This window comes from Streptomyces sp. MI02-7b (assembly GCF_033793585.1).
Taxonomy (GTDB): Bacteria; Actinomycetota; Actinomycetes; order Streptomycetales; family Streptomycetaceae; genus Actinacidiphila.
Genome location: NZ_JARAWX010000016.1, coordinates 134,546 through 190,742 on the forward strand (window position 1 = coordinate 134,546; position 56,197 = coordinate 190,742).

Consider the following 56,197-nt stretch of genomic DNA (forward strand, 5'->3'; position numbering starts at 1 on the left):
GGGACTACCCCCCGCCGGTCGTCGACCTCGACGAAGGCGCCGCCCGCTTCCGCGGCGGCCGGGGGAAGAAACCCGAGGTACGGGAGACATAGCCCGCCCAACCCGGGCGGCTGCGCCTTCTGGCACCGGTCCGCGCGCGGCCCACCGCCGCCGAGCCGCGCGCCCGGCCGCCCGCCACCGATCGCGGACCGGGACCGGACACAGCGGCCCCGGCCCCGGCCCCGAAGCGGAACAGGCGCCGCCGCACGCTTCCCCGGCCGCCCGGGGAAGAGGCCCGACGGCACGCGAGGCACAGCCCGCCCAGCCGGGACGGCCGGCCACGCGCCGCTCCAGCAGGGCCGCGTCCTCAACCCGCTGACACAGGCCCGCCGTTTCGACCCCGACGGGGAGTACGTCCGGCACCGGCTCCCCGAGGAACACCGCCGCGAACTGGACTACCCCCCGCCGGTCGTCGACCTCGACGAAGGCGCCGCCCGCTTCCGCGGCGGCCGGGGGAAGAAACCCGAGGTACGGGAGACATAGCCCGCCCAGCCCGGGCGGCCGGTCATGCGCCGCTCCAGCAGGGCCTTCCCGCTGCCGCGGATCAGCAGCAGGCTCATCACCAGCGGGGAGACCACGGTGGCGGCCGCGGCCTGCCAGGCGTCGCAGGTCAGCGCGTACAGGCCCCACCAGACGCAGAAGTCGCCGAAGTAGTTGGGGTGCCGCGTCCAGCTCCACAGCCCGCGGTCCATGATCCGTCCCCGGTTCGCGGGATCGGCCTTGAAGCGCGCCAGTTGGTGGTCGCCGACCGCCTCGAAGAGCAGGCCGACGGCCCACAGCGCAACGCCCACCGCGGCGGCGGGGCCGAGCGGGCCGGGGATCCAGGAGGCCGCCTGGACCGGCAGGGAGACCAGCCAGACCAGGGCGGCCTGCAGCAGGTAGACCATACGCAGCGCGTACCGGGTGCGGTTGCCCGGCGCCTTGTCCAGCAGGGCCTCGTAGCGCGGGTCCTCGCCGTGACCCCGGCCGCGCCAGGCGATGTGGGCGGCCAGCCGCAGCCCCCACACCGCCACCATCCCGAGCACCAGGGCGCGCCGGGCCGGGTCCCCGTGCCCGGCCGACATCACGTAGGCGACGACCCCGACGGCCGCGAAGCCGGCGCCCCACGCGACGTCGACGTAGCGGTGCATGCCGCGGACCCGGCCGACGACGAACGCCACCAGCATCACCGCGAGCGCGGCACCCGCCGCCGCGAGGGTCACCATCGCCCGTACCAGCCGTCCTGGGTGTCCGGCATCCCCGTGCCGCCCTCCCCGGTGGGCCGCACGGCGAGGATCTGGTCGACGCCCATGCGCCGTTCGGCGAAGGCCAGCGCGCCGCCGGCCAGGTACAGCCGCCACACGCGGGCGGTCTCCTCCCCCGCCAGCGAGACGAATTCGGACCAGCGCGCCTCCAGCGTGGCCAGCCATGCCCGTATGGTGCGCACGTAGTGCCCGCGCAGCGACTCCACGGCGCGCACCTCCAGCCCGGCGCCCTCCAGCAGGGCGACGGTACGGCCGAGGGGGCGCATGTGCATGTCGGGGGCGATGTACGTCTCGATGAATGCGCCGCCGCCGGGCGCGACCCGGCCCCGGGACATCTGCTGCACCAGGGCCCGGCCGTGCGGGCGCAGCACACGGTGCAGGGTGCCGGCGAAGGCGGGGTACTGCGCGTCGCCGACGTGCTCGCCCATCTCGATCGCGGTCACCGCCTCGTAGCCGCCGCTGCCCTCCAGGTCCCGGTAGTCCCGGAGTTCGACCTGGACGTACTCCTCCAGGCCGCGCTCGCGGACGCGGGCCCGGACGGCGTCGCGTTGTGCGGCGGACAGGGTGACCGCGTGCACTTGGGCGCGGTGCGTCTCGGCGGCGTACAGGGACAGCGCGCCCCAGCCGCAGCCGATGTCGAGCAGCCGCATGCCTGGACGCAGTCCCAGCTTGCGGCAGACGAGTTCCAGCTTGTCGCGCTGGGCGTCGGCGAGGCCGTAATCAGGATCGTCCGCGCGGGTCCAGTAGGCGCAGGAGTACGCCATGGACGGGTCGAGGAGCAGGGCGTAGAACTCGTTGGACAGGTCGTAGTGGTGGCTGATGGCGGCGCGGTCGCGGCCCCGGCTGTGCGGGGTGCCGTTGAGCCGGGCCCGGCCGCGCGGGGCGGGCGGCCGCGGCCCGACCGCGCCGAGCCGCAGCGCGGCGCCGGTCGCCCGCAGGCGGTCGCCAGCGGTCAGCCGGGGCGGGGTGGCGCCGCCCTCGCGCGCCGCGCGCCACATCGCGCGCAGGCCTTCGGTGAGGTCGCCGCGCACGTCGAGGTCGCCGGTGATGTAGGCCTCGGCCAAGCCGAGTTCGCCGGGCTCCCAGAGCAGCCGGCGCAGTGCCCGCCGGGAGCGCAGCACCACCATCGGCGCGTCGCGCGGCCCGGCGGTGCTCCCGTCCCAGGCCCGCAGCCGCACCGGCAGGGGGCCGCCGGTGAACTGCTCCAGCAGGGGCACGAGGGTGTCCGCGGCGCTCTTCACCGGGCGGTCTCCCCTCGGGTGAGCAGCAGTTGCCGTACGTCGAGGTAGCCGGAGCGGAAGCCGGCCTCGGAGTAGCCGAGGTAGAGCGTCCACATGCGGCGGAAGGTCTGGTCGAAGCCGAGGGCGGCCACCTCGGCGGCCCGCGCGGTGAAGCGTTCGCGCCACAGCCGCAGCGTCTCGGCGTAGTGCGCGGCGAAGCCGGTGCTGTCCTCGACGCGCAGCGCCGTGTGCTCCGCGACGGTGCGCCCGATCGCCTCCGCGGAGGGGATCAGGCCGCCGGGGAAGATGTACTTCTGTATCCAGGTGTAGGTGTCGCGGGTGGCCAGCATGCGGTCGTCGGCCATGGTGATGGCCTGGAGCGCGATCCGGCCGCCGGGGGCGAGCAGCCGGTCGAGGGCGCCGAAGTAGACGGGCCAGTAGTCGGCGCCGACGGCCTCGATCATCTCGACGCTGACGATCGCGTCGTAACGGCCGGTCACCTGACGGTAGTCGCGCAGCAGCACCGTCGCCCGGGCGGACTGCCCGGCCGCCTCGATGCGCTCGGTGGCCAGCCGGCGCTGCTCCTCGGAGAGGGTGACGCTGACGACGTCGGCGCCGCGCCGGGCGGCGCGCACGGCGAGTTCGCCCCAGCCGGTGCCGATCTCCAGCAGCCGGGTGCCCTCGCCGACCCCCGCGAGGTCCAGCAGGCGGTCGATCTTGCGGCGCTGGGCGTCGGCGAGCAGGTCGTACGTGGCGGGCAGGGCGCGGAAGACCGCCGAGGAGTAAGTGAGGGTCTCGTCCAGGAAGAGGGCGAACAGCTCGTTGGACAGGTCGTAGTGCGCGTGGATGTTGTCCCGGGCGCCGTCGAGGGTGTTGCGGCGCTCGCCGGGCTGCCGCCGCGCCCACAGGGAGCGCAGCTTCTGCAGCGGCCGCGGGACGAGTTCGGTGACGTGGCCGGCCAGCACGGTCAGCACCGCGACGAGGTCGGGCGCGTCCCACTCGCCGGCCATGTAGGACTCGCCGAAGCCGATCAGTCCGCCGGCGCCCAGGCGGCGGAAGAAGGCGTCGGGGTCGGCGACCTCGACCGCGGGGCCGCCGGTGCCGATCACCGGGCCGCCGGGCCCGAGGCGGCAGCGCAGCGGCAGCCGGGACAGGGCACGGCGCACGACGGCGCCGGCGACGGCGGCGCGTACGCGTGAGCGGGGCGGTGGTGCGGCGACGTCCGGCCAGCGGCGCGGGTCCACGCCCACCTCGGAGACGGGAGCGGGTGCGGGGACGGGTACGGACGTGGTCACTCGAAGCCCTCCTGAGACCGGTGAACAGGGCGCCGCAGCACGGGCAGTCCGCGCAGCAGCAGTCGGATGCCGTGCCGGCGGATGCCGGCCGACACGGCGGCGGTGGACCAGGGATGGCGCAGCGCGGAGCGGAGCAGGAACGGGGCGGTGCCGGGCCGCCGTTCGCCGCGCACCGTGGCGGTGAACGGCCGGGTCTCCTCGCGCTCCAGGTGGACGGTGAGACGGAGCGCGGCGTCCGGCTCCGGCAGCCGCATGCGGTAGGCGCCGTCGACAGGGAAGAACGGCGAGACGTGGAAGTCCTTGGCGACGCTCGCCGCACCGGCCTCGTCGGTGCGCAGCAGATAGGCGTGCCGCTCACCGTAGGTGTTGTGGACCTCGGCGACGACGCAGGCCAGGGCGCCGTCCGGGGTGCGGCACCAGTAGAGCGTCAGCGGGTTGAAGACATGGCCGAGGACCCGGGCGTGGGTGAGCATGCGTACCGGGCCGCCCCGCAGGTCCACCCCGCGCGCGGCGAGCCAGGTCTCCAGGGCGGCCCGTACGGTGGGCTGCCGGCCGCCGAAGTGGTCCCGGGCGTCGAAGCGGGCGAAGGGGCGCAGCGGCACGGGGAGCCGGGGCGGCCGGTCGGGGTCGATCAGCCACATGTAGGTGCGGTGGGTGAAGGCGTGCCGCACCGGGCGGGTGCGGACGTGGGTGATCACGCACTCGTACAGGGCGGGCACGTCCGGCGGGGCGGCGGCGGTCACTGCCATCGCGCCCCCAGCGTGCGGGCGGCCTCGGCGCCGGAGCGGCAGCCGTCCTCGTGGAAGCCCCAGCCGTGGTAGGCCCCGGCGAAGGCGGTGACGGGGGTGTCCAGGGTGGGCAGCAGGCGCTGCGCGGCGACCGACTCCGGGGTGTAGACGGGGTGTTCGTAGACCATGCGGGCCAGCACCCGGCCGGGGTCGACGAGTTCCTCACCGCCGAGGGTGACCAGGAAGCGCTCGGGGCTGTCCAGCCGCTGCAGGCGGTTCATGTCGTAGGTGACCCGTACTCCGCCGGGCGAGGGGGCGCAGGAGGGCATCAGGTAGTTCCACGAGCCGCGGGCCCCGGTGCTGTGCGGCAGCAGCGAGGTGTCGGTGTGCAGCAGCGTGGGGTTGCGGGAGTACGGGATCGCGCCGAGCACGGCGCGCTCCGCCGCGGTGGCGTCGGCGAGCAGGCGCAGCGCCTGGTCGGGGTGGGTGGCCACGACCACCGCGTCGTAGTCCTCGCTCTCGCCGTCGTCGGTGACGATCTCGGCGCCGTCGGCGTGCCGCCGCAGGGCGCGCACGGGGGTGGCGGTGCGGATGGCCGTGAGCCGCTTGGCGATCCGCTCGACGTAGACCCGCGAGCCGCCGGTGACGGTCTTCCAGGTGGGCGAGCCGGACACCGACAGCATGCCGTGGTGGTCCAGGAACCGGAAGAGGTACGCGGCCGGGTAGGCGGCCGCCGTGCGCGGCGAGCACGACCAGACGCATGCCACCAGCGGGGTCGCGAAGTGCGCGACGAAGTAGGCCGAGAAGCCGCCCGCGCGCAGGAACTCGCCCAGTGTGGTGGTGTCGTCGCCGCCGTCCCCGGCCAGCAGCCGCCGGGCCCTGCGGTGGAAGCGCGGCACTTCGGCCAGCATGCGCAGGTACGCGGGGCGCAGCCCGTTGCGCGGCTGCGCGAACAGCCCGGCGGGCCCGCGGGCCCCGGCGTACTCCAGGCCGCAGCCCTCGCACCGCACGGACATGCTCATCTCGGACTCCTGTGTGGCGACCCCGAGTTCGGCGAAGATCCGCAGCAGAGTGGGATAGGTGCGCTCGTTGTGCACGATGAAGCCGCTGTCGACCGCCGCCACCCGTCCGTCGGCCGAGGCTATGTCGTGGGTGTGCGCGTGCCCGCCCAGCCGGTCGTCCGCCTCGAACAGCGATACGTCGCAGCTCCGTTGCAGTGCGTACGCGGCGGTCAGTCCGGCCACCCCGCTTCCCACGACAGCGATCCGGCGCCTTGTGCCGTTCATTCCGCTCCCTTCGTGCCCCGTCTCTCCCTGCGGATGATTCGTAGGCCCGCGGCCCGCGGATTGGCCGGCCGGGCAATCCGGTGGGGGGCGCGGCTCCGAATCCCGGGCAGGAACGGCGGAAACGGGCAGGAGCAGGACGGGCGGCGGCGGAGGGAGCGGCGGATAATGACGGTGAGTACGAGGAGAGGCGATCCGATGACGTACGGTGACAGCGCCGAGGGTGCCGGAGGCGCCGACGGCGGTGCGGCGCCGCACACGGCGCTGGTCCCGTACGCCCTCCCGGACCGCCCGGCGGCCGCCGTCCTGCTGCTGCACGGCGGTCGCGCCGAGGGCCTGGAGCCGCCCACGCGGTGGAACCTCCCCGGGGCCCGGATGCGGCCGTTCGTCCGCGCCATCGGCCGGGCCACGGCCGGGCATCGCATCGCGCTCGCCGGGGTCCGCTACCGGCACCGCGGCTGGAACGGCGACCGGCAGGACGCCGCGCGCGACGCCTGGCGGGCGCTGGAGGCCCTGCGGGGGCGCGCCGGGACGGTGCCCGTCGTGCTGGTCGGCCACTCCATGGGCGGCCGTGCGGCGCTGCGGGTGGCCGGGCATCCGCTGGTGGGCGGGGTCGTGGGGCTGGCCCCGTGGTGCTCGGCGGGCGAGCCGGTGGAACAGCTGGCCGGGCGCCGCCTGGTACTGCTGCACGGAGACCGGGACCGGGTCACCGATCCTGCCGCGTCGCTGGTCCTGGCCGACCGGGCGCGCGCGGCGGGCGCCCTGGCCTGCCATCTGACGGTGCCGGGCGGCGACCACGCGATGCTGCGGGACGCCGGCACCTGGCACGCGACCACCGCCCGCGTGGTGGCGGGGCTGCTGCGGCTGGCCCCGCTGCCGCCGGACGTGGCGAGCGCCCTGGCGGCCACGGGCGCCGGAAAGGAGTGACCGGCATGACCCTCACCTGTCTGGTGACCGGCGCCAGCGGCTACATCGGCGGCCGCCTGGTGCCCGAACTGCTCGACGCCGGCCACGCGGTGCGCTGCCTGGTCCGCACCCCGGGGAAGCTGCGCGACCACCCCTGGGCGGCCCGCGCCGAGGTGGTGCGGGGCGACGTGACCGACGAGGAGTCGGTGCTCGCGGCGATGGAGGGCGTGGACGTCGCGTACTACCTCGTCCACGCGCTCGGCAGCGGCCGGGGCTTCGAGGAGACCGACCGCCGGGCCGCCGAGATCTTCGGCAGCGCGGCGAAGGCGGCCGGCGTGCGGCGGATCGTGTACCTGGGCGGGCTCACCCCGGCCGGGGTGCCCGAGCGGGAGCTGTCGCCGCACCTGCGCTCGCGTGCCGAGGTGGGCCGGGTCCTGCTGTCCTCGGGGGTGCCGACGGCCGTCCTGCGGGCGGCGGTCATCATCGGCTCGGGCTCGGCCTCGTTCGAGATGCTGCGCTATCTGACCGAGCGGCTGCCGGTGATGGTCACCCCGCGCTGGGTCAACACCCGCATCCAGCCGATCGCCGTACGGGACGTGCTGCGCTACCTCGTCGGCTGCGCGGCGCTGCCGCCCGAGGTGAACCGCGCCTTCGACGTCGGGGGGCCGGATGTGCTCACCTACCGCGCGATGATGCTGAAGTACGCCGAGGTGGCGGGGCTGCCGCCGCGGCTGATCGTGCCGGTGCCGGTGCTCACCCCCCGCCTGTCCAGCCACTGGGTGGGGCTGGTGACCCCCGTGCCCGCGGGCATCGCGCGTCCGCTGACGGAGTCGCTGCGGCACGAGGTGGTCTGCCACGACCACGACATCGCCGCGTGGGTGCCCGACCCGCCGCAGGGCATGATCGGCGTCGAGCGGGCGCTGGAGCTGGCCCTGCAGCGGATCCGGGACGCCAACGTGGTCACCCGCTGGTCGTCGGCCTCGGTCCCCGGCGCGCCCAGCGACCCGCTGCCCACCGATCCGGACTGGGCAGGCGGCAGCCTGTACACCGACCGGCGGGCACGGGTGGTGGACGCCTCGCCGGAGGCCCTGTGGCGGGTGATCGAGGGCATCGGCGGCGACAACGGCTGGTACTCCTTCCCGCCGGCGTGGGCGGTGCGCGGCTGGCTCGACCGCTTCGTGGGCGGAGTCGGGCTGCGCCGGGGGCGCCGGGACGCGACACGGCTGCGGACCGGCGACTCGCTGGACTTCTGGCGGGTCGAGGCGATCGAACCCGGGAAGCTGCTGCGGCTGCGGGCGGAGATGCGGCTGCCGGGGCTGGCCTGGCTGGAGCTGTCGGCCGGGCGGGACGACCGGGGGCGCACCGTCTACCGGCAGCGGGCGCTGTTCCACCCGCGGGGCCTGGCGGGGCACGCGTACTGGTGGAGCGTGTCGCCGTTCCACGCCGTGGTGTTCGGCGGCATGGCGCGTAACATCGCCGCGGCGGCGCGGCAGGCCGAGGCCTAGTGTGCCGCGTGGTCGGGTCCCCGGCCCGGGTGGGACGGGCCGCTGGCGCACGCCCTGGTTACGCGGCGCCCGCGGCGGCTCAGGGGCGGCCCCGGGGCGGCGGCGCGTCGGGGGCGGGTTCGCCGCGCAGGAGGGTCAGTTCGTCGTTCATCGCCGTCAAAAAGCTTATGACGACGGCGAGTTCCTCTTCGGTGAACCGGGCGCGGGCCGCGTCGGTGCCCCGGGCGAGCGGCTGGAAGAACGCGCGGGCCACCGCCTTCGCCTTGGGCGCGTAGTGCAGGTGGACGACGCGCCGGTCGGCCGCGTCGCGGGTGCGGCGGATGTGGCCGGCCCGTTCCAGCCGGTCCAGGCAGGCGGTGACCGCCCCGGAGGTCAGATTGAGCCGTTCGCCCAGCAGTCCCGGGGTCATGGCGCCGCCGTGCCCGTCGCCGTCCAGGATCGCCACCAGGGCCTGCACATCGGTGTGGTGCAGCCGCCGGCTCTGCGCGAAGTCCTGCGCGATGCGGTTGAACTCGCTGTTCATCCGGCGCAGTTGCACGGCGAAGGCGTGCAGCCCGGTGGGGGACTCGGGCTGCTCGGCATCGGGGCGGTCGTCCTGTACGTGTTCGGGCACCCCTCCATCGTAAATAATCTCGACGGTTAAGATAATCGATGAGTGAGATATATCCTGTGGACAGCAGAGGGAGACACCCGCACCCACCCCCACGGGAGAAGCGATGACATCCGTGCCGCGCACCGTCCGATGGCTGCTCCCCGTGGTGCTGCTGGTCGCCTGGCTGGGGATCGGCGGCACCCTCGGCCCCTACGCGGGCAAGCTGGGCGAGGTCTCCACCAACGACCAGGCGGCCTTCCTCCCCCGCAGCGCCGAGTCCACGAAGGCGCTCGCCGAACGGCAGGCGTTCCGCCGGGGCGAGACCGTGCCGGCGATCGTCGTCTGGACCGCGGACCGCGGACCGGTCACCGACGCCCAGCAGGACGCCGCCACCGCGGCACTGGCCTCCCTCGCCGGGACCGACGGAGTGACCGGCCGGCCGTCCCCAGCGCTGCGCTCCGGGGACGGCCGCGCACTGGAGGGCGTGCTGCAGCTCCGCCCGGACCTCGGGCGGCAGGTGCAGGACACCGTCGACCGGATCTCCGCCGCGGCCGGACGCGTGCCCGGCACCACCGCCCACGTCGCGGGACCGGCCGCCTCCCAGGCGGACCTGGGCGACGCCTTCGCGGGCATCGACGGACTGCTGCTGCTCGTCGCCCTCGGGGTGGTGCTGGTGATCCTGCTGCTGGTCTACCGCGCGGTGCTGCTGCCGCTGGTCGTCATCGCCGGCTCGGTCCTCTCCCTCGGCCTCGCCTGCGGCGTGGTGTACGTGCTCGCCGAGCACGGCGCGGTCCGGGTCGACGGCCAGGTGCAGGGCATCCTGTCGATCCTCGTCATCGGCGCCGCCACGGACTACGCCCTGCTGCTGTCGGCCCGCTTCCGGGAGGAACTCGCCGCTCGCGGCGACCGGTTCGCCGCCACGCGGGCGGCGCTGCGCCGCTCGGCGGGGGCGATCGTGGCGAGCGCGGCCACCGTGGCGCTCGCGCTGCTGGCCCTGCTGGCCAGCGACCTGACGAACAACCGGGCGCTGGGCCCGGTCGGCGCCGTCGGCGTCGTCTGCGCCGTGGCGAGCAGCCTCACCTTCCTGCCCGCCGTCCTGCTGCTGCTCGGCCGGGCCGCGTACTGGCCCGCCCGGCCCCGTCCGGCGCGCGAAGGGGGCCGGGGCGTGTGGCAGCGGGTGGCCGCGCTCGTGGACCGGGCGCCGCGCCGGGTCTGGGCGGCGAGCCTGGCGGTGCTGGTCGCCTGCGCGGCCTTCTCCCCCGCCCTGACCGCCCGGGGCGTGCCGCTGGACGAGATCTTCGTCCACCAGGCCCCCTCGGTGACCGCTCAGCGCGTCCTGGGCGAGCACTTCCCCGGCGGCTCCGGCAACCCCGCCGTGGTGGTCGCCGCCGCGGACCGGCTCACCGAGGTGACCCGGACGGCCGAAAGGACCGCCGGAGTTTCCTCCGCCGCTCCCGTCACGGCCTCCGGCCGCCCCGGCCAGGGCGCGCCGCTGGTCGCCGGCGGCCGGGCGCAGCTGGAGGTGACGCTGCGGGACGCCGCCGACAGCGACGCCGCCAAGGCCACCGTGGAACGGCTGCGGCGCGCCGTGCACGCCGTGCCCGGCGCGGACGCGGTGGTCGGCGGGTACACGGCGCAGCAGCTGGACACCCAGCGCACCGCCGAGCGCGACCGCACGCTGGTGGTCCCCGTCGTCCTCGCGATCATCCTGCTGATCCTGGTGGCCCTGCTGCGCAGCCTGCTGCTGCCTGTGCTGCTGGTCGCCACGGTGGCGCTGAACTTCGCCGCCACCTTGGGTGTGTCGGCGCTGGTCTTCCCGCACGTGTTCGGCTTCTCGGCGACGGACGCCTCGGTCCCGCTGTACGGCTTCGTCTTCCTGGTCGCGCTCGGCGTGGACTACAACATCTTCCTGATGACCCGGGTCCGCGAGGAGACGCTGCGGCACGGGACCCGGCAGGGCGTCCTGCGCGGCCTGACCGCCACCGGGGGCGTGATCACCTCGGCGGGCGTGGTGCTGGCGGCGACGTTCGCGGCGCTGGGCGTGATCCCGCTGGCCTTCCTGGTGCAGATCGCCTTCATGGTGGCGTTCGGCGTGCTGCTGGACACCACGCTGGTGCGCTCGCTGCTGGTGCCCGCGCTGGTGCGGGACATCGGCGCGCGGGTGTGGTGGCCGGGGGCCGCGGCGCGGTGCGAGGACGGCGACGGCACGCCGCCGGACCCCGCGGCGGGCGCCGCGGAGCCGAGGGAACGTCAGACGACCTGATGCAGCCACCGGACGGGGGCGCCCTCGCCCGCGTACCGGAAGGGCTCCAGCTCGTCGTCCCAGGGCTTGCCGAGCAGCTTGGCGACCTCGGTCTCGAGGTCCGCCTCGCCCTTGCGGGCCCGGGCGAGCGCGGCGCGCAGCCGGTCCTCGGGAATGAGGATGTCGCCGTGGATGCCGGTGACGGCATGGAAGATGCCGAGCTCGGGGGTGCTGCTGTAGCGCTCCCCCTCGGCGGACGGGCACGGCTCCGCCGTCACCTCGAAGCGCAGCAGGTGCCAGCCGCGCAGCGCGGACGCCAGCTTGGAGGCGGTGCCGGGGTCTCCCTGCCAGGAGAACTCGGCCCGCCAGGTGCCCGGAGAGGCGGGCTGGCGGATCCAGTCGAGGTTCACGCGCACGCCGAGCACGCCCGCGACGGCCCACTCGACGTGTGGGCACAGCGCGCGCGGCGCGGAGTGCACGTACAGAACTCCACGTGTCGTCACCGGGACCTCCAGTGTGGGACGAGGTACGCCTTCCCCAGCGGCCTCATGCCCATAACCGAGCCATCCGGGACAGCAGTGGACATTCTGCACTAATCATAACGAATGAGACAAGATCTGACTTCTGGTCACCTCTTTCCCATCAGGTGTCAAGGAAAAAGCTACCGCGCGGCGTCACCCGAGGAGTGACGTACTGTCGGGATCACCGAGAAGTCACCCACTCGTCGGAGGGAGCAGCGATGCGGGAGCCGCTCCGGCGCGCTGTGCGCGGTGCCACCGCCGCTCTGACCGGTCTGCTCACGACGGCGCTGGTGGCGGCCTGTTCCGTGACCGGCACCGAGGCCCCGGCGGCCGCCGGGAGCGGTGCCGCGAGCCCCCGTCCGAGCGCCTCGGCCGCCCTGGCGTGGAACACCCGGCCGGCCTCACTGGCCGCCCTCGGGGATTCCATCACCCGGGGTTTCGACGCGTGCGGCGTGTTGACGGACTGCCCGGACCTGTCCTGGGCGACCGGCAGCGGGGCATCGGTGACCAGCGTCGCCACCCGGCTGCTCGCCCGTCCCGCCGCCGCGAGCTGGAACCTGGCGGCCAGCGGCGCCCGGATGGCCGATCTGCCGGCGCAGGCGGAGCGGGCCGTGGCGCTGCGGCCGCAGCAGGTGGTGATCCTCATGGGCGCCAACGACGCGTGCGCGCCCAGCGCCGCCCGGATGACCCCGGTGGACACCTTCCGCCGGGAGTTCGCCACCGCGCTGCGCACCCTGCACCAGGGGCTGCCCCGGACGCAGGTCTTCGTCGCGAGCGTGCCCGACCTGCTGCGGCTGTGGGACGTCGGGCGGCACAACGCCCTGGGCCGGCAGATCTGGAAGCTCGGCCTCTGCCCGTCCATGCTGGCGAACCCCGAGTCGACGGACGCCGCGGCGAACGCGCGGCGGCAGGCCGTACGGGAGCGGGTGATCGCGTACAACAGCGTGCTGGCACAGGAGTGCGCGCGCTGGAAGCGCTGCCGCTCGGACGGCGGTGCGGTCTTCGACTACCGCTTCACCTCGGCGGAGTTGAGCCCGTGGGACTGGTTCCACCCCAGCGCCCGGGGGCAGTCGCGGCTCGCGGGGATCGTCTACGGCGCGGCCTTCGGCTCCTGAGCGCCCGCCCGGGAGGCCGCGCGGGCCTGTTCGTATACGACGGCGCGGCCGGTCTCCGGCGCGCGGTCCGGCCTCACTTCGGCAACAACGCCCGCATCCGGGCAACTTTGCCATTGACACCGCCCGGAGCCCGTAACTACGGTCCCTTCAACATTTCGAACGGGTGACGAAATCTCGAACGACCGTCCTTAAGGGGCAACTTCCGTGCGCATCACCGGCATCAGCACGCATGTCGTCGGCACTCCCTGGCGCAACCTCACCTACGTGCTCGTCCACACCGACGAGGGCCTTACGGGCGTCGGTGAGACGCGCATGCTGGGTCACACCGACGCATTGCTCGGCTACCTTCACGAGGCGTCCGCAAACCACATCACCGGCTCCGATCCGTTCGCGGTGGAGGATCTCGTCCGGCGGATGAAGTACGGCGACTACGGCCGGGCCGGCGAGATCGTCATGTCGGGGATCGCGGTCGTCGAGATGGCCTGCTGGGACATCAAGGGCAAGGCCCTCGGCGTGCCGGTGTGGCAGCTGCTCGGCGGCAAGGTGAACGAGAAGGTCAAGGCGTACGCCAACGGCTGGTACACCACCGAGCGCACCCCCGAGGCCTACCACAAGGCCGCCCGCGCGGTCGTGGAGCGCGGCTACCGCGCGCTGAAGATCGACCCCTTCGGCACCGGCCACTTCGAGCTGGACCACGCGGCCACCACGTACTCCCTCTCCCTCATCGAGGCCGTCCGCGACGCGATCGGGCCCGAGGCCGAGTTGCTGGTCGAGATGCACGGGCGCTTCAGCCCGGCGACCGCGATCCGGATCGCGAAGGAGCTGGAGCCGTTCAAGCCGAGCTGGATCGAGGAGCCGGTGCCGCCGGAGAACCTCAAGGCCCTGGCGAAGGTCGCCGCGCACACCGACCTGCCGATCGCGACCGGCGAACGCATCCACGACCGCTACGAGTTCCGCGAGCTGTTCGAGCTCCAGGCCGCCGACGTCATCCAGCCCGACCTCGGTCACATCGGCGGCATCAACGAGGTCCGCAAGCTCGCGGCCACCGCCGAGACGCACTACGTGCTGGTCGCCCCGCACAACGTCGGCGGCTCGGTGCTCACCGCGGCGAGTCTGCAACTGGCGGGCTGCACCCCCAACTTCAAGATCCTCGAGCACTTCAACGACTTCGCGGACTCCGAGATCAAGAAGGTCGTCAAGGGCGCCCCCGTGGTGGGGCCCGACGGGTACTTCACCCTGTCGGACGCCCCCGGCCTCGGTGTCGAGCTCGATGTGGACGCCGCCGCCGAGTTCCCCCAGCAGCAGGCGCGCTTCGACCTGTGGGCCGAGGGCTGGGAGCGCCGGCAGCCCGGGGGCACCAAGTGACCGGCCCCTCCCCCCGCGCCGTCGTCCTCGACGGGCCCGGCCGGCACCGGATCGTGCCCGCGGAACCGGTCGCGCCCGGCCCGGGCGAGGCGCTGGTGCGCGTGCACGCGGCCGGGATCTGCGGCAGCGACCGCGAGGTCCACGCGGGCACCCGCCCGGCAGGGTACGTCCGCTACCCCGTCACCCCCGGCCACGAGTGGTCCGGCACGGTGGAGGCGGTCGGCGCGGGCGTGAGCGCGGACCTGACCGGCCGCAAGGTCGTCGGCGAGGGCTTCCGCAACTGTCAGGTCTGCGACCGCTGTCACGCCGGGGAGACCACGCTGTGCGGCGCCCCGTACGAGGAGACCGGCTTCACGCAACCCGGCGCGATGGCCGACACGCTCACCCTGCCCGCCCGGCTGCTGCACGTCCTGGACGACGCCGCCGACCTGCGCTCCGCCGCGCTCCTGGAGCCGGCGGCGTGCGTGGCGGCCGCGCTGCTGAAGGCCCCGGCCGCGCCGGGCGAGCGGGTGGCCGTCGTGGGCACCGGCACGCTCGGGATGCTGGCGGTGCAGTTCCTGGCCGCGGTGTCCCCCGCGGAACTGCTCGTGGTGGGCGCCCGGCGCGACCGGGAGGAACTGGCCGCCTCCTTCGGCGCCACGATGTTCCGCACCGCCGGCGAACTGCCGGACGCGGCCGCCGCCGACTTCGACCTCGTCGTGGAGGCGGCCGGTTCCGCCTCCGCCGCCCGGACCGGTGCGGGACTGCTGCGCCGCGGCGGCCGGCTGGCCCTGACCGGCATCCCGGAACCGGGCGCCGCACAGGGACTGGACCCGACCGACCTGGTGGTGCGCCAGCTGACCGTGCACACGGTGTTCGGCGCGCCGCCGGCCGCGTGGGCGCACACGGTGCGCGCGTTCGGCGCGGGGGTGCTCACCCCGGCCCCCCTGATCACGCACGAGCTGCCCCTGGAGGACTACGCGGAGGCGCTCGGCCTGCTGGCGAACCGGGACCCGAAGGTGGGCAAAGTGCTGCTGCGCCCATGACCCGGCCCGGCCCCCGTACGGCTCTGGGCGCCGATGTCCCCCTCCGCACCGACCCGTACCCAATGACCCGAACGTCGTCCGACATCCCGAACACACCCTCGCAGATCCGGAACGGCACCACCGGCACCGACGAAGGAGCACCGTGACCGACGCTTCCACCACGAGTCCCGACAGGACCGGCACCCCGCCCGGTCCCCGTCACCCAGGGCAGCACGCCCTCGCCCTGCTCGGTCACGGTGCCCCGGCGGACAACCCGGCCGACGCCTCCCCGCACTGCTTCCCCGACGGCGGCACCTGGCGCACCGAGATCCCGTCCGTGGAGGGCCCGGAAGCGCTGGCCACCGTGCTCGAGGAGGCCGAACGGCTGGACGTGCCGGTGCACCGGATCAGCCAGGGCAGCGGCATCTGGATGCTGACCGACGCGGAGATCACCGAGATGGTGGCCGCCTGCGGCGAACGCGACGTCGAGCTCTGCCTGTTCACCGGTCCCCGCGGCACCTGGGACATCGGCGCCGCCACCCGCACCGACTCCCGCGGCGGGGGGCTGCGCGCCCGCGGCCACGACCAGGTGGCCGGCTGCGTCGAGGACGCCCTGCGGGCGGCCGCGCTGGGCGTGCGCTGCCTGCTCGTCGCCGACGAGGGCGTGCTGTGGCTGCTGCACCGGCTCCGCGAGCAGGGCCTGCTGCCCGCCGACACCACCTTCAAGGTCTCCGCGCTGGTCGGCCCGGTCAACCCGGCCGCCTACGCGGTGTGGGAGCGGCTCGGCGCCGACTCCGTCAACATCCCCTCCGACCTGACCCTCCAGCAGATCACCGAGATCCGCCGGACCAGCCGGGCCCCGATGGACTTCTACATCGAGGCCCCCGACGACCTCGGCGGCTTCGTCCGGCTCTACGACGCGGCCGAGCTGATCCGCCGCGGCGCCCCGATCTACCTCAAGTTCGGCCTGAGCAAGGCCCCCGGCATCTACCCGTACGGACGGCAGTTGCGGGACGTCGCCCTGGCGACCGCCCGCGAACGGGTCCGCCGCGGACGCCTCGTGCTCGACCTGCTCTCCCGGCTCGGCGCGGACGGCGGGCTCTCCCCGCTGGGCGCGCGGCTGCCCGGGCCGCTCCACCGCTTTCCCCAGGACATCACGACCGACCAGGACCAGGCGACCGACCTCCGCCTGGCCCCCGAAAGGATCTGATCAGCCATGCGCATCGCCAGAGCCGCCCACCTGCGCACCACAGCCGCGCTGATAGCCACCCTCGCCCTCGGGGCCACCGCGACCGCCTGCGGGCAGAGCGACAACAGCGGCGGCGGCGACAAGGACGGCGGGAAGGGCAGCACCATCGGTATCGCCATGCCCACCAAGTCCTCCGAGCGCTGGATCGCCGACGGCGACAACATGGTCAAGCAGTTCCAGGCCAAGGGCTACAAGACCGATCTGCAGTACGGCGACGACAAGGTGGAGAACCAGGTCGCCCAGATCCAGAACATGATCACCAAGGGCGACAAGCTCCTCGTGATCGCCGCCATCGACGGCTCGGCCCTCAGCGACGTGCTGCAGCAGGCGCACGACGCGGGCATCAAGGTCATCTCGTACGACCGCCTGATCCTCGGCTCGCAGAACGTCGACTACTACGCCACCTTCGACAACTTCAAGGTGGGCCAGCTCCAGGCCGGCTACATCGTCGAGAAGCTCGGTCTGAAGGACGGCAGCAAGAAGGGCCCCTTCAACATCGAGCTGTTCGCCGGCTCGCCCGACGACAACAACACCAAGTACTTCTTCAACGGCGCGATGGACGTGCTCCAGCCGTACATCGACAAGAAGCAGCTGGTGGTCAAGAGCGGCCAGACCGGGCTCACCCAGGTCACCACGCTGCGCTGGGACGGCGCCACCGCCCAGGCCCGGATGGACGACCTGCTGAGCAAGTCGTACACCTCCGCCAACGTGGACGCGGTCCTGTCCCCCTACGACGGCATCTCCCGCGGCGTCATCTCGGCGCTCAAGAGCGTGAGCTACGGCACCGGCAAGAAGCCGCTGCCGATCGTCACCGGCCAGGACGCCGAGGTCGCCTCGATCAAGTCGATCATCGCGGGCGAGCAGGCCCAGACCGTCTACAAGGACACCCGCGAACTGGCCAAGGTCGCCGTCCAGATGGGTGACGCGGTCCTCACCGGCGGCAAGCCCGAGGTCAACGACACCAAGACCTACGACAACGGCACCAAGGTCGTCCCGACCTTCCTGCTGCCGCCGGTCAGCGTCGACAAGTCCAACTACAAGGAGGTCGTCGTCGACTCCGGCTACATCAAGGAGTCCGAGCTCCAGTAGTCGCGGAGCCGGACCACGACGAACGATCGCCACCCCACTCCAACCGAGGAGAACGGAAAGCAGGAATGGCCGGACCCGTCCTCGAAATGCGCTCCATCACCAAGACCTTCCCAGGGGTCAAGGCGCTCTCCGATGTCACCCTGACAGTGGCCGAGGGCGAGGTCCACGCCATCTGCGGTGAGAACGGTGCGGGCAAGTCGACCCTGATGAAGGTGCTCAGCGGGGTCTATCCGCACGGCAGTTACGAAGGGGAGATCCTCTTCCAGGGAGAGCCCTGCGCCTTCCGCGACATCCGCGCCAGCGAGCAGCGCGGCATCGTGATCATCCACCAGGAGCTGGCCCTGGTGCCCTACCTGTCGATCGCCGAGAACATCTTCCTCGGCAACGAGCACTCCACCCGCGGCGTCATCAGCTGGAACGAGACGCTGCGGCACGCCGGCCGGCTGCTCAAGCGGGTCGGGCTCGCCGACCCGCCCAACACCCGGGTCGCCGACATCGGCGTCGGCAAGCAGCAGCTCGTCGAGATCGCCAAGGCGCTGTCCAAGGAGGTCAAGCTCCTCATCCTGGACGAGCCGACCGCCGCCCTGAACGACGAGGACAGCCGCAAACTCCTGGACCTGATCCTGGAGTTCAAGGAGCACGGCATCTCCTGCATCATCATCTCGCACAAGCTCAACGAGATCGCGAGGGTCGCCGACTCCATCACGATCCTGCGGGACGGCCGGACCATCGAGACGCTGGACATGAAGGGCACGGCCGAGGACGGCACCCCGGCCGTGACCGAGGAGCGGATCATCCGCGGCATGGTCGGCCGGGACCTCGACCACCGCTTTCCCGAGCGCGAGCCCGACATCGGCGAAGTGGCCTTCGCGGTCGAGGACTGGACCGTCCACCACCCGATCGACCAGCAGCGCAAGGTCGTCGACGGGGTCTCGCTGAACGTCCGCTCCGGTGAGATCGTCGGCATCGCCGGACTGATGGGCGCCGGCCGCACCGAACTGGCCATGAGCGTCTTCGGCCGCTCCTACGGCCGCGGCATCTCCGGGCGGGTCTACCTGCGCGGCGAGGAGATCCGCACCCGTACCGTCCCCGAGGCGGTCGCCCACGGCATCGCCTACGTCACCGAGGACCGCAAGCACTACGGGCTCAACCTGATCGACGACATCAGCCGCAACATCTCGCTGAGCGCGCTGTCCAAGGTCGCCCGGCGCGGCATCGTCAACCAGCACGAGGAGGCCCGGGTCGCCGAGTCCTTCCGCTCGACGATGAACATCAAGGCGCCCACCGTCTTCGAGACCACGGGCAAGCTGAGCGGCGGCAACCAGCAGAAGGTCGTCCTCAGCAAGTGGATCTTCGCGGGACCGGAGATCCTCATCCTCGACGAGCCCACGCGCGGCATCGACGTCGGGGCCAAGTACGAGATCTACACGGTCATCAACGACCTGGCGGCCCAGGGCAAGGCCGTCGTCTTCATCTCCTCCGAACTGCCGGAACTGCTCGGTATGTGCGACCGCATCTACACGATGTCGGCGGGCCGGCTGACCGGGGAGATCCCGCGCGAGAGTGCGACCCAGGAAGTGCTGATGCGCCACATGACCATGGACCGAGGGAACTGAGATGGGCAGCCCGGTGAAGACCGACAAGACTCCTCCGCCGCCCGCCGGAGGCGCGGCCGCGGCGGGGGGTGGACCGGCGGGGACCGCCGGCTACCTCCTGCAGGCCGCACGGCGCAACATGCGCCAGTACGGCATGATCATCGCGCTGGTGCTGATCGCCGCGCTGTTCCAGATATGGTCCGGCGGCATCCTGCTCAAGCCGCAGAACGTCACCAACCTGATCGGCCAGAACAGCTACATCCTCATCCTGGCCATCGGCATGATGGTGGTGATCATCGCCGGCCACATCGACCTGTCCGTCGGGTCACTGGCGGCCTTCGTCAGCGCCGCCGCGGCCGTGATGATCATCCACCACCATGTCTCCTGGCCGCTGGCCCTGGTGGCGTCCCTGCTCATCGGCGCCGTCGCCGGCGCCTGGCAGGGCTACTTCATCGCGTACGTCGGCATCCCGTCCTTCATCGTCACCCTGGCCGGCATGCTGCTCTTCCGCGGCGGCACCCAGATCCTGCTGGAGGGCCAGTCCGTCTCGCCCTTCCCGACCGGCTTCCAGAAGATCGGCAACGGCTTCCTGCCCGAGGTCGGCCCGCACACGAACTACCACAACCTCACCCTGCTGATCGGCCTCCTGGTCATCGCCATCGCCGTGGGGCAGGAGATCCGTGACCGCCGCCAGCAGGTCGCCTACGACCTCGACGTGCTGCCGCGCAGGTTCTTCCTGCTCAAGCTGCTCGCCATCGTCGCCTGCGTGGTCGCCTTCACCATGACGCTGGCCAGCTACCACGGCGTGCCCATCGTGCTGCTGATCCTGGCGGGTCTGCTGATCGTCTTCGGCTTCGTGATGCGCAACGCGGTCGTCGGCCGGCACGTCTACGCCCTCGGCGGCAACCAGGCCGCGGCCAAGCTCTCCGGCGTCAAGGACAAGCGGGTCGTCTTCCTGGTCTTCGTGAACATGGGCGTGCTCGCCGCCCTCGCCGGCCTCGTCTACGCCGCCCGGCTCAACGCGGGCGTCCCCCAGGCCGGCATCAACTTCGAGCTCGAGGCCATCGCGGCCGCCTTCATCGGCGGTGCCTCGGCGACCGGCGGCGTCGGCACCGTGCTGGGCGCCATCATCGGCGGCCTGGTGCTCGGCGTCCTCAACAACGGGATGTCGCTCGTCGGCATCGGTACGGACTACCAGCAGGTCATCAAGGGTCTGGTACTCCTGGCCGCGGTCGGCTTCGACGTCTGGAACAAACGCAAGGTCGGTTCGTAAAGCAGGCACCTAACGAAGGAGCCGCAAGTGAACAGACGTACATTGATCGCGGGCGCGGCGCTTGGGGCGGTCGCTCCCGTGATCAGCGGGACCAACGCCCAAGCGGCCGGCACAACCGGGTCGGCCGCCCCTGTCAAGAAGGGGCCCGCGGGTAGGACAAAGGTGACAAGGGAACACTTCGGGACCCTGGAGGACGGGACCAAGGTCGACATCTGGACCGTACGCAACGGCGGGATCACTCTGCGCGTGCTGTCGTACGGCGGGATCGTGCAGACCCTGGAACTGCCCGACCGCCACGGGCGCCGGGCCAATGTCTCCCTCGGCTTCGACAACATCGACGCCTATGTGGCCAGCAGCCCGTACTTCGGCGCACTGATCGGGCGGTACGGAAACCGGATCGCCCGGGGCCGCTTCACGCTCGACGGCACGACGTACCAGCTCCCGGTCAACGACGGGCCCAACAGCCTGCACGGCGGCGACAAGGGGTTCGACAAGCGGGTCTGGGCGGTCGAGAGCTTCACCGCGGGCGGCGACGCGGGACTCGTGCTGCGCTACACCAGCGCGGACGGCGAAATGGGCTACCCCGGGACGCTCAAGGTCAGGGTCGTCTACACACTGACCCCGGACGGCGAGTGGCGCATCGACTACAGCGCCACGACCGACAAGGCGACGGTGGTCAACCTCACCAACCACACGTACTTCAACCTGCGCGGCGAGGGCAACGGCGGCGTCTACGACCACGAGGTCGCCATCGCGGCACGCCGCTTCACCCCGGTGGACTCCACGCTGATCCCCACCGGAGAACTGGCACCCGTCGCGGGCACCCCGTTCGACTTCCGGACCAGGAAGCCGATCGGCCGCGACATCCGCACGGCCCACCAGCAGGTGCTGTACGGGCAGGGCTTCGACCACAACTTCGTGCTCGACAAGGGCCGTACGGCCCGACCCGAACACGCGGTCACGGTCACCGAACCAGTCTCCGGACGCACACTGCGCATCGCCACCACCGAGCCGGGCGTGCAGTTCTACACCGGCAACTTCCTCACCGGGGCCTTCGCGGGTTCCTCCGGGCACGTCTACCGTCAGGGCGACGGCTTCTGCCTGGAGACACAGCACTTCCCCGACTCGCCCAACCACCCGTCCTTCCCCTCGACGGTCCTGCGTCCCGGGCAGACGTACCGCACCACCACGGTGCACTCCTTCGGCGTCCACTGATCCAGGCGTCCGCGACGGCGGCCGGGGCCCGTGCCCCGGCCGCCGTCGTTCCGTGTCCGGGGCCGGTCCGGGCCGTCCTGGTCAGGACGCGTCCTGCCAGTACAGCGCGGGTCTGGGCGAGCCCGGCTTGGCGGACGCGAAGGCGGGCGGCACCTCGGCGGTCAGCGCAGGGTAGAGGTCGGGGGCCGGGGGCTGCGGCGGTTGCTGCTGCTGTTGCTGCTGCAGGGGCATCTGCATCTGGGCGGCCACCGGCTGCGGCTCGTACACCGGCTGCGGGCCCATCCGCTGCGGCTCGTAGACCGGCGGCGGAGCCATCCGCTGGGGCTCGTACACCGGCTGCGGGCCCATCGGCTGCTGCTCGTACACCGGCGGCGCCGGCGGGAGCGGGGCCGGCTGCTCGTACACCGGCTGCGGAGGCTGGGCCTGCGGGAGCTGGAGCTGCTGCGGGACCGGCACGGGGGCGGGCACAGGCTGCGGCGCGGGCTGGATCTGCGGGAGCTGCTGGACCTGCGGTGCCGGCGCCGGTTCCGGCACCGGGGCCGGCTCGGGCGCGGCCGCGTACCAGGTGCTGCCGTACAGCACCGTGCTCAGCCCGGTCAGGAGGCGCTGGACGTCTTCTTGCGGCCGCACGACCAGGCGCATGAAGCGGCTGCTGCTGCCGAGCTTGTTGCCGCACTCGCGGACCAGGACGCCGTGCTCGGCGAGCAGCCGGTCACGGACGACGGCGCCGTCGACGCCGTCGGGCAGCTTGACGAAGACGAAGTTGGCCTGCGAGGGGTAGACGGTCAGGCCGGGCAGCGCCGCCAGTTGCCAGATCATCTCCTGGCGGTCGCGGGAGACCATGTGCAGGCTCTGCGCGTACTCCTCGCGGTGGTCCTTGAGCATGAAGACGACCGCTTCGGCGAAGGAGTTGAGGTTCCACTTGGGCAGCATCCGGCGCACCTTCCCGGCGAGGGCCGGGTTGGCGACCATGTAGCCGAAGCGGATGCCGTGCAGGCCGAAGTTCTTGCCGAGGCTGCGCAGGACGATGACGTTCGGGCGCAGCACGGCCTCCGCCGCCACACTGGGCCACGCCTCGGCGTCGGCGAAGTCCAGGAAGGACTCGTCGACGACGACCAGGTCGAGGTCGGCGAGGGCGTCCATGAGGCCGACGACCGCGTGCTTGGGGAGGAACCCGCCGTCGGGGTTGTTCGGGTTGCAGATGACGGCCGTGCGCGAGCCCCGGGCCCGGACGAACGAGACGAAGGCCGCCGGGTCGAGTGCGAACCCTGCGGCCTCGGGGAGGAGGAACATGTCGACGCGCTTGCCGGTCTCCATCGGCTGATCGGTCCAGCGGCCGAAGGTCGGTATGGGGACGGCGAGGCTGTCGCGGACCAGGAGGTGGTCGATCCAGGTGATCAGCTCGGTGGAGCCGTTGCCCATGGCCACGGTCTGCGGGTTGAGGCCGAGCAGGGAGCACAGCTCGTTCGTGATGACGTCGGTGCTGCTCGGGTAGTAGGTCAGGATGTCCAGCATCGAGCGCTGCAGCTTCTCGTACATCGCCGGGCTCGGGAAGTACGGATTGCACGGGATGCAGAAGTCGACGATGTCCGCAGCGCCTTCCGGGGAGGACACGCCGCCGGCGCGGCGCAGGGCGAAGTACGAGGGACTGTGCGCGGTGTTGGCGCGGAACAATTCGGTGGCATTACCGGTGACGCCGACGGCGACGGTCACGGCAGGACCTCCCTCGATCACGCGGGCCGCGCCGCGGCGGCCCGCTTCCCCTTGCCCGTACAGCCCGGTCGCTTGTCCCTCACCTCCCTCACCGACCCGCGTACGGGACATGGAGGAGACAAGAGGTGCACGGGTTGACCGTCTTGCGGTCTTCCGCAGTCCCTTACGGCTGCGTCCCGGCTTTCGTTCAGCCCTCCGCGGCCCCCACCGGCCGCGGCCGGTGCACGGTGGTGGCGGCGGGCGCCCCGCCGCCGTCGCGCGCCCCGGCCGCCGCGATGCCGTGACACCTCCGGTCACCGCCCGCCGGACCTGACGGCGGCCGCCCGGGGGCCTCGCCTCAGCCGCCGACGGCCGCGGTGAGGATCGCGCGGATCTGGGCGGTGATGGCGAGGCGGTTGGCCACGAACTCGGGGTCGGAGACGGTGCCGGTGCCGGGGTCGGTGTTGCCGGGGCCGAACTGCAGTACGGGGGTGTGGACATGACCGCCGGGCGCGGGCAGCGCGAGCACGTCGCGGAGCAGGGTGGCACGGTAGGCGATCTCGTTGGAGAGGTAGTCGCCGCCGCCGCCGGCGCGCGCCGTGGAGCCGGGCGTCGGACCGGAGTCGCTGACGACGGGCGCGGTCGCCCCGGCCGGGATCTCCGTCACCGCGGTGTTGTCGTGCACCGGGAAGGGACCGGTCCCGGCCGCGACGATCGCCCGGTACGGCAGTCCCGTGGTGGTCCACTGCGGCGCCTCGTGCCCGTACCGGACGGGAACGGGACCGGTGACCGGGTCGCCGGCGTTGTCCGGGAGGCCGCCGCGCCAGGCGCCGTTGAAGCGTTCGAGGTCGAAGCGGCCGACGCGGCCCTGGCTGACGGTGGCGAACAGGTCGACGCGGTGCGGGCCCGGACGGAACCACGGGCGCAGGGCGCGTTCGACGGTGCCCCGTGTGAAGTCGGCCCAGCGGACCGGGAAGACGACGGCCTCCACGCGGGCCGGGCCGCCGGCGGTGCGGATCATGACGCCGTCCAAGGCGAGCGCGGCGGCGCCCGAGGGGTTGCTGCGGCGGACGTCGACGTCGAGCCGGAAGGGGTCGAAGCCGGTCAGCAGGATGCGCCTGACGCCCCCGGCCGCGGGCGGCCGGACGGTGTCCTGCCCCCGGGAGGCCCGTTCCAGCCGGTCCAGCAGGGCGGCGCGCCCGTCCTCCCCCAGCGGGAAGGACGGCTGCCACGTGCGCAGGCTCCGGGTGAGGGTGAGCCGGGCCCAGTACAGCGGCCGGTCGTCGTCGCGGCTGAGGTCGCCGCCGGCCGGGCCGCGCCCCTGCGCCCTGCCGACCGCGTCCTGCCACAGCGCGCGGCCGTGGTGGCGCACGACGCGTTGCGCCGCCGCCCTGGAGCGCGCCGCCGCCAGCGCCCGCGCGAAGCGGGGAGCCGCGGCGTCGAAGCCGCTGCGGCGCAGGATCTCCTGGGGCGCGGCCCGGTCCAGCCGGGCCTCCTCCACGGTCGGATCCGGGACGGTGGTGGCGGTCGCGGGAGCGGTCGCCGAGGGGGCGCCGACGGGCGGCGCGAGGGCCGGCACGCCGGTCCGGGTGGGGGGCCGCACTGTCCGGGAACCTCCGAGCCAATCAGGTGCACACCAGGTGGAGCGACCCCCAGCATTCCCGACCGGCACCGCGGAACGCCAGACGCCCCCCATCTCCGCCCCGGCGCCCCGCCGGGTCAGCGCAGCAGCGAGGCGATCGCGAGCCGGACGAAGGTGATGGTGTCGTACGGGGTGGCGGTCCCGGTCTCGTACAGCAGGCCGACGTGCTCGCTGTCGATCTGCACCAGATCGGAGTAGGCAGCCTTGGCGTCGGACACCCGGTACCCGCGCGACCAGGTCACCCCGTCGTCGAGGCTCGCCCGCACGGTCATCCGCACCCGGTCCCGGGGCTCGCCCGGGGCCGCCAGCAGCAGCGGGCCCGAGCCGCGGCCGTTGTACGTCTGCAGCAGGCTGCCCTCGACGGAGGGCGCGGTGATCCCGGGAACGGTCCGGAAGGGGGCCAGCAGGGTCGCCCCGCCGTCGGCGCTCCAGGCGTGGGCCCGGCTGCCGCGGTCGGTGCCCTTCTGATCACGCGCGTTGAAGTACACCCGGCCGTCGGGCAGTTGGGCGACAGCGGTCTCGTTGACATTGATCCGGCCGTCCCCGGCGGTGTCCACGTAGCCGATCCGCCAGGTCTTGCCGCCGTCGTCGCTCAGCAGGCTGTGGCCCGCGTACCAGCGCGGCTCCGCGCCGTTGTCCCCGCTGCCGGGCGACGGGGTGACGGAGTGGTTGGCGCCGACGACGAGCCGGCCCTTGTGCGGACCGGTGGTCAGCACGATGCCGTGCCCGGGGCCGGTGGCGTACCAGCGCCATCCGGGGCGCTTGACCTGGGCGGTGATCTCCCGCGGCCGTGACCAGGTGACCCCGGCGTCGTCGCTGGTCCGCACGAAGACGCGCCGCCCGTCGGCGGGGACGGCGTCGCCGGACATGATGTCGGCCTCGGTGGTCGCGCCGCCGTTGCGGGTGGTCAGCAGCACCAGCCGCCGCGACGGTTCCACCACCGGTGCGGGGTTGCCCAGGGTGTTCGGCCCGGCGTCCGCGATCCTGCGCAGCGCCGTCCAGGTGCAGCCGCCGTCCTTCGAGCGGCGTTGGACGACGTCGACGTCACCGTGGTCAGCGCCGGACTCCCGCCGGCCCTCCGCGAAGGCCACGAGCACGGGGCCCGCGGCACCGGACCCGGGCACCTGGACCACCGCGGGGATGCGGAAGGTGCTGTAGCCCTTCTGGCCCGAGACGAAGACACGGGTCGGCGCGCACCTGGCGCCGGAGCCCACCGGCTCCGCCAGGGTCGCCGGCGCGGGCTGGCACGCCGCCGCCAGGGCCGCGCACACGGCCGTCACCAGACGCCCAGCCCACCGCACCACGCGTCACTCCCCGTACCGACCGGCGCAAACACTCCGGACAGTAACAAAAGGGACGTGACTGCCCCGGTCCCGCCGGGCCGCCCGGCGCGGCGCGCCGCGGAGACCACGCGCGCGGCGCGAGCGCCTACGCCGCCTTCCGCACCAGGAAGAAGATGCTCGGCCCGAACGTCACCCGCGCCAACGGCCGCTGCAACGCCTCCTCGGCACGTACCAGCGTGCTCCGCGGCACCACCCGCTTCAACCGCGTGCTCCGCAGGTTCGAGACCGACAGCCGCTGCTGCACCCGCAGCCCCGCGGCCTCCAACTGCGTCGCCACCGTGCGCGGGTGGTGGTTGACGAAGGGGATGCTCTCGCGCTCGCGGTTGGCGGCGGAACGGATGTCGACCGGCTGCAGCGGAACCCGCCGGCGACGGGCCGCGTACCGCAGCCGGTTGGCGGCGTGGGCGAGGTTGGCGCTCTCGACGATCGCCGTGCCCCCGGGCCGCAGGACCCGCGCGATCTCGGCCAGGGCGGGCGCCGGGTCGGGCAGGTGGTGCATGACCCGGATCATCGTCACCAGGTCGACGCTGCCGGAGTGCAGGCCGAGCCCGGACACGGTCGTCAGCCGCATGCTGACGCCCGTGAGGCCCGCCAGGTACTCCTCCGCGTCGTCCAGTTGACGGCGGCTGGAGTCCAGCAGCGTGACCCGGTCGGCGAACTCCCGCAGCACCGGCACGAGACGCCCGTATCCGCCGCCGACGTCCGCGGCATGGCCGAAGTGGCGGCCGGCCAGCAGCCGGCGCAGCGCGGCGACCTCGGCGTCGTGCTCGTAGCCGCGGCCGTCCCAATAGGTGCGGTAGCTCCGCTGGTTGTCGTCGTACTGATCGGCCCGCTGTGCCATCGCGTCCCCCTCGCGCCCTGCCGTCACCTGACACAGTTCAGGTCACGCACAGGACCGGGAACGGTTCCCTCCGCAAGGTCAGGGCTTGCGAAGGTCCAGGGGACGCGGCGCGCTCCCGCGCGCCGCCCGGGACCCGGCCTCCGCGTCCGGATCGCCGGCCTGCGGCGGCAGCAGGTCCCGGACCAGCAGGGTGGCACCGGCCACCGCGCCCGGCATCAGGAAGACCGCGACGACCGGCACCAGGAAGCACAGCACCAGCGGCACACCGAAACCGAGGCTGAGCATCATCCGGCCGCGGAGCATGCGCAGCCGCTCGCGCAGCGCCACCTCGCGGCGCTGGAAGGCGACACCGCTGAGTTCCAGGGCCAGGAAGAAACCGGAGACGCAGAAGCCGATCACGGGCACCACGGTCTGCCCGACGACGGGGACGAAGCCCGCGGCGAACAGCGCGACGGTCCAGACCGTGACGCGCACCAGCACCCGCAGGCTGTCCCAGGCGGACCGCAGCAGCTCGCGCCAGAGCGGGACGTCCGGGCTGTCCGGGGCGCCGCCCTCGGTGTCGTCGACCCGCTCCGCCAGCGACTCGTAGAAGGGCTGCCCGACCAGCAGCGTCACGGCGGTGAAGGAGATCACCGCCAGTACCAGGCCGCCGCCGAAGACGACGGCCGTGAGCAGGCCGCGGAAGAGCCCCTGCCACGGCGAGCCCCAGTCGTCGGCGAAGGGGGTCGCCCAGGCGGTCGCGTCGTCGGCCCAGAACGCCAGCACGACCAGCGCGGCGACGTAGCCGACGAGGGTGATCAGCGCGGGCAGCAGCCCGAAACCGAACCAGCGGCCGTGCCGGACGACCCAGCGCTGGCCGTCCACGAAGTGACGTATCCCGGTCGCAAGATCTCCCATGCGCGACAGGGTATGCGACCTCCCGGGGACGGGGGGACCGTCCGGCCGCCGCGGATCGGGATCAGGCCACGATCTCGCGGTCCGCCGGACCCGACGGCTCGGCGTCGAAGAGGCCACATCGGTGTCGGCGTCGGAAGCTCCGCGCGCCTCTCGACGGCGCGACAGGTGCGGGCCCGGCCGCCACGGGACCGCCCGGCGCATCCCGCACATCCCGGTGAGGCGCCGGCCGCCTCCCCGGGGGCGCCCCACGCAAGCCTCAGCCCGTCGCGGACACCGGCACCGGCACCGGCACCGTGAGCCTGCGGTCGACGAGACTGCGGCCGATCTCGGCCGTGTACGTGCCGGGCGGGGTGCGCCAGGCGCCGGCCGTCTCGTCCCAGGTGCGGGCAGCACGCCGGGACAGCGGTACGCGGACCTCCGTGGTGCCGCCCGCGGGCAGTTCCACGGAGAGGAATCCGGCCAGGACGCGGCGCGGCCGGTCGGCGCCGTCGTCCTCGGGGACCGCCAGGTAGACCTGGACGACCTCACGGCCCGCGCGGGCCCCGGCGTTGCGCAGCCGCACCGTCACGACGCCCAGCGTGTCGGCGTCGTCGTGGCCGGCGGCGGCCTCGTAGCCGGCGCCGTCGTACTCCCAGTCGGTGTAGCCGAGCCCGTGCCCGAAGGCGTACGCCGGGGCGACGTCCGACCGGTCCCAGGCGCGGTAGCCGATGTGGACGCCCTCCTCGTAGGTCAGAACGCCCTCGCGCGGCTCGACCCGGGTGACCGGGGCGTCGGCGAGCTTCACCGGCCAGGTGGTGGGCAGCCGCCCGCCGGGCTCCTCCGCGCCGAACAGGACGTCGGCCAGCGCGGCGCCGGCCTCCTGCCCGGGGAACCAGCCCAGCAGCACCGCCGCGACCTCCTCACGCCACGGCAGTTCCACGGGGGCACCGGAGTTGACCACGACGACGGTGCGCGGGTTGGCCGCGGCGACCGCGTGCACGAGGTCGTCCTGGCGCCCCGGCAGCCGCAGGTCCGCGCGGTCGAAACCCTCGCTCTCGACCCGCTCGGTGGTGGCGACCACCACGATCGCGGCCTCGGCGTCGCGGGCGGCCGCGACGGCCTCCGCGATCAGCTCGTCCGGGTCGCGCCGCGGTCCGCGGTGGACGAGGGAGAACGCGACCGTCTCGATGGGCATGTCCTCGATCTTGAAGACGTCGCAGGTGAGGGAGACCGCGACCGGCACCCCCGCCTCCAGTTCGGCCGTTCCCCGGTCCAGAGGAGCGCCGAAGAACGCCTCGAACGGGTCGCTCTCCTGCCCCATCTCCTGCACGCCCTCGAAGACGACCGTGTCCGCGACGACCAGCCGGAAGCCGCCGAGCCCGCGGGTGCCGAAGTGGTGGGCGCCGCTCTCGCGCGGGGTGAAGGTGCCGGTGACCTCGACGGTGTGGAGCGCGGCGAAGGAGACGCCCTCGGGCAGGTCGGTGCCCAGCCACTGCGCCTGGCCGCTCGGCAGCGCGGTCTCCCCCAGCGGCCGCCCCCCGGCGTCCCGGAACAGCGCGCGCAGCGTGAACCCCTGCTCGGCGACGGCGAGTTCGGCACTGGGGTCGGCGCCGACGGAGTACGTCAGCCCCGTGCCCGCGGGCAGCGCCGCGCGCAGCCCGTCCAGCGGGGAGACGACATGGGCGGGGAAGACGTGGGCGGAACCGCCGCCGAGGACACGGGCGTCGCGCGCGGCGGCACCGACGAGGGCGACGCCGCGGAGGGCCGCGGGGTCGAGCGGCAGCACGGGCCGCCCGTCGCGCGGCTCGTTGCGCAGCAGGACGAACGAGCGCCGCGCGATCTCCCGGGCCAGCGCCTCGCCGTCGACGGCGGCGGGCAGCGCTCCCGCGGGCACCGCGGCGGGCACGCCCTCCAGCAGTCCTGCACGGCCGGCGAGCAGCAGCACACGGCGCACCGCGTCGTCGACGACGGACTCCTCGACCCGCCCCTCCCGTACCGCCTGGGCGAGTGCCTCGCCGTACACCGTGCGCGGGCCGGGCATGGCCACGTCGAGGCCCCCGGTGACGGCGGCGACGGTGTCGCGGGCGGCCGTCCAGTCGGAGACGACGAAGCCGTCGAAGCCCCACTCGTCGCGCAGCACCTCGTTCTGGAGCCGCCGGTGCTCGGTCATGGTGGAGCCGTTGACCCCGTTGTAGGCGGCCATGACGCCCCAGGGGCGGGCGTTCTTGACGATGGCCTCGAAGGGGGCGAGGTAGAGCTCGCGCAGGGCGCGTTCGCCGACGACGTTGTCGACGGTGAAGCGGTCGGTCTCGGCGTCGTTGGCCACGAAGTGCTTGACGGTGGTGCCGACACCGCCGTCCTGGACCCCGGCGACATAGCCGGTCCCGATCTCGCCGGTCAGGTACGGGTCCTCGGAGTACGCCTCGAAGTGCCGTCCGCCCAGCGGCGACCGGTGCAGGTTGACCGTGGGCGCGAGCAGCACGTGCACGCCCTTGCGGCGGGCCTCCTGGGCGAGCAGCCGCCCGGCGCGGCGGGCGAGACCGGGGTCCCACGCGGCGGCGAGGGCGGTGGGGCTGGGCAGCGCGACGGACGGGTCGTCGGCGGTGGAGCGCACGCCCCGTACGCCGATCGGCCCGTCCGACATGACCAGCGAGCCCAGTCCGATCTCGGGGACCGGGGGCAGCGACCACATGTCCTGCCCGGCCAGCAGTCGTGCCTTGGTGTCGAGGTCGAGCTTGCCGAGGGCCTGCTCCACGGCGGCCGCGCGCTCGGTGTCGGTCATCGGGTCAACTCCCCTGTCGGAGACGGTTGTCGTCGCCTTGCCCACGGGGCGGCCCGCTCCGGCCACGGCACCGCGCCGGCCGGTACGGGACGGCCCCGCCTCCTGCCACGTGCCCCGCCATCCTGGCCTTCCTCCCTGATGATCGGTAGGTGTCGTCACCCGCCCGTTACTCGGGCCCGCCCCGACCCGGCTAGGCTCGCCGTCGTGACAGCCGACGACCACGGGCGGGGCCTCGGGCGCGCGACCCGGGGCGCGGACCGCAGGGCCGGGATCGTCCAGGCCGCTCTCGAGGTGATCGCGGAACGCGGCTACCGGGGTGCCGCGTTGGCGGCCGTGGCCGAGCGGGTCGGTCTGACGCAGCAGGGCCTGCTGCACTACTTCCCGACCAAGGAGGCGCTGCTGATCGCGGTGCTGGACGCCCGCGACCAGTGGGACATGGCCTCCGCGGCGCTGCACGGGACCGCCTGGCCGCTGGAGATGATCGCGGGCCTGGTCGAGTACAACGCGACCCGGCCGGGCGTCGTCCAGGTCTTCACCGTCCTCGCCGGGGACAGCGTCACCGAGGACCATCCCGCGAGCGGGTACTTCAAGGAACGCTACGCGCGGGTGCGCGAGTGGGGGGCACAGTCGCTGCGCAGCGAGTACGGCGACGTCCTGCCCGGCGGCCTCACCCCCGAGCAGGCCGCGCCCCTGCTCGTCGCCGTGATGGACGGCCTGCAGACGCAGTGGCTCCACGACCCGGAAGCGGTGGACATGCCCGCCGCCTTCCGCGACTTCGTCGCCCTCCTGACCGCCCCCCGCGCGCCGGACGGGACGCCCGGCGGCGCCTGAGTGCTCTGTCCCCGTCGTTCGGCGGTGCGTGCCATCGCTCCTCGGGCCGGGGGAGGCGCAGGGCATGGGACTGTTCCGCAGGAACCGCACCGGGCGGCGGGTACCTCCGCCCGGCTTGGTCGAGGAGGCCGCGGCCGATCCGGGGGGCTGGGTGTACGAGATCGACGCGGACATGGTCGACGATCCGGAGGGGAGCGTTCCCCCCGAGGCCGTCATCGGGGCGTGGCAGGTGGATGCACACGGGAAGCTCGCCGGCGGTTACCGGGCGAATCCGAACTACCGGCCCCCGGCGACGGGGCGGTAGTCCCTCGCGGGCGAAGCGGCTCGGTCGGACACGGATGACGACCACGACCACCGGCCGGGCCGGATTCCCTCTCGCGGGCAGCTTCGGCCGGTGCGCCCGGGATCCGCACGACACGGGCCTGCCCGGCACGCGCCAGGGGCGCGCCCGCCGCGGGAGCACGCCCCTGAACACCGGCCGGAACCGGCCTACTCGGGCAGGCGGACCAGCATCTTGCCGGTGTTGTCGCCGCGCAGGACGCCGAGGAAGGCCTCCAGGTTGTTCTCGATGCCGTCCACGACGGTCTCGCGGTAGCGCAGTCTGCCCTCGCGGATCCAGGCACCGACCTCCTGGACGAACTGCGGCTGGAGGTCGTAGTGGTCGCCGACGAGGAAGCCCTCGATGCGCAGCCGGTTCTGGATCAGGCGGGCCAGGTTGCGCGGGCCGGGGGCGGGCTCGGTGGCGTTGTAGATCGCGATCATTCCGCAGACGGCCACCCGGCCGCGCAGGTTGAGGGCGCCGATGGCGGCCTCCAGGTGCTCACCGCCGACGTTGTCGAAGTAGACGTCGATGCCGTCGGGGGCGGCCGCGGCCAACTGCTCCGCCACCGGGCCGTTCTTGTAGTTGAAGGCGGCGTCGAAGCCGTACTCCTCGGTGAGCAGCTTGACCTTCTCGTCAGAACCGGCGCTGCCGATGACCCGCGAGGCGCCCTTGAGCTTGGCGATCTGGCCCACCTGGCTGCCGACGGCGCCGGCCGCGCCGGAGACGAAGACGACGTCGCCCTCCTTGAGCTCCGCGACCCGCAGCAGGCCCGCGTAGGCGGTCAGGCCCGTCATGCCGAGCACGCCGAGGTAGGCGCTCAGCGGCGCGAGCTCGGGATCGACCTTGACCGCGGACTTGGTGTCGACCAGGGCGTACTCGCGCCAGCCGAGGAAGTGCAGCACGTGGTCGCCGACCGCGAAGCCCTCGGCGTCGGAGGCGACGACCCGGCCGACCGCGCCGCCCTGCATGGGCTTGTCCAGCCGGTACGGCTCCGCGTACGACTTGGCGTCGTTCATCCTGCCGCGCATGTACGGGTCCACGGACACATACAGGTTGCGGACCAGCACCTGCCCGGGGCCGGGCTCGCCGACCTCGGTCTCGCGCAGCGCGAAGTCCTCCGGCTTCGGCCACCCGTGCGGGCGGGAGACCAGGTGCCATTCACGGCTCTGCGGCATGGGAAACGCCTCCAAAAGCTTTAGATTCTCAACCAACCATGTACCTGGATGTTTGATGATGTCAAGCAACAGGTAGCCTGGGGCCATGCCACGCCGTACCGATCCGCTGACCGTGGAGGTCGTCGACCTCATCGCCACCGTCGTGGCGCGCTATCACGAGGAGTACGAAGAGGCGGCCGCCGCCCACCGGCTCACCGGCGCCCAGGCGCGCGTGCTGACGCTGCTCGCCCGCGAGCCGCTGCCGATGCGCGGCATAGCGGCGCGGCTGAAGTGCGAGCCGTCGAACGTGACGGGCATCGTGGACCGCCTGGAGGCGCAGGGCCTGGTGGAGCGACGCGCGGACCCGGCCGACCGGCGGGTCAGGCTCGCGGCCGCCACCGCCGCGGGTGAGGACACCGCGGGACGGCTGCGCGGCTCACTGGACTTCGCACGCGAACCGCTGGCCGCGCTCTCGGCGGACGAGCGGGCGACGCTGCGCGACCTGCTCAGACGGATGGCCGGTCAGCCGGTGTGACGGGCGGCCGGTGTGACGGGCGGCGACCCGTCAGCTGCACCACCACAGGATGCGGGTGCAGGTGGGCGTCGGTGTCGGCGTCGGCGGCGGGGGCGGCGGGGCGCTGGTGGTCGGGTTCGAGGCCGGGCTGGAGGCACCCGGACCACCGCCGGGCGAGGCCGGCGGGCCGGAGGTGGCCGGGGCCTGGCTGACCGCGCCGGAGGCGGTCGCGGTGGCCGACTGCTTGTCGCTGGCCGAGGGGCTCGGGGACGTCGAGTCACTGGCACTGGCCGAGGCCGAGGCCGAACCGGAGGCGTCCGACGCCGGCCCGCCGGGGACGCTCGCCGACGTGGAGGCGTGCGCCGAGGACGTCGCGCCCGGCGAGGCGCTCGGGCTGGGCACCTCGTCGGAACCGGCGGACTGCGTCCGGTCGCCGGTGACGTAGCCCGCCAGCGGCAGTTCGGCGACGCTCCAGCCGACCAGCACGATCACGGCCCCGACGAGGGTGCCCACGAGCAGGCGGGACTTGCGCCGGGTGCGGATGCTGCGAGTGCGGCTGCGGCTGCCGGAGCGGCGCGGGGCCCCGTCGCGGCCGCCGCGGGCCGCCGCGCGGCGGCGTTCGGCCCTGCCGGGTGCGACGGTCTCCATGGCCTCGGTGTCGGCGGACGCGGCCTGCGCCGCGGGCACGCCGGCGGATCCCTTCTCCCCGAGCTGGTGAGCGGGCGTTCCGCACCCCGGGCAAGACAGGGCGCCGTTGATGTGCCGTCGGCAGGCTGCGCAGTAGTCCATCGTCCGGGCAGCGTATGTGAGGCACCGGTACGACGTACATATGAGCCGTTCGTCGAACAAGTGAAACCTCTGTGAAAGCCGGGACATGCGGGTTTAGGAACCCGATCAGACCCGAATCCCGCCCCAATCAGCCCGCATACGGCACTTCGGGCATGCCCTGCCCGGCCCCGGGCAGCACCAGCAGCGCCCCGGCCAGCGGCCGGGCGGACAACTCCCGCTCCCCCAGGCCGGTCCGGGCCGAGGTGATGTAGAGATCGGTGAGGTGCGGCCCGCCGAAGGCGCAGGCCGTCGGCCGTCGCACGGGCACCTCGACCACCCGGTCGAGAGCGCCGCGCGGGGTGTAGCGGCGCACCGCGGCCCCGTCCCACAGCGCCACCCAGACGCAGCCGTCGGCGTCCACGGTGAGCCCGTCGGGGAAGCCCGCACCCTCCTCGACCACCGCGAACGGGCGCCGCTTGCGCACCAGTCCGGTGTCGGGGTCCACGTCGAAGACGTCGATCCGGCGGGTGGGGCTGTCGACGTAGTACATGAGCGAGCCGTCGGGGCTCCAGTCGGTCCCGTTGCTGACGGCAACGTCGTCCAGAACCGGTTCGACCGTGCCGTCCGGCGCGACTCGGGACAGCGTTCCGCCGCCGGGTGCCTCGTCGTAGCGCATGGTGCCGGCCCACAGGGTTCCCGAGGCGTCGACCGCGGCATCGTTGGCCCGTCGGCCGGGGACGGGCTCACGGTGCAGCCAGCGGAAGGCGCCGTCGGCGTCGTACACCGCCACGCCGTCCCGGAGGTTGACCACGATGCCGCCGCCCGCGCGCGGTTTGGCGGCGCCGACGTGCTGCCCGGTCGTCATGACCGAGGTCCGACCGCCCAGAGGGTCGTACCAGTGCACGCGGGAGGCGAGGATGTCCACCCAGACGAGCCGGGCGGCGGCCGGGTCCCAGGTGGGGCCCTCACCGAGCGACGCCCGTGCGGGGAGCGCGAGTTCGACGCCGGTCATCGCAGACCGCCACGGTGGCCGAGGCGTTCGGACAGCTCGGCGGCGCCCTTGACCGCCAGCGCCTCCAGCTCCGTCAGGCGCTCGTCGCTCCAGCGGACCATCGGCACGGAGATGCTGAGCGCGGCCACCACCTGCCCGGCGGAGTCCCGCACGGGGGCGGCCACGCAGGAGACGTCCGGGTTGGACTCGCGCTGCTCGACGGCGATGCCGCGCTCGCGCACCAGGTCGAGCTGGCGGCGGAGTTCGTGCGGCGAGGTGATGCTGTGCGAGGTCATCGCCGTCAGCGGCCGGTCGTCGGGGAAGCGCTCGTCGAGCGCGGCGGCGGGCAGCGCGGCGAGCAGCATCTTGCCGACCGAGGTGCAGTGCGCGGGCAGCCGCCGGCCCGCCGCGGAGACCATCCGCACCGCGTGGGTGCTGTCGACCTTGGCGATGTAGATCACGTCGGTGCCCTCCAGGACCGCGACGTGCACCGTCTCGTCGCAGGTCTCGGCGACGGAGCGGGCCACCTGCTGCCCCTCGGCGGCCAGGTCCAGCTGCTCGGCGTAGCGGCTGCCCAGTTGGTACGTGCGCACGCCGAGCCGGTAGCGGCCGGCGTGCCCCGGCTGCGGGACGAGGTAGTTGCGCGCGGCCAGCGTGGTCACCAGCTCGTGCACCGTGGTGCGCGGGAGCCCCAGCCTGCGGGTGATCTCCGGCGCGGACATCGTGCCGTCGCCCTCGAGGAAGAGCTCCAGGATGTCCAGCGCTCTGGTCACTGCGGGTACGAGACGTCCCATCTCTGCTCGCTCTCTCCGGGCGGACGTGCACAGCCGTACCCGGCCGCACTCGACCACTCTCTCGAACGTTCGATATTCCGAAAAGCGATCGGTATCGCGAACGCAGCGTATCCGCGCCGGGGCGCACCGGGCAATGGCCGCGCTTCTCGCGGACGCGGCACCCGGGGCACGTCCGAACGACTGTCGCACCTGACGGCCCATCACCCAGTGTGCTTATCTGACAGGACTATATGGGTGATCGTTCGCATCTCGGGACATCAGCAGGCGTTGATTCGGTCACGACGTTCACTGTCGGACCGATCCGAAGGGAATAAAAGTGAACCGCTTCACCAAGGTCGCCATCTCGACCATCATCGCCGGGGTCACCGTTTTCGGCGCCAGCACGGCGGCTGTCGCCGGTGGCAACGACAACCGCGGCGGCGGTTTCGGCGGCGGCCGCAACTTCGGCCACGGCGGTGGCTACGGCCACGGCGGTGGCTACGGCGGTGGCTACGGCAACGGCTTCGGCGGCTTCGGCCGCGGCGGCGGTGCCCACGCGCGAGGGGCCGCCATCGGCTCGCCCGGCATCCTGAGCGGCAACGTCGTCCAGGTGCCGATCAACATCCCGATCAACGTCTGCGGCAACGGCATCGGCATCATCGCGCTGCTGAACCCGACGGCCGGCAACGTCTGCATCAACAGCTGACGCAGGCGCACCACCCCGACCCGAGGCCGCCGGAGGATCACTCCGGCGGCCTCGTCGTCCTGTCCGGCCGTCGTGCCGCACCGCGTGCGCGCCGGGAACCACCGCGAGAATCAGGAGACCTGACGACCACTCAGTCCTCGCTCGCGGGCTGATCCTTCCGCCTGTCCGAACCGGACCGGACCGCTATCCGGGTGACGCTCCGCATCCGACGACACGGGGGCTTCGTTGACCAGTCGGCATGCAGTGATCGATGAAAGGAACAGCTCGTGAAGCGTTTTTCGAAGGCAGCGGTCCTGACCGTCGCGGCGGGCGCCGCGGTCCTCGGCAGCGCGGGCGGCGCCCTCGCCGACGGCGGTTACGGCGGCGGTTACGGCGGTGGCTACGGTGGCGGTTACGGCGGCTTCGGCCGCGGCGGCGCGCACGCCAACGGTGCGGCCATCGGCTCCCCCGGCGTGGTCAGCGGCAACGTGATCCAGGTCCCGGTCAACATCCCGGTCAACGTGTGCGGCAACGGCGTCAACGCCCTCCTCTCGCTGGTCAACCCGACCGTCGGGAACGTCTGCCTCAACTCCTGACGGCAGCGCCCTCGCCGGGGCGCCCGCGCACTCTCCCGTACGACCCTGTTCGTCCCGCCACCGGCAGCGCCGCGGCCCTCGCGCCCCTCGCCCGGGCCTCCGACGTCCACGGTCGCGGGTACGTGCACCGTCGGCGAACCCCTGGCCACGGCCGCCCCGCACGCGCGGGGCGGCCGTCGTCGTGCCGGGGGTCCGCCGCGGGTGTCACTCCAGCGCCCCCAGCACGACCGCGCTGTTGAAGCCGCCCGTGCCGCGCGCCACCACCAGCGCCGTGCGCAGTACGTCCGGCCGGTGCCAGCGGGTGATCAGGCGCAACCCGTACCGCTCCCGGCAGGCCCGCTCGTCCCCGCCGCGGGTGGGCGGGACCAGGCCGGTGCGCAGGGACAGCGCGGCGGTGGCGGCGTCGAGCGCGCCCGCGCCCGAGACGAGCCGGCCGACCGCCGCCTTGGGCACGGTCACCGGCAGCTCGGCCAGCCGGTCGCCGAAGACCCGTCGCAGGGCGGCCGTCTCGGCGGCGTCCCCGTCCACATCGCCCGCGCCGTCGGCGAAGACCACGTCCACGTCCCGCGGCTCGCGGCCGGCCTGTTCCAGGGCGGTGGTGATCGCCCGCGCCAGCTGCACGCCGTCGGGAGCGGGCAGGGTGTGGTGGTACGCGTCGTGGGTGGCGGCGTGCCCCAGCAGTTCGGCATAGGCGAGCCGGCCGCGTTCCGCGGCGTACGCCTTCTCCTCCAGCACCATCAGCGCGCCGCCCTCGCCGGGCACGAAGCCGGAGGCCCGCGGGCTGAACGGCAGATAGGCGCGCTCGGGGTCGGCGCCCCGGTGCACGGTCGGCAGGGTCGCCTGGCAGGCCAGCGCGTACGGGGACAGCGGCGCCTCCGTGCCGCCGACGAGCACCGCCTTGCTGCCGCGGCGCAGCAGCCGCCACGCCTGTTTCAGCGCGTCGAGCCCGCCGGCCCCGTCCGAGGCGACGACCCCGCAGCCGCCGGTGAACCCGTGCCGGATGGAGATCTGCCCGGTGCTGGCCGCGTAGAAGGACGCCGCCGGCTGACGGGCGCTCGTCCTGCCGGCCCGCCCGGCCAGCAGGTGGTGCAGCTCGCGCTGCCCGTACTCGTTGCCTCCCGAGCCGCCGGCGGTGACCACCGACAGATGGAACGGTGGGTGGTCGGCCGGCTTGAGGGCGGCGTCGGTCAGCGCCATCTCGGCGGCGGCCAGCGCGAACCAGGTCCACCGGTCGGTCTGCGCCCGCAGCCGGTCGCCGATCCACTCCGCCGCGTCGAAGCCGGTGATCTCGCCGGCCACCGCGACCGGGGAGCGCCGGGCGTCGGGCCGGCCGAGCGGGCGCAGGCCGTTGCGTCCGGCCAGGGTGGCCCGCCAGTACGGGCCGGTGCCGATGCCGGTGGGGGCGATCACGCCGATGCCGCTGAGGACCGCGCGCGTGGTCATGCCGCCGCCCCCCGGTGGTCCGCCTCGTCCGGGCGGCGGGCGTCCGTGGCGGCCCGTTCCTCGTCCGCGTCCAGGGCGGAGAAGACCATCGCCGACTGGAAGCCGCCGAAGCCGCTGCCGACCGACAGCGCGTGCCGCACCCGCTGGTCGCGGGCGAAGACAGGGGTGTAGTCCAGGTCGCACAGCGGGTCGGGGTGGACCAGGTTCGCGGTCGGCGGGATCTTGCCGCGACTGATGGCCAGGGCACAGGCGGCCGTCTCCAGGGCGCCGATCGCGCCCAGGGAGTGCCCGATGACCGACTTGATGGAGCTGATCGCCACCTTCCGCGCGTGCTCGCCCAGGGCCCGCTTGTAGGCGGCGGTCTCGTGGCGGTCGTTCTGCGCGGTACCGGAGCCGTGGGCGCTGATGTAGTCCAGTTCCCCGGGGGAGATGCCGGCCTCGGACATGGCGGTGATGATGGCCTCGCTCAGCTCGTAGCCGTCGGGGCGCAGCCCGGTCATGTGGTAGGCGTTGGCCCGGTTGTCGTAGCCGCGCACCTCGCAGTAGACGGCGGCGCCGCGGGCGACGGCGCGCTCCATCTCCTCCAGGACGAGCACCGCGCCGCCCTCGCCGAGGACGAAACCGCTGCGGCGCGCGTCGAAGGCGGTGGACGCCCGCTCGGGGTCGCCGTCGAAGTCGGTCGTGGCGCGGACCGCGTCGAAGCAGGCCACCGTGACCGGCGAGATGGGCGCGTCCCCGGCGCCCGCGAGCACCACGTCGGCCTCGCCGTCGCGCAGCGTCTGGAACGCGTGGCCGATCGCGTCGATACCCGAGGTGCAGCCGGTGGAGACCACGACGGAGGGGCCGTGCAGCCCGTGGCGCAGCGACAGTTCGGCGGCCGCGGAGGAGGGGTGCATCGCCCGGTGGAGGAACGGGACGCCGTACTCGGCGTGCACCTCCCAGTCGCGGCCGCCGTCGCTGGCGACCGCGTACTCCTGCTCCAGGGTGGCGGTGGCGCCCGCGGCGGTGCCGAGGCAGACCCCGATCCGGTCGGTGTCCTCGTGCTCCGGCGTGATCCCGCTGTCGGCGAGCGCCTCCGCGGCGGCGACCAGGGCGAACTGCGCGAAGCGGGCGTTGCGGCGCACCTCCTGCGGGCTGAGCCCGGCCGCGACCGGGTCGAAGTCGGCTTCGGCGGCGATCTGTGAGCGGTAGCCGGAGGCGTCGAAGCGGCTGATCCGGCGGACCGCCGGCTGCCCCCCGACGATCCGCCGCCAGAACGCCTCGCGCCCCGCGCCGCCGGGCGCGACCGCGCCGACGCCGGTGACCACGACGCGGCGCACGGCCGGGCGTGCGGTCACCGGTCGACCAGTTCGCGGCCCGGTCCCGAGGAACCGCCGGACTCGGTGACCGCGGCCTGGGCCACGGCGGCCGCGTCCTCGCGGCTCTCGGTGTTCACGTGGCCGAGGTCGGGGCGGGGCGCCAGCGGGCTCAGGAAGAACACGGCGCGGCCGACCGTCCCGGAGGCGTTCACCACGCGGTGGCGCACCTCGCGCGGGATGAGCAGTGCCTCGTTGGCGGCGACGCTGCGCGGCACGCCGTCGAGGTCGACCCGCAACTCGCCCTCCACGACGACCAGGTACTCCTGCGAATAGGGGTGGTAGTGCTCGGCCACCGCCTCGCCGGGGCCGACCGTGACCATGCCGCAGAAGCCGTCCGTCGTCCCGACCGAGCCGGTCGCCAGCAGGGTGCGGATGTCCCCGCCGCGGCGCGTGTCGGCCGGCACGTCCAGGGTGCCGACCGGCCGGATGCGGCGGGCCTCCAGGCGCTCCTTGATGAGCTGCATCTGCACCTTGGAGTTGCCGTTGATGCGCTGCCGCATGCCCTCGTCGTCGACGGGCGCGTCCGCCTTCATCCGGAAGTCCTGCACCCAGCGCAACCGCGTGCTCTCCGGGCCGAGTTCCTCGTACTGCCAGAAGATGTTCATGAACTCGAACGGGCCGGTCTCCACCCGCCGCGCCCGCACGGTGCGCGTCGCCGGGTCGGCGGTGCGCTCGGAGACCCACGACCAGACACGGCCCTTCTCGTCCGGGTGCATCGTGAGCCGGAAGCGCACGGTGTCGCCCTCCTGCGCGATGACGTCGGCCGCCGCGTACTCGCTGAAGAGCGAGGGCCAGGCGGCGACGTCGTTCGTCCGCAACCAGACGTACTGCAGCGGCGCGTCGATGACGATCTCGTTCTCCGTGTGCGCGCTCATCGTGGGGGTTCCTCCAGAGGGACGGCGAATGATCACACAAACGGTCCCCACGGTGACGGAACGTGTCACGCGCTCCCGGCCCGGTCCACCCGTACGGCCGTCAGGCGCCCCGCGCCAGGCGTTCGGCCAGTACAGCGGCCCGTGCCCGCTGCACGGCCCCCGCCTGGGAGGCGGCGAACCGCAGCAGGCCGGGAGGGGTGCGCAGGTGCAGCACGTCGGTCACGACACTGCCGGCCCCGTCGCCCGCGATGGCGAAGCGGTAGTCCATACGGACCCGGCCGGGACTGCGCACCTCGCCGCTGATCCCGGCGGCGTCCGGCAGGGCGGCCGGATCGGCGCTGATGGTGACGTCGATCGCGTTGTCGTGGCGCAGGCCGAGAAAGCGAAAGCGCTCCACGGCGGTGTAGCGCACCGTGCCGTCGCCGTCGCGGCGCACGTCGCGGACGGCGACCACGAGCGGCGACAGGCCTATGTAGTGCTCCGGCTCCCTCAGGTGGTCGTAGACCTCCCGCGGCGGCGCGGCGATCCGGAAGACGTGCGTCAGTTCGGTGGACGGCACCTTCAACCCCCTTGGACGCGCGGTGCGTCGGCACCGGCGATCCTCGCAGAAGGGGGCCGTTTCAGGCGCGGTGATGAGGGGCCTGGCTGCCGTCGACATGGGTGCCGGGGACGAGGGGCGGCGGACCGGCGGGACCGGCGTCCCCCGCGGCGCCCGCGCGGGTGGAGGCGGCGGCGGTCGGGGTGGCCGCGTGGCGGGTGTGCTCCTCGTGGCGCTCGGGGTGGCGGTGCGGCCAGAGCGAGGTCTTCCTGTGCTTTCCGGTCATATCGGTCCGTTACCCGGAACCGGCCGGGCTACGCGGAGGCCGGGGCGAGGGCGACCGCGGCCTCGGCGGTGTGCACCAGGAAGGCCAGCGTCTCCTGGAAGTACAGCCGGACGCTCGTGTCGTCGTGCGACAGGTAGCCGATCGCGACGTCGGAGCCGAGGCGCAGTTCGAAGTCGCCGCCGCGCGTCGAGAGCAGGAAGGCCCCGTCGATCGCGGGGGCCCAGACGATCTCCCCGTCCAGGACCCGGGCCAGGTGGGTCTGGATGGGATAGCCGTAGTGGGAGGTCTCGTTGACGGCGGTGTACGCCTCCGCGCTGAGCGCCAGCGTGTAGGGGCCGCCGACACCGGCGAGGCGGAGCGCGGACACGGCCTGGCTGACAGCCTCGGGGTAGTCGCGCACGTCCTCCGGCAAGGTGAGCGGCGGGTTCGACGCGCTCGTGCGGATGCCGTCGATGCCGGCCGCCGCGTAGCCCTCGAAGATCGCCCGGTCCTCGGTGAAGGCCATGCGGCGCGCGGCGTCCTTGACCGGCTGCCAGTCCGCGTCCTTGGCGCCGCGCTCGACGTCGTCCACCTGGCGGCGGTCGACGGTGAACGGCACGCGCAGCTCGACGACCGGCTGCGAGCGGCGGATGTGCGCGACGACGTCCGGCGCGGGCGGTTCCACGTCGTCCAGGTGACCGGTCGTCACCGCGGCCAGCTCGGCGCCCGCCGCCTCGGGCACGTCCACGATCCGGCGGCCGGCGACATGGCGCTCGAAGGTGCGCCGCGCCTCGTCCTCCAGGTCGGCCCAGGCCGCGTCCGAGATCGGGGCGAGTTCTCGGTGCAGGTTGTTCACGGGGTGGCCGCCTTCCGGAGGTCTCCGATCCCCAGCGACTGCGGGGCCGGTACGGTCGCGGGCACCGCGGTGTCCGCCGGGGCGGGAGGGTCGGGCAGGTCGTCGAGGAACCCCGCGGGCGGGGCGAAGAAGAGGGTGCCGGTCACGGCGGTGGAGAAGTCCAGGATGCGGTCGTGGGACGCCTCGTCGTCGCCGAGGAACATCCTGCGCAGCATGGTCTCGGTGACCTGCGGGGTCCGCGCGTAGCCGATGAAGTACGTGCCGAACTCACCGCTCCCGACCGCACCGAAGGGCATGTTGTCGCGGAGGATCTGCCGTTCGGTGCCGTCCGCGTCGACGACCGTGGTGCGGGCGACGTGGGAGTCGGCGGGCTTGGTGTCGTCGTCCATCTCGATGTTGCCCATCTTGCTCCGGCCGATGACCAGCTCCTGCTGCTCGACCGTGAGGGCGTTCCAGGCGTCCATGTCGTGCAGGTACTTCTGCACGATCACATAGCTGCCGCCGGCGAAGCCGGGGTCCTCGTCGCCGATCAGGACGGCCGCGGTCGCCGCGGCGCCGACCGGGTTCTCCGTGCCGTCCACGAAGCCGAGCAGGTCCCGCACGTCGAGGTAGGTGAAGCCGTGCACCTCGTCGCGGACCGTCACCGCACCGCGCAGGCGCTCCATGATCTGCACGGCCAGCCCGAAGCACAGGTCCTGGCGGGTCGCCCGGATGTGGAAGAGCAGGTCGCCGGGGGTGGCGGGGGCACGGTGGCGAGGCCCGGTCAGCTCCTCGAAGGGGTGCAGCAGGGCCGGCCGCGGACCGTCGAAGAGCCGGTCCCAGACCTGCGAGCCGATGCCCGCCACGACGCTGAGCCTGCCGCCCGGCGCGCCGAAGCCGATCGAGCGCCGCAGGCCGGAGAGGTCCTCCAGCAGATCGCGGACGGTGCCCTCGCCCCCGTCGTCGACGGTGACCACGAGGAATACGGCGGACGTCGTGAGCGGGCTGAGCACCGGCTGCGACAGCGCCTCCGGGGACGGTTCCGCCATCGCCACGCTCCTTCGTACCCCTGATCGGCCACGCACCAGTCTGCTCCCCCGGCTTGCACGGTGCATCCTGACCGGGAAAGGGCGCGGCAACGGCGAAGGGCGGCGGACATGAGCGGTGGACCGGCCACCGGGCCCGGGCGCCTGATTCCCGGGCTGCTGCTCGCCCTGACCGTGCTGAGCGGGCTGATCGACGCGGTGAGCATCATCAGCCTGGGCCATGTGTTCGTGGCCAATATGACCGGCAACCTCGTCTTCGTCAGCCTCGGCATGGCGGGCGTCTCCGGCTTCTCCGTCGTCACCTCCTTGGTGGCCCTCGGCGGATTCGTCGCCGGCGTCCTGCTCTGCCGGGCGACGGTGGCCCGGCTGCACCCACCGACGGCGCTGGTGCGGGCCGGTGCGGGCTGCGAGACCGTGCTGCTCGGCACGGCGGCGGCGCTGTCGGCGGTGGACGTGCGGCACGACGCCCTGGTCGCGGTCTGCGCGGTCGCGCTGGGCATGCAGAACGCCATGGCGGGACGGCTGGGCATCAGCGGTCTGACGACATCGGTGATGACCCGCACCCTGGTCGCCCTGGTCAGCGACGCCGGCGCCCCCAGGCATCCCCGGCCGCTGGCCGCCCGCCAGGCGCTGAGCGTCGTCGCGCTGATCGCCGGGGCCGCGATCGGCGCCCTCGTCGTGCTCCACGTGAGCCCGGCCGCCGCGATCGCGGCGGCGGCGGGCTGCGCACTGGCGGTCGCTGTGACGGCCGCGGCCGCCGAGGCGTGACGCGTCGACACCGTCGTGCGCCCCGCCGCCACGACGGTCACGAGGGCGGCCATGTGACCCTCGGCGCGGCGGGAGATGCTCCCTGCGTCCCCAGATCCGCCCGCCGTCCGGACGCCTGCGCGGTACGGACGGCAACCGCGGCGCCCTCGGCCTGAACGGTGCCGCGTGGACCCGCACGGTCCGGCCATCGACGTCGTGGGCGACGCCGACCCGTGGCGCGACCCGTGGTTCTGCACCAACCCGGTCCGGGTGCCGCCCGCGTGACGCACGGCACGGTCGTCGGTGTCGACGCCGGAACCGCCGGCCTGCGGGAGGCCGACCACCTGATCCACCGTCTGGTGGACCGGCTCGGCCTTCCCGTGGGCACGGTCGCCCGCACCCACCTCATCCGCGCCGGACCCGGCGGAAGAACAGGACCCGGCGGGACCGGGGCCGTGAGGCGTGCATCCGGCAGGCCGCGCCCACGGTCCGGCCCCGCTCGCCCCCGCTGCCGCGCAGGCCACGGAGGAGGCCGCCGCCCGTACCGGCGGCCGCGCCGTGGTCCACCCCGGGGTGGAACTCCTCACCGGCTCGGTCACGGTGGCCGACGTGCTCGCGCACACCTCCATCACCGGGCTCACGGTCCTCGGCTCCCCGGCCGACGAGCGCCTCGCGCCCGTGGCCGAGGTCCTCACCAGGGACCACGTCAGGCCGCAGTGGCGCGCAGCTCTGCTCGTGCTGCCGCTGGTGCCGGCCGCCCACGGGCGCCTGGCCACCTTCGAGGTGCCCGACCCGACGCCCTGCCGCGCCGACCACTGAGTACGGGTGCCCCGTCCCTGCCCCGGCCGGGACGGGGCACCCGTCAGGCGAAGACCTCGGGGTGGGCCTCGACGAGCTCACCGACACCGGAGGCCGGACGGCCGATGATCCGCGCCAGGTCGTCGGTCACCCGGTCGTAGCGGTTCTCCGCGTGCAGCCGCGCCATGACGGACAGGTGCTGCTGGACGTGCTCCGGGAGCCCGAGCGCGCCCAGGTCCTTCTCGACCCACTCCTCGTAGGGGACGTCGACGTACCGGACGGGCCGCCCGAGTACCTCGGAGAACTCCGCGGCGATCGCGTTCATGTCCCGGGAGGCCGCCCCCGTCAGCTCGTGGACCCGCCCGATGTGCGGCGCCGGATCCGCGAGGATCGCCGCGACCGCCTCCCCGACGTCACGCCCCAGGACGGGCGAGGTGCGGCCGGAGCCGAAGGGCAGCCGGATCGTGCCGTCCCGGGTGATGGACCCGAACCCGGCCCCCAGGAGGAGCGGGTTCTCCATGAAGACGGTCGGCCGGACGTGGGTGACGGGGACCCCGGACCAGTTCAAGGTCTGCTCCACCAGCCACTGCTGCCGGTGCTGCCGGGAGTCGGAGCCGCCGGTGAGGTCCATCTGGGAGACCGTCATCTGCGACATGTTGACCAGCACGTCGAGCCGGCCGTGGTCCCGGGCGACGGCCGTGGCGACCAGCGCCGCCTGCAGGTACTGCGCCGACACGCTCATGCCGAAGTACATCCGCGTGCAGTCGCGCACCGCCTCGGCCACGTCCGCGGTGCTGGTCAGGTCCCCGACGAACACCTCGGCCCCGATCGCCCGCAGCGCCTCGGCCCGGTCGTCCTCGCGGCGGACGAACGCGCGCACGGGGAACCCGCGGTCGCGCAGGACCTCGACCGCGCTGCGGCCGACGCCTCCCACGTTCCCCGCGGCACCGGTCACGAGAATCCTCGGCTTGCCGGGCATCGCCTTCTCCTCTTCCGTGGGGGTGCGGAACCCACAGGATCGCAGCCGCACCCGGCGCCGGGCGGCAACGACGGGCACGGGAGTGTCCCGGCCCGGGGGCCGGGGGCCCGAGGCACGATCCCACAGGCGGGGTCCGGTCGGCGGGGTTCCACAGACAGGTGACCGCACATTCGTGCGAATTGCCGATTGGCAGAAGACCCCTCGACGCGGTCTCCTGTACGCATGGCCCAGAACCCGATCATCCGTTTCACCACCGAACTGATGCGCCTCACCGACGACCTCGACCAGGCGACCGCCGCCGAGTTCGTGCAACGCGTCTACGCCGCCGGCCGCGAGGACGGCGCGGCCGAGGCCGCGGACGGGGCGCCGGGAGCGCGGTGAACCGCCGGTGGCCGACCGCCCCATCCGTTCACATACACAAACTCGCGCCACGTATATGTACTTCGCCGTGAACGCCGTGCAACCCTTGCCTCGCCTCTTCGTGATCCGTCCCCCCACTCGAAACGGCGGGCACCCATGAGCATGTCCCGGCGACACCTGCTGACCACCGCGGCCGGAGCCGCGGCCGCGACGACCGTTCCCGCACCCTCCGCGCAGGCCGCTCCCCCGGTCCGGGCCACCGATCCGGCCGACACCCTGCAGACCCTGCGCACGGCGGCGGACTACGCCGTGACCAAGCTGCGGGCGGTGGCCCCCGGCGTCACGTCGTTCCCCGTCATCACGAAGTTCGAGAAGTGGACCTACGCCGACAGCGGCGACTGGGTCGGCGGCTTCTGGCCGGGCACACTGTGGATGGCGTGGCTGCACAGCGGCGACACCCGGTTCCGCTCCCTCGCCCTCGCCGCGGCCGACCGGCTCGCCCCGCGCCGCACCGACACCACCACCCACGACCTGGGCTTCCTCTTCTACCCCTCGTGGGTGACCGCCTGGCGGCTCACCGGCGACGCCAAGTGGCGGGACGGGGCGGTCCAGGCGGCGTCCTCGCTCGTCAAGCGGTACAACAGCGCGGGGCGGTTCATCCGGGCCTGGGGCGCGCTGAACGACACGGCCAACGCGGGCCGCGTCATCATGGACACGATGATGAACCTCGACCTGCTGGCCTTCGCGAGCGAGCAGACCCGGGACCCCCGCTACCTCGACGCCGCCACCGCCCACGCGCGCACCGCGCAGCGCCACTTCCCCCGCGCGGACGGCTCCACCCCGCACGTCTACGACTTCGACCCGGCCACCGGCGCCCCCATCGGCCCCAACACGGTCCAGGGCTACAGCCCCGCCTCCTGCTGGTCCCGCGGCCAGGCCTGGGGCGTCTACGGCTTCACCACGATGCACCGGCGCACCGGCGACCCTGAGTTCCTCACCACGGCGACGAAGCTGGCGGACTACGCGCTCGGCGCCCTCACCCCCGACAACGTGCCCGTCTGGGACTTCCTCGCGCCCCAGCAGCCGTACGACGTCAAGGACTCCTCCGCCGGCGCCGTCCTGGCCTGCGGCCTGCTCGACCTCTCCGCCGCCACCGCCCGCCCCGCCTACCGCGAGGCCGCCCTGCGCATCCTCACCGCCCTCGCCACCACCTGCCTCACCACCCGGTCCACCCGCGCCCAGGCCGTTCTCGCCCGCGCCACCCGCAACCGCCCCGCCGAGGACGGCATCGAGGTCTCGGTCCCCTACGGCGACTACTACCTCCTGGAGGGCATCCTCCGCGTCCTGCGCCCTGACGACGTCGACCGCGCGATCGACCTCTCCTCGGTCTGACGCCCGGCGGGGACCCTGGTCAGCGGCAGCGTGAGGACGTCCCGTCGCACGGCGACTCCAGGGCGGCGGTGCCGATCACGGTGTCCCTCCCCGAGGGCCCGAGTCCGGCACCGCCGCCGGTACGAATGCGCCGACTCGGCCCGGGCACGCCCGGGCGCCGCCACAATGCCGGGCATGCGTACTCACCTCACAGCCGCCGTCCTCACCGGCGCCGCCCTCCTGCTCGCGCTCACCGCGTGCACGTCCGGCGGCGGCGACAGCGGCACTCCCGCGGACAGTCCCGCACCCGCCCCCACCCCGACGACCTCCCCCACGGCCGCCGGCTCCCCGGTGCCCGACATCGCCGACCTGATGCCGGACGAGCCCACCGGCGCCCGACGCACCGCGCTGCTGGCCGCGTTGAAGGCGATCGACCCGGCGTTCGCCAAGGACGCGGACCAGGCGATCGCGAACGCCCGCGAGCAGTGCGCGACCATCAGCGGCGGGGGCAACGCGGTGGATTCGGCCCGGTCCCGCTTCGGCAGCGGCGGCCACCAGGTCACCGAGGACCAGGCCGAGGCCATCAACGAGGCGCTGCGCAAGACCCTCTGCACCTCCTGAGCCCAGGCACGGCCGGCGGCTCCCCCGGGTGCGCCGGGGGGCCGCCCACCGCGCGCCGGTCAGCGGTCGCCGCCCTCCCAGCCCTGCGAAGTACCCGCGGGCAGTTCCTTGTTGCGGCCCAGAGCCTTGCGCCACGCGGTCCGGGACGCGAAGCCGAGTCCGACCAGCCAGGCCAGGGAGAAGGGCAGCGCCCAGACGGTCTGGATCGACACTCCCCTGCTCAGGGTGACGACGATGCCCGCGATACTCGACAGTGCCATGACACTGATCACGGTGGCGGCAAGGGTCCAGGGAACGGATTTCATGCCGCGCACCCTAGCCAGCCCGCCGGCGGTGTCGACCACGAGGGTGCGGCCGGCGTCCACCGTCGGCACGCCGGTGCCCCACCCGGGTGAACTCCCCTGCCTCCGGCCGGCTTCCCCCGTGCCGAGCCGGGACGCGCGGATGGAGCAGGTCAGGCCGCGTCTCAGTGAGGGGGGCCGGCTTCGGCCACGGCGTCGTCCGACCCCGCGTCGCAGGGCCGGGACGTGCGGGAATTCCCAAGGGAAGGCAAACTTCTTCGCACGCCTGACGAGTGTTCACGTCCAGGCTGCCATCCGGACAGAAGCGGTCCGGGTGACGTCTGTTGCCTCAAACATCAATGATGCGCATGATTCCTCATCCGAAGGCCCGCTGGAGGGCCGCGGTGGCGATCGCCGCGGCCCTCACAGTGATCGGCCTCGCAGGGGCAGACGTCGTGGGCGGACCGGCGTCGGCGGCCACCAACGGCCAGAGCTACTCCGCCGCCTGCCCGGCGGCGGACGTCGTGGCCCCTGCCCTGGACAGCAACCTGATCAGCAACCCCGGCGCCGAGGACTGGACCGCGGTCACCGAACTCGGCGCACCGGACGGCGACACGCAGTACGTGCCCGACTGCTGGGAGGCCTCCTCCCCCATGAAGGCACCGGGGGCCGTCCTCGCGTCCTTGTCGTCGTCGGTCCCCGGCCAGACCGGTAGCCGCACCTTCTACGGCGGCTACGACTACGACTCTCCGCAGGTCTCGATCGTGGGCGTCACCACCACGGCCTCCCAACTGATCGACGTCGGCTCGCTGGACGCGGGCGGCAAGTCGTTCACGCTGACCGGCGCGATCGGCGGCTACACGACGCAGACCGACTACGCGACCGTCACCGCCGCGTTCCAGGACGCCAAGGGCAGCGCCCTCGGCTCCGCGGCCATCGGCCCGGTCAACGCCGCACAGCGCGGCAACGTCACCAGCCTCGTCCCGGAGGCAATGGCCGGCACCGTCCCGGCCGGCACCGAGAAGATCCTGGTCACGGTGGCGTCGACCGGCGTCAGTTCCGGTTACGGCATCGACGGCCGCGCCGACAACCTGAACCTGACGATCGCCGCGGACGGCACCGGCCAGAACTGGGCCGCCCCCTGCCCGGCCGCCGACAAGGTCACCCCCGCCCTCGACACCAACCTGATCGCCAACCCCGGAGCCGAGGACTGGACGGCCGCGACCGCGCTCGGCGCCCCGCTGGGCGACGACCAGACGGTCGCCGACTGCTGGACCAGCGCCTCTCCGCTGAACGCCCCCGACGGCACCCAGGAGTCGAGGACCTCGACCTACCCGGGCGTGACCGGCGGCCGGGTCTTCTACGGCGGCACCAACCCCGGCACGGTCCAGGTCGCGGGCGTGGTCACCACGGGCACCCAGCTCATCGACGTCGGCGCGCTGGACGCCGACGACAAGCCGTTCAAGCTGACGGGCGACGTGGGCGGCTTCTCGACGGAGACCGACTACGCGCAGGTGGTCGCCACGTTCGAGGGCGCCGACGGCGCGAGCCTCGGCACGGCCGGCATCGGCCCGGCCACCGCGGCCCAGCGCGGCAATGCCTCGGGACTGCTGCCGGACGGCACGTACGGCACGATCCCGGCCGGCACCGAGAAGATCCGCGTCACGATCATCACGGTGGCCGTCAGCAGCGGCGCCAACAGCGACGGCACCGCCGACAACCTGAACCTGACCATCGGCCAGAAGGCGGTCGGCCAGAACTGGGCCGCCCCCTGCCCGGCCGCCGACAAGGTCACCCCCGCCCTCGACACCAACCTGATCGCCAACCCCGGAGCCGAGGACTGGACGGCCGCGACCGCGCTCGGCGCCCCGCTGGGCGACGACCAGACGGTCGCCGACTGCTGGACCAGCGCCTCCCCGCTGAACCCGCCGGACGGCACCCAGGAGTCGAGGACCTCGACCTACCCCGGCGTGACCGGCAGCCGGGTCTTCTACGGCGGCACCAACCCCAGCACCGTCTCCATCCCGGGCATCACCACCACCGGCACCCAGTCGATCGACGTCGCCGCGCTCGGCACCGGCGGCCGGCCGTTCCGGCTCTCCGGCGACCTCGGCGGCTACGCGACGCAGAGCGACTACGCGACCGTCACCGCCACGTTCCAGGACGCCAAGGGCACCACCCTCGGCTCCGGCGTCATCGGCCCGGTCACCTCCGCCCAGCGCAACAACGTCTCCAGCCTGATCCACCAGGCCTGGTACGGCACGATCCCGGTCCGCACCGAGAAGATCGTCGTCACGGTCGCCACGGTGGGCGTCAGCAGCGGCGCCAACAGCGACGGCACCGCCGACAACCTGAACCTCACCATCGGGTCCAGCGCGACACCGCCGGGCCCGATCCTCCAGACGATGCCCTACTCCGCGGTGGGCGACGTCCCCGGCACCCATGTCGCCCCCGGCACCGGCGCCGTCGTCCCCAACGTCACTCCGGGCTCCCTGTTCCGTCCGGCGGGCGTGTCCGCGGACGGCGACTCCCTGTACGTGTCGAACACCGGCGACAACGTCGTGGCGGAGCTGCGCAACGGCGGCACCACGATCGTCGCGGGCTCCCTGGAGGGCTACGGCGAGAACGGCGACCACCACCGGGCCGACGAGGCGACGCTGTACCAGCCCGGCGGCACCGCGGTGGAGTCCGACGGCGACCTCCTCATCGCGGACACCGGCGACAACGTGGTCCGCGAGGTCACCGCGGACGACGGCGAGATCGACCGCTTCGCCGGCAACAACACGGCGGGCAGCGCGCTGGGCGCCAACGCCCGGGCGTCCCAGCTGAACGGCCCCACCGCGGTGGCGGTCGACGCGGCGGACGACGTCTTCATCGCCGACACACACAACAACCGGGTGCTCGAGGTGTCCCCCAAGCGGAACATCGTCCAGGTCATCGGGACCGGCGAGGCCGGGTACGCCGGTGACGGCCGGGCCGCCGCCGACGCGCGCCTGAACCAGCCGACCGGGCTCGCGGTGGACGTACAGGGCAACCTCTACATCGCCGACTCGGCCAACAACGTGGTCCGCCGGGTGGACGCCGGGACCCGGGTCATCACCACCGTGGCGGGCGACCACGCCGCCGGCCAGGCGCACGACGGCCTCGGCGGCTTCTCCGGCGACGGCGGCCCGGCGACCTCGGCACGGCTGAACGACCCGCAGGGCGTCGCCGTGGACGGCGCGGGAGACCTGTTCGTCGCGGACACCTTCAACCACGCGATCCGCCGGATCACCCCGGACGGGACCATCACCACCGTGGTGAACTCCGCGGCCGCCCCGGGCGGGGAGAGCAGTGGCGCGGCACCGTCCGCCTCGAAGCTCAACACCCCGTACGCGGTCACGGTCGACCGTTCCACGGACCTCCTGTACGTCGCCGACACGCGCAACAGCGCGATAGCGCAGGTACTCGGTGTCGCCCGGTCCGGCGACACCGCGGGCCCGGTGGCCCCCAGCCAGTCCTGACGCGGCCCACGAAACGAAGAAGAGAGACGATGAGCACCACCGCTTCATCCCGCTCGATCATGTCCCGCCGCCGATTCGTCACCGGCGCGGCGGCCCTCGCGGGCGCCGCCGGCGTGGCCGGCGTACTGCCGGAGAACCTGGCCCGGGCGGCGACCGCCGCCCCGGCCAAGGGGACCCTCTCCCAGATCAAGCACGTCGTGTACGTGATGATGGAGAACCGGTCGTTCGACCACTACTTCGGCACCTACCCCGGCGCCCGCGGGTTCAGCGACCCGACCGCCGTCACGCTGCCGAACGGCAACTCGGTCTTCCAGCAGCCCGACCCGGCCAACCCCGACGGCTACCTGGAGCCGTTCCACATGTCCACCCTCACCACCGGTGCCGCCGCCATCCCGTCGCTGTCCCACGACTGGCGGGACCAGCACGCCTCGTGGAACCAGGGTGCGATGGACGGCTGGCTGACCACCCACATCGCCTCGGACGGCGCGGTCAACGGCTCGTACACCATGGGCTACTTCACCCGGGAGGACATCCCCTTCCACTGGGCGCTCGCCGAGTCGTTCACCCTGCTGGACAACTACCACTGCTCGATCCTGGGCCCGACGGACCCCAACCGGCTGGTGTGGATGTCCGGCACCAACGACCCGGAGGGCCGGTTCGGCGGTCCCGTGCTGGAGACCGTCACGCCCAACCCGCTGACCCACCCGTCGGCGGCGGAGATCCTGCACGACGCGGGGTACAGCGTGAAGACCTACTTCTCCGGCGCGACCAGCGGGTTCAACGTGTTCTCCTGGTTCGCCAACTTCCAGGACAGGACGAAGCTGCCCGTCGACCTGTACAACTCGGTCATGACCGGCGGCACGCTGTACGGCGACGGCACGCCCGGCATGATCGGCAACGCGGTCAGCCCGACCCCTGCGGCCGACCCGGCGCTGGCGTTCGAGGAGGACTGCGCCAACGGCGTGCTCCCGGACGTCTCCTGGCTGTTCATGCCGAGCGAGGCCGACGAGCACCCGCCGAACCTCCCCGCGGCCGGGGCGCAGTACCTCGCGTCCAAGCTGGAGGCGCTCGCCTCCAACGAGGAGTTGTGGAACTCGACCGTGTTCGTGCTGAACTACGACGAGAACGACGGGTTCTTCGACCACGTCCCGCCGCCGGTCCCGCACCCCGACAAGTACCCCGAGGAGTTCGTGCACCTGCCCTCCCCGAAGGGCACCCCGGGCGGCGGCCTGCCGGTCGGCGCCGGGTTCCGGGTGCCGTGCGTCATCGTGTCCCCGTGGACCGTGGGCGGCCGGATCTTCTCCGGGGTCACCGACCACACCTCAGGACTGCAGTTCATCGAGGCGATCACCGCCGCCGGCGGCCTGTCCGGCCGCGGACCCGTCACCTTCACGCCGATCAGCAAGTGGCGGCGCAGGACCTTCGGCGACTTCACCGGGGCCCTGCACCTGCACGAGAGCAAGCCGGCCCCGAGCAACCCGCAGTTCGAGGTCGACACCGCGGCCGCCAACCTGGCCGCACAGACCACGGCCGCGAAGCTGCCCATGCCGTCCCGCCCGGGCGGCACGCAGACCCTGCCGGGGCAGGAACAGCAGAACTGAACGCCACCGGCCCGGAGCGGGACGACGTGACGTAGCGGCAGCAATGCGCCCCGTCACCCTCAGAGGTGGCGGGGCGCTTGCGTCCTGTCGCCTTGCCGTAGGAGCCCCGGGCGGCCGGGCGGAAGGCGACGACGAGAACGTCGAAGCACATGCCGCCCGGCCACCCGCGCATCGTCGTCGCCCCGCGCTGCGGCTGCCGTCGGCACCCCACCTGTGCGCGGCAGCGGCTTCCGCTCGCCCCGCCGGCGCCACACCCGCGGCGGCCTCGTGCACCGCGCCGACCGCGAAGCGCCACGGGAGCCAGACGGCGAGAGGCCCCACCGATCTTCGGCAGGCGGTGGGGACCTTCCGCCGCTCAGCAAGGAGGGCTCCGCTCGGGGGGGGTGAGCGGAGCCCTCGCAGGTTCCACCCGGGGGGGGTGAGCAGAGCCCGCACTACAACAGTAACTCTCCGACGCGCGTCTGCCCCCGCGCCGGGCGCCGCCACTGGGGTGAGCTGCCCCGCCCCGCGAGTTCCTGGTGCCACGGGACGGGGCCGCAGGTCCACGATGCGACCGCTACTGCCCCGGGTCGTCCTGGGCAGGTGGGGTACCGCGTGATCGTCTGCCGGCCGGCGGACACCGTCTGCTGAGTGAGCACGAGCAGGGAGCATGGGCGTCGTCCGACGAGGATGCGTGGTGCAGCCGGGTCGGCCTGGTCGGCCTGGCCGGCCAACGGGCATCCCGAAAAGCCACCAGCCGCAGCCCTGCCCGGGATTGGAGCCCCTGGCCCAAACCCCCTTGACCCTCGTCCCGTTGCGTAGGTGCGCCTCGCGCAAGTGCTTGGTCGTGTCGCCCCCGTGTCGCCGACTCCCCGCGACGAACGGCCCAGTTGGGAGGGGGCAGGGCGGATCGGGGTGATGCGTGGAGCAGGCCCCGCCACGCCGTTGTGGGGGGGCCGACTCACGCCGGGGCTCCACCGAGGGAGGGCGCAGCCCCATGGCAACGAGCCTGCGTGAAGGAGGAGATGCCCGCATCCCGGTGGACGCCGCTCGGGTGAGACCCGGCGACAGGGCAGTTGAACACGATCGCCCGCGCTTCGGTCCGGCAGCGGGGTCAACGGACGATCGCCGCGGCGCTGACGCGCCCGCACGCGGCCTCAGTTGGGGGCTTGGCGCAGGCCGGCTGGATTGCCGACCTGCCGCCCAGGGTGGGGCGGGTGGGACTCGAACCCACGACCGACGGATTATGAGTCCGCTGCTCTAACCGGCTGAGCTACCGCCCCGTACGGCGCGCCTTCACGTGTCGTGCACGCCGTCTGCCGCAGCATAGCTGCTCATACGATCTGTCGCCCTCGCGGGTCACAGACGCACCACCTGGGAGACCTCGATCACCCGCCGATCGGTTCCCGCACACGAAAAAGGACCCCCGAAGGAGTCCTTGATCAGCGCTCCCCCGACTGGACTCGAACCAGTAACCTGCCGGTTAACAGCCGGCTGCTCTGCCAATTGAGCTACAGGGGAAAGACTTGCGCGAGCTCCCCCGACTGGACTCGAACCAGTAACCTGCCGGTTAACAGCCGGCTGCTCTGCCAATTGAGCTACAGGGGATCGCTCCGCTTGCACCGAATGCACCCGTTTCCGGCATCCCGGACGGCGTGCGCTCGCTGCGACACATACATTAGCGCAAGGTGGGGGGTGCTCCGCCAACCGGTAACGCCGTGGTTGTCCGCAGGCCACAGCGGGTAGGCGCGGAACACAGCCCCCGAGGTCCGAGGAGAGGGTGGAGCCATGCGCTACCGACTGACGTTCATCAGCGGGGTCGCCGTCGGGTACGTGCTCGGGGCGCGGGCCGGCCGCGAGCGCTACGAGCAGTTGCGCAAGAGTGCGCAGCGGATCGCCCAGAACCCCGCGGTGCGCAACACCGTGGAGACAGCGGGCCAGACCGGGCGGGAGGCGGCCGTGAAGGCCGTGGACGCGGTGTCGGCCAAGGTCGGTGACCGGCTGCCGCCCGCGGTGGCCGACCGGGTGCGCCGGCTGCGCGCGGGCAACGGCAAGGCCCAGGACGACTGGGGCACCAGCAACACCTGACCGCACGGGACGACCGGCTCCGCCCGGTTGTCCTGTGTGCGGGGCAAGTACGGCATGATGCGACGCATGGGGATTGTGGCGGGGATCGACAGCTCGAGCGCCGGCACGACCGTGGTCGTGTGCGACGCGGACAGCGGGGCCGTGCTCCGGCAGAGCCATGCCCCGCATCCTGCGCAGGGGGCGGAGAGCGCCGGGGCGCTGACGGAGATCGACCCGGAG

General features: G+C 73.3%; 51 protein-coding genes, 3 tRNA genes and 1 pseudogene (1 of these 55 only partly in view). 26 read left to right on the plus strand and 29 right to left on the minus strand.

Features of this window, described 5'->3' with window-relative positions:
* Positions 1 to 434: 434 nt before the first annotated feature.
* From PV364_RS25525 to PV364_RS25545, 5 genes are read right to left on the minus strand one after another with little or no spacing between them, the layout of a single operon-like run.
* Positions 435 to 1,244 carry a DUF1295 domain-containing protein gene (locus PV364_RS25525; RefSeq protein WP_319662630.1) on the minus strand — a complete coding sequence of 270 codons (810 nt, stop codon included), beginning with the start codon at positions 1,242 to 1,244 and terminating at the stop codon, positions 435 to 437.
* Positions 1,238 to 2,524, minus strand: coding sequence for a cyclopropane-fatty-acyl-phospholipid synthase family protein (locus tag PV364_RS25530; RefSeq protein ID WP_319662631.1), 1,287 nt, complete (start codon positions 2,522 to 2,524; stop codon positions 1,238 to 1,240). Before PV364_RS25530 ends, PV364_RS25525 begins: the two co-directional genes overlap by 7 nt.
* Positions 2,521 to 3,798 (minus strand): cyclopropane-fatty-acyl-phospholipid synthase family protein, encoded by a 1,278-nt coding sequence (locus PV364_RS25535; RefSeq protein WP_319662632.1) that lies wholly within the window; start codon positions 3,796 to 3,798, stop codon positions 2,521 to 2,523. The genes PV364_RS25530 and PV364_RS25535 overlap by 4 nt, the downstream gene beginning before the upstream one ends.
* A complete protein-coding gene (locus PV364_RS25540) occupies positions 3,795 to 4,547 on the minus strand; it encodes a DUF1365 domain-containing protein (protein WP_319662633.1) in 753 nt (250 codons plus the stop codon). Before PV364_RS25540 ends, PV364_RS25535 begins: the two co-directional genes overlap by 4 nt.
* The gene (locus PV364_RS25545; RefSeq protein ID WP_319662635.1) at positions 4,538 to 5,812 is read right to left on the minus strand and encodes an NAD(P)/FAD-dependent oxidoreductase; all 1,275 of its coding nucleotides are present in this window, start codon (positions 5,810 to 5,812) and stop codon (positions 4,538 to 4,540) included. The genes PV364_RS25540 and PV364_RS25545 overlap by 10 nt, the downstream gene beginning before the upstream one ends.
* Before the next feature lie 195 nt (positions 5,813 to 6,007).
* Between PV364_RS25545 and PV364_RS25550 the strand changes: the two genes are divergently transcribed.
* Both PV364_RS25550 and PV364_RS25555 read left to right on the plus strand, forming a co-directional pair.
* Entirely contained in the window at positions 6,008 to 6,736 is a 729-nt protein-coding gene (locus tag PV364_RS25550) for an alpha/beta hydrolase (RefSeq protein WP_319662637.1), read from the plus strand.
* A 5-nt stretch (positions 6,737 to 6,741) separates the two neighbouring features.
* Positions 6,742 to 8,220, plus strand: coding sequence for an SDR family oxidoreductase (locus PV364_RS25555; RefSeq protein WP_319662638.1), 1,479 nt, complete (start codon positions 6,742 to 6,744; stop codon positions 8,218 to 8,220).
* Between the two features lie 79 nt (positions 8,221 to 8,299).
* Here the strand turns inward: PV364_RS25555 and PV364_RS25560 are convergent, their stop codons facing one another.
* Complete coding sequence (locus PV364_RS25560; RefSeq protein ID WP_319662639.1) at positions 8,300 to 8,833, minus strand: MarR family winged helix-turn-helix transcriptional regulator; 534 nt, start codon at positions 8,831 to 8,833, stop codon at positions 8,300 to 8,302.
* 103 nt (positions 8,834 to 8,936) lie between these two features.
* On the opposite strand from PV364_RS25560, the gene PV364_RS25565 reads away from it, so the two are divergent.
* The gene (locus PV364_RS25565) at positions 8,937 to 11,075 is read left to right on the plus strand and encodes an MMPL family transporter (protein WP_319662640.1); all 2,139 of its coding nucleotides are present in this window, start codon (positions 8,937 to 8,939) and stop codon (positions 11,073 to 11,075) included.
* On the opposite strand, the gene PV364_RS25570 is transcribed toward PV364_RS25565, so the two are convergent.
* Positions 11,063 to 11,557, minus strand: coding sequence for a DUF3145 domain-containing protein (locus PV364_RS25570; RefSeq protein ID WP_319662641.1), 495 nt, complete (start codon positions 11,555 to 11,557; stop codon positions 11,063 to 11,065). The genes PV364_RS25565 and PV364_RS25570 overlap by 13 nt on opposite strands.
* Before the next feature lie 236 nt (positions 11,558 to 11,793).
* Here PV364_RS25570 and PV364_RS25575 point away from each other — a divergent pair, with 236 nt between their 5' ends.
* The 8 genes from PV364_RS25575 to PV364_RS25610 all read left to right on the plus strand — a co-directional run bounded on the left by PV364_RS25575 (position 11,794) and on the right by PV364_RS25610 (position 21,480).
* The gene (locus tag PV364_RS25575) at positions 11,794 to 12,690 is read left to right on the plus strand and encodes an SGNH/GDSL hydrolase family protein (RefSeq protein WP_319662642.1); all 897 of its coding nucleotides are present in this window, start codon (positions 11,794 to 11,796) and stop codon (positions 12,688 to 12,690) included.
* A 204-nt stretch (positions 12,691 to 12,894) separates the two neighbouring features.
* A complete protein-coding gene (locus PV364_RS25580; RefSeq protein WP_319662643.1) occupies positions 12,895 to 14,055 on the plus strand; it encodes a mandelate racemase/muconate lactonizing enzyme family protein in 1,161 nt (386 codons plus the stop codon).
* Positions 14,052 to 15,080, plus strand: coding sequence for a zinc-dependent alcohol dehydrogenase (locus tag PV364_RS25585; RefSeq protein ID WP_319662644.1), 1,029 nt, complete (start codon positions 14,052 to 14,054; stop codon positions 15,078 to 15,080). Before PV364_RS25580 ends, PV364_RS25585 begins: the two co-directional genes overlap by 4 nt.
* A gap of 142 nt (positions 15,081 to 15,222) precedes the next feature.
* Complete coding sequence (locus PV364_RS25590) at positions 15,223 to 16,269, plus strand: hypothetical protein (protein WP_319662645.1); 1,047 nt, start codon at positions 15,223 to 15,225, stop codon at positions 16,267 to 16,269.
* A 6-nt stretch (positions 16,270 to 16,275) separates the two neighbouring features.
* Positions 16,276 to 17,397 carry a multiple monosaccharide ABC transporter substrate-binding protein gene (gene chvE / locus PV364_RS25595; RefSeq protein ID WP_319662646.1) on the plus strand — a complete coding sequence of 374 codons (1,122 nt, stop codon included), beginning with the start codon at positions 16,276 to 16,278 and terminating at the stop codon, positions 17,395 to 17,397.
* A gap of 65 nt (positions 17,398 to 17,462) precedes the next feature.
* Entirely contained in the window at positions 17,463 to 19,013 is a 1,551-nt protein-coding gene (gene mmsA, locus PV364_RS25600; RefSeq protein ID WP_319662647.1) for a multiple monosaccharide ABC transporter ATP-binding protein, read from the plus strand.
* Between the two features lies 1 nt (position 19,014).
* Positions 19,015 to 20,265: a multiple monosaccharide ABC transporter permease gene (gene mmsB, locus PV364_RS25605; protein ID WP_319662649.1), complete on the plus strand. Its 1,251-nt coding sequence runs from the start codon at positions 19,015 to 19,017 to the stop codon at positions 20,263 to 20,265.
* 42 nt (positions 20,266 to 20,307) lie between these two features.
* Positions 20,308 to 21,480, plus strand: coding sequence for an aldose epimerase family protein (locus PV364_RS25610; RefSeq protein ID WP_319662704.1), 1,173 nt, complete (start codon positions 20,308 to 20,310; stop codon positions 21,478 to 21,480).
* An 81-nt stretch (positions 21,481 to 21,561) separates the two neighbouring features.
* Here the strand turns inward: PV364_RS25610 and PV364_RS25615 are convergent, their stop codons facing one another.
* From PV364_RS25615 to PV364_RS25640, 6 genes are all read right to left on the minus strand, one after another.
* Positions 21,562 to 23,193 (minus strand): histidinol-phosphate transaminase, encoded by a 1,632-nt coding sequence (locus PV364_RS25615; RefSeq protein ID WP_319662650.1) that lies wholly within the window; start codon positions 23,191 to 23,193, stop codon positions 21,562 to 21,564.
* 337 nt (positions 23,194 to 23,530) lie between these two features.
* Positions 23,531 to 24,775: a pyroglutamyl peptidase gene (locus tag PV364_RS25620; RefSeq protein WP_319662651.1), complete on the minus strand. Its 1,245-nt coding sequence runs from the start codon at positions 24,773 to 24,775 to the stop codon at positions 23,531 to 23,533.
* A gap of 116 nt (positions 24,776 to 24,891) precedes the next feature.
* A complete protein-coding gene (locus tag PV364_RS25625) occupies positions 24,892 to 26,118 on the minus strand; it encodes a sialidase family protein (protein WP_319662653.1) in 1,227 nt (408 codons plus the stop codon).
* Positions 26,119 to 26,242: 124 nt separating this feature from the next.
* Entirely contained in the window at positions 26,243 to 26,998 is a 756-nt protein-coding gene (locus PV364_RS25630; protein WP_319662654.1) for a class I SAM-dependent methyltransferase, read from the minus strand.
* A gap of 78 nt (positions 26,999 to 27,076) precedes the next feature.
* Positions 27,077 to 27,895, minus strand: a complete 819-nt coding sequence (locus PV364_RS25635) for an EI24 domain-containing protein (RefSeq protein ID WP_319662655.1) — start codon at positions 27,893 to 27,895, stop codon at positions 27,077 to 27,079.
* A gap of 256 nt (positions 27,896 to 28,151) precedes the next feature.
* Positions 28,152 to 30,656 (minus strand): beta-glucosidase family protein, encoded by a 2,505-nt coding sequence (locus PV364_RS25640; protein WP_319662656.1) that lies wholly within the window; start codon positions 30,654 to 30,656, stop codon positions 28,152 to 28,154.
* 204 nt (positions 30,657 to 30,860) lie between these two features.
* Between PV364_RS25640 and PV364_RS25645 the strand changes: the two genes are divergently transcribed.
* Together PV364_RS25645 and PV364_RS25650 are read left to right on the plus strand one after the other, a co-directional pair.
* Entirely contained in the window at positions 30,861 to 31,487 is a 627-nt protein-coding gene (locus PV364_RS25645) for a TetR/AcrR family transcriptional regulator (RefSeq protein ID WP_319662657.1), read from the plus strand.
* A gap of 64 nt (positions 31,488 to 31,551) precedes the next feature.
* Positions 31,552 to 31,791, plus strand: a complete 240-nt coding sequence (locus PV364_RS25650) for a hypothetical protein (RefSeq protein WP_319662659.1) — start codon at positions 31,552 to 31,554, stop codon at positions 31,789 to 31,791.
* Positions 31,792 to 31,976: 185 nt separating this feature from the next.
* On the opposite strand, the gene PV364_RS25655 is transcribed toward PV364_RS25650, so the two are convergent.
* Positions 31,977 to 32,984 (minus strand): NADP-dependent oxidoreductase, encoded by a 1,008-nt coding sequence (locus PV364_RS25655; RefSeq protein WP_319662660.1) that lies wholly within the window; start codon positions 32,982 to 32,984, stop codon positions 31,977 to 31,979.
* A gap of 85 nt (positions 32,985 to 33,069) precedes the next feature.
* Here PV364_RS25655 and PV364_RS25660 point away from each other — a divergent pair, with 85 nt between their 5' ends.
* On the plus strand, positions 33,070 to 33,498 hold the full coding sequence (locus PV364_RS25660) for a MarR family winged helix-turn-helix transcriptional regulator (RefSeq protein WP_319662661.1): 429 nt from the start codon (positions 33,070 to 33,072) through the stop codon (positions 33,496 to 33,498).
* Positions 33,499 to 33,528: 30 nt separating this feature from the next.
* On the opposite strand, the gene PV364_RS25665 is transcribed toward PV364_RS25660, so the two are convergent.
* The 3 genes from PV364_RS25665 to PV364_RS25675 all read right to left on the minus strand — a co-directional run bounded on the left by PV364_RS25665 (position 33,529) and on the right by PV364_RS25675 (position 36,030).
* The gene (locus PV364_RS25665) at positions 33,529 to 34,164 is read right to left on the minus strand and encodes a hypothetical protein (protein WP_319662663.1); all 636 of its coding nucleotides are present in this window, start codon (positions 34,162 to 34,164) and stop codon (positions 33,529 to 33,531) included.
* Positions 34,165 to 34,393: 229 nt separating this feature from the next.
* Complete coding sequence (locus tag PV364_RS25670; RefSeq protein WP_319662664.1) at positions 34,394 to 35,257, minus strand: SMP-30/gluconolactonase/LRE family protein; 864 nt, start codon at positions 35,255 to 35,257, stop codon at positions 34,394 to 34,396.
* Positions 35,254 to 36,030, minus strand: coding sequence for an IclR family transcriptional regulator (locus PV364_RS25675; protein WP_319662665.1), 777 nt, complete (start codon positions 36,028 to 36,030; stop codon positions 35,254 to 35,256). Before PV364_RS25675 ends, PV364_RS25670 begins: the two co-directional genes overlap by 4 nt.
* Before the next feature lie 316 nt (positions 36,031 to 36,346).
* Here PV364_RS25675 and PV364_RS25680 point away from each other — a divergent pair, with 316 nt between their 5' ends.
* A complete protein-coding gene (locus PV364_RS25680; protein ID WP_319662666.1) occupies positions 36,347 to 36,715 on the plus strand; it encodes a chaplin in 369 nt (122 codons plus the stop codon).
* A 266-nt stretch (positions 36,716 to 36,981) separates the two neighbouring features.
* A complete protein-coding gene (locus tag PV364_RS25685) occupies positions 36,982 to 37,290 on the plus strand; it encodes a chaplin (protein WP_319662667.1) in 309 nt (102 codons plus the stop codon).
* 204 nt (positions 37,291 to 37,494) lie between these two features.
* Here the strand turns inward: PV364_RS25685 and PV364_RS25690 are convergent, their stop codons facing one another.
* From PV364_RS25690 to PV364_RS25720, 7 genes are all read right to left on the minus strand, one after another.
* Positions 37,495 to 38,733: a beta-ketoacyl synthase N-terminal-like domain-containing protein gene (locus PV364_RS25690; RefSeq protein WP_319662668.1), complete on the minus strand. Its 1,239-nt coding sequence runs from the start codon at positions 38,731 to 38,733 to the stop codon at positions 37,495 to 37,497.
* A complete protein-coding gene (locus tag PV364_RS25695) occupies positions 38,730 to 40,070 on the minus strand; it encodes a beta-ketoacyl-[acyl-carrier-protein] synthase family protein (protein ID WP_319662669.1) in 1,341 nt (446 codons plus the stop codon). Before PV364_RS25695 ends, PV364_RS25690 begins: the two co-directional genes overlap by 4 nt.
* A complete protein-coding gene (locus PV364_RS25700) occupies positions 40,067 to 40,966 on the minus strand; it encodes a cupin domain-containing protein (RefSeq protein ID WP_319662670.1) in 900 nt (299 codons plus the stop codon). Before PV364_RS25700 ends, PV364_RS25695 begins: the two co-directional genes overlap by 4 nt.
* A 100-nt stretch (positions 40,967 to 41,066) precedes the next feature.
* Positions 41,067 to 41,525, minus strand: a complete 459-nt coding sequence (locus PV364_RS25705; protein ID WP_319662672.1) for an SRPBCC family protein — start codon at positions 41,523 to 41,525, stop codon at positions 41,067 to 41,069.
* A gap of 61 nt (positions 41,526 to 41,586) precedes the next feature.
* Positions 41,587 to 41,790, minus strand: coding sequence for a hypothetical protein (locus tag PV364_RS25710; protein WP_319662673.1), 204 nt, complete (start codon positions 41,788 to 41,790; stop codon positions 41,587 to 41,589).
* A 28-nt stretch (positions 41,791 to 41,818) separates the two neighbouring features.
* Positions 41,819 to 42,625 (minus strand): family 1 encapsulin nanocompartment shell protein, encoded by an 807-nt coding sequence (locus PV364_RS25715; RefSeq protein ID WP_319662674.1) that lies wholly within the window; start codon positions 42,623 to 42,625, stop codon positions 41,819 to 41,821.
* Positions 42,622 to 43,653 carry a Dyp-type peroxidase gene (locus PV364_RS25720; RefSeq protein ID WP_319662675.1) on the minus strand — a complete coding sequence of 344 codons (1,032 nt, stop codon included), beginning with the start codon at positions 43,651 to 43,653 and terminating at the stop codon, positions 42,622 to 42,624. The genes PV364_RS25715 and PV364_RS25720 overlap by 4 nt, the downstream gene beginning before the upstream one ends.
* A 108-nt stretch (positions 43,654 to 43,761) precedes the next feature.
* Here PV364_RS25720 and PV364_RS25725 point away from each other — a divergent pair, with 108 nt between their 5' ends.
* From PV364_RS25725 to PV364_RS25730, 3 genes and pseudogenes are all read left to right on the plus strand, one after another.
* Positions 43,762 to 44,418 (plus strand): YoaK family protein, encoded by a 657-nt coding sequence (locus tag PV364_RS25725; protein ID WP_319662676.1) that lies wholly within the window; start codon positions 43,762 to 43,764, stop codon positions 44,416 to 44,418.
* Positions 44,419 to 44,515: 97 nt separating this feature from the next.
* Positions 44,516 to 44,682 (plus strand): annotated as a pseudogene (locus PV364_RS41320) (histidinol-phosphatase); the annotation flags it as partial.
* Positions 44,683 to 44,859: 177 nt separating this feature from the next.
* On the plus strand, positions 44,860 to 45,216 hold the full coding sequence (locus PV364_RS25730; RefSeq protein WP_319662677.1) for a hypothetical protein: 357 nt from the start codon (positions 44,860 to 44,862) through the stop codon (positions 45,214 to 45,216).
* 43 nt (positions 45,217 to 45,259) lie between these two features.
* Here PV364_RS25730 and PV364_RS25735 read toward each other — a convergent pair whose 3' ends face one another.
* Positions 45,260 to 46,174, minus strand: coding sequence for an NmrA family NAD(P)-binding protein (locus PV364_RS25735; RefSeq protein WP_319662678.1), 915 nt, complete (start codon positions 46,172 to 46,174; stop codon positions 45,260 to 45,262).
* 222 nt (positions 46,175 to 46,396) lie between these two features.
* Between PV364_RS25735 and PV364_RS25740 the strand changes: the two genes are divergently transcribed.
* The 3 genes from PV364_RS25740 to PV364_RS25750 all read left to right on the plus strand — a co-directional run bounded on the left by PV364_RS25740 (position 46,397) and on the right by PV364_RS25750 (position 48,526).
* The gene (locus PV364_RS25740; protein WP_319662679.1) at positions 46,397 to 46,555 is read left to right on the plus strand and encodes a hypothetical protein; all 159 of its coding nucleotides are present in this window, start codon (positions 46,397 to 46,399) and stop codon (positions 46,553 to 46,555) included.
* Positions 46,556 to 46,690: 135 nt separating this feature from the next.
* Positions 46,691 to 47,926, plus strand: coding sequence for a glycoside hydrolase family 88 protein (locus PV364_RS25745; RefSeq protein ID WP_319662680.1), 1,236 nt, complete (start codon positions 46,691 to 46,693; stop codon positions 47,924 to 47,926).
* 174 nt (positions 47,927 to 48,100) lie between these two features.
* On the plus strand, positions 48,101 to 48,526 hold the full coding sequence (locus tag PV364_RS25750) for a hypothetical protein (protein ID WP_319662681.1): 426 nt from the start codon (positions 48,101 to 48,103) through the stop codon (positions 48,524 to 48,526).
* A 59-nt stretch (positions 48,527 to 48,585) separates the two neighbouring features.
* Here the strand turns inward: PV364_RS25750 and PV364_RS25755 are convergent, their stop codons facing one another.
* Positions 48,586 to 48,831 carry a hypothetical protein gene (locus tag PV364_RS25755; RefSeq protein ID WP_319662682.1) on the minus strand — a complete coding sequence of 82 codons (246 nt, stop codon included), beginning with the start codon at positions 48,829 to 48,831 and terminating at the stop codon, positions 48,586 to 48,588.
* Between the two features lie 344 nt (positions 48,832 to 49,175).
* Here PV364_RS25755 and PV364_RS25760 point away from each other — a divergent pair, with 344 nt between their 5' ends.
* Both PV364_RS25760 and PV364_RS25765 read left to right on the plus strand, forming a co-directional pair.
* On the plus strand, positions 49,176 to 52,310 hold the full coding sequence (locus PV364_RS25760; protein ID WP_319662683.1) for a hypothetical protein: 3,135 nt from the start codon (positions 49,176 to 49,178) through the stop codon (positions 52,308 to 52,310).
* Positions 52,311 to 52,339: 29 nt separating this feature from the next.
* Positions 52,340 to 53,911, plus strand: a complete 1,572-nt coding sequence (locus PV364_RS25765; RefSeq protein ID WP_319662684.1) for a phospholipase C — start codon at positions 52,340 to 52,342, stop codon at positions 53,909 to 53,911.
* Positions 53,912 to 55,099: 1,188 nt separating this feature from the next.
* On the opposite strand, the gene PV364_RS25770 is transcribed toward PV364_RS25765, so the two are convergent.
* The 3 genes from PV364_RS25770 to PV364_RS25780 form a co-directional block, all read right to left on the minus strand.
* Positions 55,100 to 55,173: transfer RNA gene (locus tag PV364_RS25770), tRNA-Ile, on the minus strand.
* 165 nt (positions 55,174 to 55,338) lie between these two features.
* Positions 55,339 to 55,411: transfer RNA gene (locus tag PV364_RS25775), tRNA-Asn, on the minus strand.
* 14 nt (positions 55,412 to 55,425) lie between these two features.
* Positions 55,426 to 55,498: transfer RNA gene (locus PV364_RS25780), tRNA-Asn, on the minus strand.
* A gap of 180 nt (positions 55,499 to 55,678) precedes the next feature.
* Between PV364_RS25780 and PV364_RS25785 the strand changes: the two genes are divergently transcribed.
* Both PV364_RS25785 and PV364_RS25790 read left to right on the plus strand, forming a co-directional pair.
* Entirely contained in the window at positions 55,679 to 55,978 is a 300-nt protein-coding gene (locus PV364_RS25785; protein ID WP_319662686.1) for a YtxH domain-containing protein, read from the plus strand.
* A 66-nt stretch (positions 55,979 to 56,044) separates the two neighbouring features.
* Positions 56,045 to 56,197, plus strand: partial view of an FGGY family carbohydrate kinase gene (locus PV364_RS25790; protein WP_319662687.1) — the beginning only. It continues 1,302 nt past the right edge of the window; 153 of the gene's 1,455 nt are visible here — the first part of the coding sequence; its start codon is at positions 56,045 to 56,047; its stop codon lies beyond the right edge, outside the window.

What these genes read in the sequence shown, in the direction of transcription:
- PV364_RS25525 (WP_319662630.1), bottom strand. Translation starts at nt 1,244, where the DNA reads ATGGTGACCCTCGCGGCGGCGGGTGCCGCGCTCGCGGTGATGCTGGTG.
- PV364_RS25540 (WP_319662633.1), bottom strand. Translation starts at nt 4,547, where the DNA reads ATGGCAGTGACCGCCGCCGCCCCGCCGGACGTGCCCGCCCTGTACGAG.
- PV364_RS25545 (WP_319662635.1), bottom strand. Translation starts at nt 5,812, where the DNA reads ATGAACGGCACAAGGCGCCGGATCGCTGTCGTGGGAAGCGGGGTGGCC.
- PV364_RS25550 (WP_319662637.1), top strand. Translation starts at nt 6,008, where the DNA reads ATGACGTACGGTGACAGCGCCGAGGGTGCCGGAGGCGCCGACGGCGGT.
- PV364_RS25555 (WP_319662638.1), top strand. Translation starts at nt 6,742, where the DNA reads ATGACCCTCACCTGTCTGGTGACCGGCGCCAGCGGCTACATCGGCGGC.
- PV364_RS25565 (WP_319662640.1), top strand. Translation starts at nt 8,937, where the DNA reads ATGACATCCGTGCCGCGCACCGTCCGATGGCTGCTCCCCGTGGTGCTG.
- PV364_RS25575 (WP_319662642.1), top strand. Translation starts at nt 11,794, where the DNA reads ATGCGGGAGCCGCTCCGGCGCGCTGTGCGCGGTGCCACCGCCGCTCTG.
- chvE (WP_319662646.1), top strand. Translation starts at nt 16,276, where the DNA reads ATGCGCATCGCCAGAGCCGCCCACCTGCGCACCACAGCCGCGCTGATA.
- mmsA (WP_319662647.1), top strand. Translation starts at nt 17,463, where the DNA reads ATGGCCGGACCCGTCCTCGAAATGCGCTCCATCACCAAGACCTTCCCA.
- mmsB (WP_319662649.1), top strand. Translation starts at nt 19,015, where the DNA reads ATGGGCAGCCCGGTGAAGACCGACAAGACTCCTCCGCCGCCCGCCGGA.
- PV364_RS25630 (WP_319662654.1), bottom strand. Translation starts at nt 26,998, where the DNA reads ATGGCACAGCGGGCCGATCAGTACGACGACAACCAGCGGAGCTACCGC.
- PV364_RS25635 (WP_319662655.1), bottom strand. Translation starts at nt 27,895, where the DNA reads ATGGGAGATCTTGCGACCGGGATACGTCACTTCGTGGACGGCCAGCGC.
- PV364_RS25640 (WP_319662656.1), bottom strand. Translation starts at nt 30,656, where the DNA reads ATGACCGACACCGAGCGCGCGGCCGCCGTGGAGCAGGCCCTCGGCAAG.
- PV364_RS25650 (WP_319662659.1), top strand. Translation starts at nt 31,552, where the DNA reads ATGGGACTGTTCCGCAGGAACCGCACCGGGCGGCGGGTACCTCCGCCC.
- PV364_RS25655 (WP_319662660.1), bottom strand. Translation starts at nt 32,984, where the DNA reads ATGCCGCAGAGCCGTGAATGGCACCTGGTCTCCCGCCCGCACGGGTGG.
- PV364_RS25660 (WP_319662661.1), top strand. Translation starts at nt 33,070, where the DNA reads ATGCCACGCCGTACCGATCCGCTGACCGTGGAGGTCGTCGACCTCATC.
- PV364_RS25670 (WP_319662664.1), bottom strand. Translation starts at nt 35,257, where the DNA reads ATGACCGGCGTCGAACTCGCGCTCCCCGCACGGGCGTCGCTCGGTGAG.
- PV364_RS25675 (WP_319662665.1), bottom strand. Translation starts at nt 36,030, where the DNA reads ATGGGACGTCTCGTACCCGCAGTGACCAGAGCGCTGGACATCCTGGAG.
- PV364_RS25690 (WP_319662668.1), bottom strand. Translation starts at nt 38,733, where the DNA reads ATGACCACGCGCGCGGTCCTCAGCGGCATCGGCGTGATCGCCCCCACC.
- PV364_RS25700 (WP_319662670.1), bottom strand. Translation starts at nt 40,966, where the DNA reads ATGAGCGCGCACACGGAGAACGAGATCGTCATCGACGCGCCGCTGCAG.
- PV364_RS25710 (WP_319662673.1), bottom strand. Translation starts at nt 41,790, where the DNA reads ATGACCGGAAAGCACAGGAAGACCTCGCTCTGGCCGCACCGCCACCCC.
- PV364_RS25720 (WP_319662675.1), bottom strand. Translation starts at nt 43,653, where the DNA reads ATGGCGGAACCGTCCCCGGAGGCGCTGTCGCAGCCGGTGCTCAGCCCG.
- PV364_RS25725 (WP_319662676.1), top strand. Translation starts at nt 43,762, where the DNA reads ATGAGCGGTGGACCGGCCACCGGGCCCGGGCGCCTGATTCCCGGGCTG.
- PV364_RS25735 (WP_319662678.1), bottom strand. Translation starts at nt 46,174, where the DNA reads ATGCCCGGCAAGCCGAGGATTCTCGTGACCGGTGCCGCGGGGAACGTG.
- PV364_RS25740 (WP_319662679.1), top strand. Translation starts at nt 46,397, where the DNA reads ATGGCCCAGAACCCGATCATCCGTTTCACCACCGAACTGATGCGCCTC.
- PV364_RS25745 (WP_319662680.1), top strand. Translation starts at nt 46,691, where the DNA reads ATGAGCATGTCCCGGCGACACCTGCTGACCACCGCGGCCGGAGCCGCG.
- PV364_RS25750 (WP_319662681.1), top strand. Translation starts at nt 48,101, where the DNA reads ATGCGTACTCACCTCACAGCCGCCGTCCTCACCGGCGCCGCCCTCCTG.
- PV364_RS25755 (WP_319662682.1), bottom strand. Translation starts at nt 48,831, where the DNA reads ATGAAATCCGTTCCCTGGACCCTTGCCGCCACCGTGATCAGTGTCATG.
- PV364_RS25760 (WP_319662683.1), top strand. Translation starts at nt 49,176, where the DNA reads ATGATTCCTCATCCGAAGGCCCGCTGGAGGGCCGCGGTGGCGATCGCC.
- PV364_RS25765 (WP_319662684.1), top strand. Translation starts at nt 52,340, where the DNA reads ATGAGCACCACCGCTTCATCCCGCTCGATCATGTCCCGCCGCCGATTC.
- PV364_RS25785 (WP_319662686.1), top strand. Translation starts at nt 55,679, where the DNA reads ATGCGCTACCGACTGACGTTCATCAGCGGGGTCGCCGTCGGGTACGTG.